Raw genomic sequence first — 57,671 nt, 5'->3', positions numbered from 1 at the left:
AGGTTTTATTGATATGGAGTATATTTTACAAAATGTAAATAGCTATAATGAATCTAACTCTTTGCTGGAAGAAAAAGCTGAAAAGTGGAAACAGGAAATCGAAGCTAAAAAATTAGAAATTAATAAAGTAAAAGAAGCTCTTACAGCCGAAAAACCTTTATTAACCAAATCATTAATTGAAGAACGAGAAACCGAAATCACTTTTCTTGAAAATGAATTATTAGATTTGCAACAAAAACGTTTTGGTCCAAATGGTTTATTAATGAGTCAAAAGGCATTATTGGCAAAACCAATTCAGGACCAGGTTTTCACCGCCGTTCAGGATATTGCCGAAGCAAAAAAATATGATTTTATTTTTGACAAATCATCCGATTTAACTATGCTTTTTGCTGATAAACGTTTTGACATTAGTGATCAGGTTTTAAGAATTATTAATCGAACAGAAAAAAGAGAACAGCTAAGCAAAAAAGAATTAGCCGCTGAACTGGAAAAAGAAAATAAAGAGGACGCTATAGATGATAATCCAAATCTTGCAGCAAGACAAAAAGTATTAGACGAAAGAAAAGCAGCCAGAGATAAAATACTAGCCGATAGAAAAACTGCTCAGGAACAAAAGAAAAAAGAATACGAAGAACGCAGACAAAAAATCTTAGACGACCGAGCTGCTAAAAAAAATGGCACGGTTTCTGAAACAGCTAAAACAGAGGCACAAAAAGTTGCAACAGATAATGCCCCAACTGAAGCTGAATTAGCCAAACAAAAAGCTAATGATGCCAAAGCAAAAGCTCTTGAGGACAGAAATAAAATTATTGAGGATCGTAAAAAAGCATTAGAAGAAAGAAGGCAACAAATTCTTGATGAAAGAGCTGCTGCTAAAAAACCGGCTCCTGTTACCGAAACAGCTAAGAAAACAGAAAGTGCCAGCACTGCTAAAACTGAAGTTCAAAAAACTGTTACGCCAGAAACAAAACCTGATGCAGAATTAGCGAAACAAAAAGCTGCCGATGCGAAAGCAAAAGCGCTTGAAGACAGAAACAAAATTATTGAAGACCGTAAAAAAGCACTAGAAGAAAGAAGATTAAAAACAATTCAGCAGCGAGATTCTATCAAAGCTGCCAGAGAACAAAAACTTAAACAATAAATAAAAATTAATTACTTAAATATTTTAAAACCAATGAAACAAATTAAAACTTTATTAATTGCTGCTCTATTCGTTCTTGGAGCAAATCAAACCATCAATGCACAAGCGAAGGTTGCCCATGTGGATGTTAGTGAACTTATGTCGAAAATGCCAGCTATGCTAGATGCTCAAAAGCAATTAGAAAAATTAAGCACTACATACGATGCAGATTATAAAAAAATGATCGAAGAATATCAGACAAAATTAAAAAAGTATGAAGCTGAAACTACAACAGTAACTGATGCTGTAAACACAGAGCGTGCTAAAGAAGTTCAGGACATGCAAAAAAGAATTACTGATTTTAGAGACAACGCTCAAAAAGAATTGCAACAAAAAGAATCTGATCTTGTAAAACCATTAATGGAAAAAGTAAGAGCTTCTATCCAAAAAGTAGGTAAAGCAAAAGGTTACCAATACGTTTTAGATGGTTCTACTCTTTTATTAGCTGATGGTCCAAACATTACTGCAGACGTTAAAAAAGATTTAGGATTCTAATATTCTAAAAAATTAAATTCAAAACCGCTCTTTTTTCTACACAGAATTGAGCGGTTTTTTTATGCTTAATTTTTAGGAAAATTAATTGCTAGCACTTAAATTTGTTTTAATGGACAACAACAAACCAATAGGTATTTTTGACTCTGGAATAGGAGGAACTTCAATTTGGAGAGAGATTCACCATCTCTTGCCTAACGAAAAAACTATCTATTTGGCAGATAGTAAAAATGCACCTTACGGCGAAAAATCCAAACAGGAAATCATTCGGTTAAGTATGAAAAACACTGATTTTCTGCTTAATCAGGATTGTAAACTTATTGTTGTAGCCTGCAACACCGCAACTACTAACGCAATAAGAGAATTAAGAGCTAAATATGATGTTCCGTTCATTGGTATTGAACCAGCAATAAAACCTGCTGCAATCAATTCCAGAACGCAAATTATTGGTATTTTGGCAACAAAAGGAACACTTAATAGTGAACTATTCCATAAAACCACCGAAATGTTTCATGATACTAAAATTATTGAACAAATAGGTTACGGATTAGTCGAATTAATCGAAAATGGGCAAATAGAATCGCCAGAAATGACACAGCTGCTGCACTCCTATTTAGACCCAATGATTGAAGCTAATATTGATTTTCTTGTACTGGGCTGCAGTCATTATCCTTATCTCATCCCTCAAATAAGAAAAATTATCCCCAATCATATTCATATCATCGATTCTGGTTTGGCTGTGGCGAGACAAACGCAAAACCTATTAAATGAAATCGGTTTTAATTCAGATAACAACAACAAGCCCGTTTTTTACACAAATACTAACCCTGAAGTTTTACAGACCATTGTGGGCAGCAATTATGCTGTACAAGAAAAAGATTTTTAATCTATTCGTATTTTCGCTTGACGAACCAAATTCCGTCTAAAGACAAATTCAGCGATAATTTATGGTAATTTTCTTTTATCAATCCGTTACTTATTCGGCCTCTTTGTCCATACGAATACGAAATATTAAGCACTGAAAAAGTATTTTCGATAGGTAAAGAAACACCAAACGAAATAGCCTTATTCGTAATTCTTTTGTTATCTATTTCTAAAAAACCTGTATCATAATTCAATCCTGTTGAAAACTGAATCCGATCAAAATAGCTTCTTATTTTATCGTTTTTTCGATACGAAAAACCTAGTTTAAACTTATCTTGATTTACAAAATCACCATAAATACTGGATTGCTTCGAATTCTCCCAAAAAGCTTTCTCATAATCCATAGTCAAACTCAAATTATTCCTGAAAACTTTATTTAATCCTACCGAAAATTCAGTGGGTAAATAATAATCATCAGTATCCGATTGTGCATCAGATTCTATTGTATTCGAAGCTTCCAGATTAGCATTATAAGTGATCACCGATTGTACTTTTGTCGCATTAATTCTCGTTGGTGATTTTAAATTGGCACCAATAGTAAAAGTCGAATCAATTTTAAATTGCCCACCTAAATTAAACCGAACACCATTATAAGACGACTCTTTGTCAATACTTGTAACCGAATTAGAAATAACATATTCTCTTTCATCTTTGGTATTACCAAAAAGTACAGAAGTTGCTAACCCTAAAGCTAATTTCTTTCCAAAACGATGCCCGTAAGAAATATCAAAATTATTCAAACCTCCGGTTCCTGTTGCACTCAAAGTATATTCTTCATTACTGTCCTGAATGGGCAATTTATAATCTGATATTTTAAAACCTGCACTTGAATAAGGTTTTAAAGCCAAACTTACTGCCGATTTTCCAGTAACCGGAAAAGCAAAAGCAATGTGCGAGAATTGTACATTATTACGATTTTCTTTTCGGGAAACATCCTGATAAGAAGTTTGTATCATGTTTCCGCCTACGTCAAACAAAAAGTGGTTTTTATACGCAAAACCTAATGACGCTGGATTCAAATTATTAATAAACCGATTGGAAGGCAAAGCAACTCCCGAAGTACCAATTCCAGGAATCGAACCAAAATCAGAGTCATACAAACTGCCTAATCCATAAATTGAATACGGCGAACTGGACAAACTTTGAGAATAAGAGTTGAAACAACTAAGCATCAAAAAACTTAGTATTGCGATTGTATTTTTCATCTAATAAGAGATATAATATATTTTCAATTGTACTTTATTCCCAATGTTTTTTTGATTCCCTAACACTAATCGGTTTACTCCTTTTGAAATATTAGGTATAGTAAGTATTAAAGCCGATCTGGAATCGGAAACTTTAACCATTTCATTTTGCATAAAAGTTCCCAGCGGAATAGTATATCCTATATTTTCATCAAACTCATCCTGCGCTTTATTAAGCACGGCATAAATCGAAGCTCCTGATGCCGAAGTCAGCGTACCTCCTATTCTATTTAATTGGTCCGCAACATATACACTTAGAGAATCTGCAAGCGGATAACTTTTAGAATAGGTATTATTCACCGGCCGAATCATTAACTGTGCATCAACAATAGCTCCTTTTTGAGTAATATATTTTAGTTGTTTTATATTAGGAAAATCAATTCGGCAGGCTAATCCGGTTCCTGATTGAATAAAGGATTTATTCTCGGTCAGATTACTTGATAATCGTCCTGTAGTTCCAGGTAAATCTTTTAAAAGTGTTCCTGTTCTATCCAAAGAAATCCGGTTAAATTGTTTCGAAATATCACTTATCGTAAATTCTTTTAAAATCGATGTTTTGTCATCACTTACTTTTTTCGAATAATACAATTGTAACAAACTCGAAACCTGATATCCCATTACACAGGAAGTAGTAGCAGAAGTTGACCGAATAACTATACCTTTAAAATATTCTACAAATTCATCTTCAGTAGTAATTTCACGTTTTTTTAGTTTTTGAAAAAGCGCATCACCAAAAATAGCATCCATTTTTATAAAAATGGAATCCTGCCTAACCGGATGCGGCATAAAAGATGCCAGCCCAATACTTGCTGCATCATAACTTAAACTGGAATTATTATAAAAACTATCGTCTTCTGAATTGGGTTTTACCTTTTGCAACAATCGATGAATACTTAATGATTGTACTTTAGTTGTATCGCCATAATAATACTTATCAGGAATCAAAACCATTCTGATAGAATCAAAAACATAATTCGCGCCTTCAAGATCTGAACTGGTTGTTTGTAAATTATAACCCGAAGAAGTCAATTGAAAATAACTATCAGAACTTACTTTCCCAAAAATAGGATCATCATAATTTCCTAAAAGAATCCGGCTTTGACTCGAAGTTACTAATGAATCAAAATTTATAGTCGAAACTTCTACGGTTGCAGTATCAATCAATATGACCTTATTATTCACAGATAAATTATCTGAACCTACTACAAATTCTCCCGCATCTACATCAGAATCACACGAGGTCAGAATAATTCCGAAAAACAACACTATAAATAATCTATACATAAAACATTTTTGGACAAATATAGCAGAGCACTATTTACAAAGCCTAACAACATATACAACTGAGGTTTTTACATCTATAAAAAGGCATTTTTAATCTATATAATCAATAGCTAACTCAATAATTCATTCGACCAGATAAAAAGCCTATTTGTCTATAAAAAAGAGGCGTCTATATATCTTCTTTTTTTAAAATAGATAATGCATCTACTTTTGAAGCAATAAAAAATTAAATGAAATTAAAATACTTTATAATCCTGTTTTCTATGATTTCAATTCTTAAAATATCTGCTCAAAGTGGCTATTCGTTAGAATTGAATGTAAAAACAATTCCAACAAAAGAAATCACTAAAAACGAAACAGGAATAGGATTTTCTTTTTACAAAAATTTAGATTCGAAAAATAAAATCACAAATAGTATTAGTTATAAAAACAGTGAACTGAAATTCAATCTGGATAATTATTATTCGGCTAATAATAGAAATAATTATAATCGAATAGAAAACAATCTGGAATTTCAACATCAACTAAATGATAAGCTGAATTTGAATTTCGAATTTAAAACTATTACGGGTTTTGAAAACAGTTTAGGATTATCAGATGTAGGTTTCTTTGGCGGAGCCGGAATTCAATATGCTTATTCTGAAAAAAGCAGTATTGAATTAGGTATAAAAAGAACAATGTTATTTGGAAAAGCACAAATACTTCCTTCGATTGCTTTTAACAGCAAATTAAATTCTAAAACAGATTTAAGCTTAGGATTTCCTTATTCGAATATTCAATATTCAAACAATGAACGTAACATTTTCAGCTTAAAAAACACCTTTGAAGGAGAATATTACCAACTCGATCAGACAAAATCAATCAGCTCTAATTTAAGTGCTTCGAGAATACGTTTTTCTCAAATGACAACTGCGCTGGAATATGAAAGAAATGTAGATGGCAACTGGTACATGAGTTTTCAAGGCGGCTATCAATTCAATAAGAAATACAGATTAACAGATAATAAAGGAACAACAAAATTTAATTTCGATGCTAATGATGGCTACATGTTCAACATTGGCATAAAATACAAACCGTAACAAATACACTACATTATGACTATTTTAAAAGCAAGAACACTAATTTCCATGTTATTATTGGGACTACTATTTGTAAGTTGCAGCAACGACGACGATGAAGAATTGTTAGGTAACTGGATTAGAAAATCATCATTTGACGGACCAGCAAGGTCAAGCGCAACCAGTTTTGTGATTGGTTCTTATGCCTATGTTGCTACCGGATATACTGGAGACGAATATTTAAAAGATCTATGGGCATATAATTCTGATGGTGATTATTGGGAACAAAAAGCTAATTTCAGTGGTGTTGCCAGAAGTGCAGCTTCCGGATTTGAATTAGACGGTAAAGGATATATTGGTCTAGGATATGACGGAACCAATAAATTAAAAGATTTTCATCAATACAATCCAGACACTAATACCTGGACACAAAAAGCTGATTTTGCAGGAACGGCACGTTATTCAGCAGTTGGTTTTCAGGTAGGCGGAAAAGCTTATTTTGGAACAGGTTATGACAACAACTTCTTAAAAGATTTTTATCAATATGATGCTAATTCAGACACCTGGACTCAGGTAAACGGATTTAGTGGAAACAAAAGAAGAAATGCTTCTGTGTTTGTTATTGACGACAAAGCTTATTTAGTAGCAGGTTCAAACAATGGTGCTTATCAGGTTGATTTTTGGATGTTTGATCCAAGTACGGATACCTGGACAAAAAAGCGTGACATTGATCAGGATAAAGACGATGATGAATCATACAATGACGATTATGTAATTGTTCGTTCGAATGCATCTGCATTTTCAATGAACGGATTAGGATATTTAGCTTGTGGCGAAAGTTCGAAAACTATCTGGGAATACAATCCTGCGACTGATATTTGGCAGGAAAAAACAGCCTTAGAAGGTTCAGGTAGAACAGATGCTATAGGATTTTCAATCAATGAAAGAGGTTTTGTATTATTAGGAAGATCAGGATCATCTTATTATGATGATGTATGGGAATTTAAACCACAAGAAGAGCAAAATGATAATGATAACTAAAATAACCACTAAATTCTTCTGGACTACTGTTCAGAAGAATTTTTCATTCAGCACAACAAAGCAACTAATTTCATTAGGCTTTTTATTGCTTATTTTTGCCTGTAACAACAAGCCAGAATTTGTGTTATCCTCTTTTAAAACAAGTACAGGCTGGGGTTATGTGATTAAAAAAAATGATAAAATTATTATCAAACAATCGATAATACCCGTGATTCAAAACATAAAATCATTTGAAAGTGAAACCGAAGCCTTAAAAGTAGGTAATTTGGTTTTAGATAAATTGGAACACAAAACATCGCCTACAATTACAAAAAATAATTTAATTTTATTGTCAATTAAAATCTAGATGAACTTAGAGGAAATCACAAATAACGATTCAAACAAAATACTGATACACAGTCTTATTTGGTGCTTTTTAATCATTGCCTCCTTATTACCGTTTTATCAAAATTTCACAGGCATTGATGCTGAATTTTATGTACAATGGTCAACTGGAATTCTACTATTTTATGTTAACTATTTCTATTTAGTTCCTCATTTGCTTTTACACAAAAAATATGCTGCTTATTTAAGTATTATTTTTATTGCAGTCGTGTTTTTTAGCTGGATCAAGATATATTATTTCAGTCCTGAATTTCACCATTTTCCACATCAGAAATTATTTGATGCTAATGGAAAAGAATTTATTCCGGAGAAAAGATTCCTGAAAAAGCCACCACCTTTTTTCAAATTTTTCCCATCACTTTTTTATCTGTTCGTCATTACCATAAGTACCATAATCAAAACGCTTTCAGAATTTTACAGCAATCAGCAAAACAAATTAATTTCTGAAACACGTAAAACAACAAGCGAATTAAATTATTTAAGAAAACAGACTAATCCGCATTTTTTATTTAATGCCTTAAATAGTATTTATTCTTTGGCCTATAAAAAATCAGATTTGGTTCCTGATGCTATAGTAACTTTGTCTGAAATGATGCGCTACATGCTTTATGAAACCGATAATAAAGCTGTATCTTTAGAAAAAGAAATCAACTATATTAAAAACTATATTGATTTACAAAAATTACGATTAAACAATATTGAAAATATTTTCATCAACATTCACGGCGACACCCGAAACAAATCGATAGAACCGCTGTTATTAATTTCATTTATCGAAAATGCTTTTAAATATGGTACTGATTATAAAGGAAAAACTTTTGTAAAAATAAAAATCAGCATTGAGGATAATATTCTTAATTTTTGGATTGAAAACCGAATTGAAAATCAAATAAAAGATCCTAACAATTCTGGAATTGGTCTAACCAATATCAAAAACAGACTTAATATTTTGTATCCAAATGCGCATCAATTAACGATCACACAAACGGATAATATATACAGTGTTCATTTGAATTTGAAACTAGAACCATTGGAAAATTAAATAAAGATGAAGTGCGTAATTATAGATGACGAACCTTTAGCGGTTGATTTAATCAAAGAATTTGTTAGCAAAGTAGAAAGTCTTGAACTTATCAATACTTTCAATAATGCTATCGATGCCATTGCGATGATTAATACTTCTAATGTCGATTTGATTTTTCTGGATATCGAAATGCCTCATTTTTCTGGGATTGATTTTCTAAATGCCATCGATAAAAAACCACTTATTATTTTCACCACCGCTTATTCTGATTATGCTGTAGAAGGTTTTAATTTGGGTGCGGTAGATTATTTAGTAAAACCTATTCCGTTTCATCGTTTCCTGAAATCGGTATTGAGAGCGCAGCAATTATTTCAATCTCAAAATACTATTCCAGCAGTAACCCCAAAACTTGTCGCTCCTGAAATTGAACCTGATTTTATGTTTGTTCGTTCAGAATATGAAAATGTAAAAATCAATTTTTCGGATATTTTATTTATCGAAGGTTTGAAAGATTATGTGAAAATTTACACTACTGACAATAAATTTACGCTGACTTTAATTAGCCTGATTAAACTTGAAAATATGCTTTCGTCAAAAGGTTTTGCCCGTATTCATCGTTCGTATATTATCAATATCAAATACGTAAAATCAATTCAAAAAAACAAAGTAATAATTGCAGATAAACGTATTCCTATTAGTGAAAGTTATAAGAATGCTTTCTTTGAAAAAATCAATTTATAGTTTTTTCTAAATCCCAAACAGAAAATTCCAAATTCCAATACTATACAAGCTACATTGAAATCTGGAATTTAAAATATTCGTTTTAATATTTGGAAATTATTCCTTGAACCAGCTGGAATACAAAAGGTAATTATTAGCAATACGCTCAATTTCGCCAGCAAAATAAGATTGATTTAAATCCTTTACTTTTTTAGCAGGAACTCCGGCCCAGATCGATCCTGAAGTAACCACTGTATTTTGAGTCACCACAGCTCCGGCCGCTATAATCGAATTACTTTCTACAATACAATTATCCATTACAATAGCGCCCATTCCTACCAAAACATTGTCTTGCACCGTACAACCGTGAACAATAGCATTGTGACCAATAGAAACATTATTACCTATAATGGTTGGGTATTTTTGATAAGTGCAATGAATCACAGCACCATCCTGAATATTGACTTTATTACCAATTTTTATATAATTGACATCGCCTCTAATCACTGCATTAAACCAAACACTGCATGAAGCTCCAAAACTAACATCACCTACAATAGTAGCATTTTCGGCCACATAACAATCTTCCGGGATTGCAGGCGATTTTCCGTTAACTGATTTTATCAACATGATTTTTAAACTAATTAATTGCAGGACAATTACATTCGTATTTCTCGCGTTTGCAGAATAAATTAAGACCTAAAGTAATCTGGTGAAAACCACCTGTACCAAATTTAACATCGCCACCTAAATGAGAATAGGTATAAGCAAACATAAAATTCTTATAATTCACACCCACAATCGGACTTATTGATTGGTATCTTTGTTTTGAAGTTCCATTTCCTGTATTAAACTCGGCACCATCAAAACTAGTTCGATAAGACAAACCTCCCCATAAAGTACCAAAATCCATACTTTTATATGCTTTCATATTCAAATCGACAGCTTTTTCAGTAGTTTGACTTGTGTACTGAAACAACACCGAAGGTTCCCATAAAATTCTGTTTTTGTCTCCAAAAATATAACCTGTGCTTAAGATAAATTTTCTCAAATTATCACTCTCATATCCTGAATATATTTCGCGTCTCGTTTCAATTGCATTTTTAATCGTTCCATGAACATAAAAATCCAAATAGTTATAGGACATTCCAAAATCGACATTAAAATAAGAATCTTTTTGTACAATTGTTCCACTAACTGTTGGATCAAAATCACCCGATTGCAAAAAAGAAGTTTCATCTAAATTACTCTGAATCAAACCTCCGCTAATACCAAAAGAAAGCTGATTCAAATCAATCTCATCTCTGGAAAACATTAAATGATAAGCATAAGTTAACTTGACACCTTTTTGAGAATGATACCCATTTCGATCATTAAAAAGAATAATTCCTCCACCCGCTTTCTCTCCTAATCTACCATTAAAACTTGCTGTTTGAAGCGAAGGTGCATCTTGCTGATCAAACCATTGTTTTCTGGCTGTTAATCTCAACTTAGCACAATTTGAAGCTCCTGCCATTGAAGGATGCAGTAAATAATAATTATCCGAAAGATAGTCTGAATAGACAGGAATTCCTTCCTGAGAATAGGTCCAAAAACTAACAAAAAAACAGATTACAAAGTATCTAATGTTGCTATACATTTAAAAAAATATTAATCAATATGGACTGAAAAAACGAAAGAAACTTTGCTCAAAAACTAAAGTTAAGTTAATTTATTCATTAATAATTCAAATATAGTTATTCATAGAAAATAACTTTACTAAATTTGTAAAAATTTACAAACACCATGACAAAAATAACAGTAAAAGAAACACAAAACCCAACTATATTAAAGTTTGAATTTGAGGATTTTATCACCAAAAATGAAAGTTTTGAGTTTAAAAATATAGACGAAGCAAAGTCTTCGCCGCTTGCACAGCAATTATTTTACTTACCATTTGTAAAAACAGTTTATATCTCAGGTAATTTTATTGCTATCGAAAGATTTAGTATTGTAGAATGGGACGATGTAAAAGATGCAGTTGCTGAACAAATTGGAAAATTTGTAGACAACGGCGGAATCATCATCAATATCGATGAAAACAAACCCAGAAAACAACCTATTACCGTTTACGGAGAAACAACTCCAAATCCTTCAGCATTGAAATTTGTAGTAAGCAGAATGCTAACTAAAAATGCAGTTGAATACAAAAATATCGATCAAACTTCTTCTTCTCCTCTGGCAAAAGAATTGTTTAAATTTCCTTATGTAAAAGAAATTTTTATTGACGAAAACTATATTTCGATAACTAAATACGACTTAAACAGTTGGGACGAAATTACATTAGAGCTACGAACTTTCATTAAACAATATATTGAAAATGGTGGTGTTGTTCTTGACGAAAGTGTAACTATCAATGCCGAAAAACAAGAGCAAATTAAAACCGAGGAATTTGATAAACTGGATGTTACTTCGCAACAAATTATAAATATCTTAGAAGAGTATGTAAAACCAGCCGTAGCTGCCGACGGTGGAAATATTGCTTTTGAATCGTATGATGAAGAAAGCAATATTGTAAAAGTAATTCTGCAAGGAGCTTGCAGCGGTTGCCCATCTTCTACTTTTACATTAAAATCAGGAATCGAAAACATGTTAAAAAGCATGCTAAATGACGAGAAAATTCAGGTAGAAGCGATTAATGCTTAAACTGAATCAGTTATAAAAAGAGAAAGCATTTCGATTGAAACGCTTTCTCTTTTTATTTATAATCTAAAAATTATTATGCTATTTTTTAGACGAAGTAGTAATCATAAAATCTTTTAAATAATACGGCTCAAAATAAGCTACATCAACAAAATCTTCTTTTAGGAATTTTTCATAACTAAAAGCACTCATTTCATTAGCCGAAGGGAATTTTATATCTTCTAAAAAAACAAAATTAGGCTTTGTTAAAACCGCTTGGCATTTCTCAGCACAATCGCCCACAAAATATAATTTCTCTTCAAATTCCTGAAAAGAATCTTCAGTAATCACTTCTGCAAGAATGCTTCTTTTTTGTTCTAAATTGGCAGAAAAAACAGCACTATACACTTCCATTCTTCGGGCGTCAAGCATTGGAATTATTAAACCATCATTAACTTTTGCCTGAGCAGCTAACGCCTGTAAAGTATCTACCGCAATTAACGGAATTCCTAATGCATAACACAATCCTTTTGCCGCCGAAACACCTATTCTTAATCCTGTATAGGAACCTGGCCCCTGACTTACAGCAATAGCAGCTAAATCCTTAAAACTAATTCCCGTTGCAGCAATACTTTCTTCAATAAATACATGCAAACGCTCGGCATGAGAATAACCTTCTTCGGCTATTTCATTACAAATAATAGTTTCTCCGTCTTTAGCAATTGAAACAGAACATCTTTTGGTAGCTGTTTCTATATTAAGTATATAATTCAATGGTATTTTCTTTTTGCAAAGGTCTAAAAATTAAACGAAAATTATAAAGTGTAACACTTATTTCTTAGTATTTTCTGATTTCAGCATTACTTTATCTCCTGAATTCAGTTCCTTACTCACTATGGTGTAAGGACCAGTAATTACGTTATCGCCATTTTTAATTCCACTTAGAATTTCAATATTCGTATCGTCCTGAATTCCTGTTTTTACAATCTTAATTTTAGCTTTATCGCCTACTTTTATAAAAACACATTCAAATTTCTTATCACTTTTCGGAGCTTGCTTTTGTTCGTCTTTGTCTTCTACTTTTTTATCCAAAACAGAAACCGCAGTGGTATCTGATTTTACCACAACAGAACTAATAGGCACCGCCAAAACATTTTTCTTTGTTTTAGTAATAATATCTACTGTAGCTGTCATTCCCGGTCTAAATGGCGAATATGTCTCTGGTTTTCCTTCTAATAAATCCTGATACGATTCTTTTTGAATACGAACTTTTACCTTAAAATTAGTCACCTGATCAGCCGTTAAAGTCGAACTTGCCGAATTAGAAATACTGGTAACAACACCTTTAAATTTCTTTTTTAAATATGCATCTACTTCTACATCTGCTAAATCACCAACTTTTATTTTCACAATATCATTTTCATTTACATCTACTTCCACTTCCATATTGTTAAGATTGGCCACTCTTAAAAGTTCCGTTCCTGCCATTTGTTGCGTTCCTAAAACACGCTCACCCAATTCTACATTCAACACCGAAATAGTTCCATCAGCCGGAGCATAAATTGTAGTTCGTCCCAAATTATCTTTGGCTTCATTTACTGATGCCGAAGCACTCTGAACATTATAATAAGACGATTGTCTTGTAGCTTTTGCGACTTCAAACGAAGCAATCGATTTATCCCAGTCTGATCTTGAAATTACTCCTTTATCGTACAAAGTTTTGTTTCTTTCGTAATTGGCTTTGGCTTCTTTAAAACTAGCTTCAGATTGAGTCAAACCTGCTTTTGTTCCTGATAAATTAGAAACCGAACGATTGTAACTTGAAGTATATAAATCAGGATTTATTTTAACTAATAAATCGCCTTTTTTAACCACCTGACCTTCTTTTACATTCAATAAAATAATTTCTCCTGAAACTTCTGGTGCTATTTTGACTTCAATTTCCGGCTGAATTTTTCCTGTTGCCGAAACAGTTTCAACAATAGTCATAGGAATCACTTTTGCAATTTCGATTTCTTTAGCCTTGTCTTTGTTGCCAAAAACACCTTTTTTTCCTAAAACCAATAACAAACCGATTATAACTACAAAAACTGCGACAAGGATATAAATATTCTTTTTTGACATAACTTATTTAATTTTTTATAATTGGAATTCCAAAGTAGAATTCTAGAATTTTAGTTTTAAAAATATAATCGTATTTGGTTCTAATGACTTCCGATTGGGCATTTGCCAATAATGTCTGTGATTGACTCAATTCGAATGCATTCATTAAACCAACTTCAAATTTATCTTTCGAATAATTGTAAGATTGCGTTCTCGCATCCAGCGCCTCAACAGCCGATTCATACGATTTTAAAGCGCCTTTAGCATCAGTAAACGCAGTATAAACATTACGCTCTAAATCTAATTCCTGTTGTTCTAAAGCAATTTTAGATTTTTCTAAACTTACCTTATTTCTTTCTACATTATTACGAACCGAAAATCCATTAAAAATAGGAATGTTTAACTGTGCACCAAAAGATTGTCCTTTATTATCATTAAACTGATCCATGAATTTTGGCGGTGATTGTGTTCCAATAATTGCACCCGTAACATTATCTCTTAAAGCAATATCAGCATAGGAAACACGGCTGTTAAAATTATAAAAACCCTGCAATGTAGGCTGATAAGCTCCCCGGGCAATACTTACATTTTTTTCAGCAATTTCAAGATTCGTTTGAGCAATTTTCAATTCCATTCGCTCTTGCTTTGCTTTCTCGTAGATAGTTGTTGGGTTTTCAGATAAGATACTTTGATCCATTTGAAATTCATTAGCATCAGCAACATCAAACTTGTCAAAACTATCCAATTGTAATAATTGCGCTAAACTTAACTTAGAAATTAACAAAGCATTCTCGGCAGTAATTACTTTTTGGTTATCCGAAGCAATAGTTGCTTTTACATCAAGCAAATCTCCTTTAGGCAAATTCCCTGCATTGACTAATTCCTGTGTGCGGCTTAATTGTTTATTATCAATAGCCAATTGCTCATTTTGAACTTTTAAATTTTCTTTGTTAAAAAGCACCTGTAAATAAGCGTCTGCTACATTCAGTGAAATATCGTCTTTCATTTTTTGCAACTGGTATTTTGCCGCAACAATCGAAAGATTAGCTTTTCTTAAGGTATTCAAATTTTGCAAACCTTTGTAAATATCAATACCAACACTGGCTCCTGCCGAAGTAAACTGAATGGTTTGATTTTGTAAAAGTCCGGTAGTTATATCCTGATTCAAACCAATGTTCCAGGAATGTGAAGCACTGGCAGAAGCTGATGGTAAAAAATTTCCAAAAGCATCTTTTTTATCAATCCTGGCTGTTTGAGCATCTAAGTCTGATTGTCGAATGGAAATATTATTTTCTAGAGCATATCTTACACACTCTTCTAAGGTCCATTGTTTGGTTTGTCCACTAGAATAAAAACCGACCGTTAAGAGTAGTAAACTAAAATATTTTTTTGGGTTCATACCACTTCAATAAAATGAAATAAAGTTACTACACAAAAATAAGTTTTTCTAGCTAAGAATAATCACACAGACAAAAAACATTTCAAAATCTTGACATAAAATGGCTAATAATAAAGGTTTTTCTTTTTTTAACAATAAATCAAAGCTTTTTCTAATTTTACAGCATCAAATAAATCCAATGAAAAAAATCATATCATTCCTTGTTATTAGCAGTTTAGGTTTTGTTTTAGGTTGTTCTTCTTCGCAAAAAATCAGCACTTTAAAACCTGAACCGGATGATGCGACACCTATAGTTTATAACAATGTTCCATCATTTATTAATTTGCCTGTAAATATTAAATTAAAAGATATTGAAAATCAAACTAACAGCGTGCTAAACGGCTTAATTTATGAAGACAATGACATTGAAGATGATGATATCGAAATGAAAATTTGGAAACTGGCTCCTATTTCTATTAAAAATGCTAATAGTTCTAATTCGGACAAAATCACCACTGTACTTCCTCTAAAAGCCAATATCAAATACAGAATTGGAACCAAAACCATGGGAGTTGAAATATACAATATAAAAGAGTTCAATCTTAACGGCATTGTAACTTTAAACAGTAACATCAATCTAAACAACTGGAAACTTAAAACGCAAACTGAATTAGCGTCTTTAGACTGGAACGAAAGTCCAACAATGACTGTTTTTGGCAAAAACATGCCCGTAACCTATTTGATTAATCCTTCAATACAATTATTCAAATCTAAAATTGAAAAAAAGATTGATGCCGCTATAGAAAAATCCTTAGATTTTAAACCGAATGTACTTGCTGCTCTGGAAAAAATATGTACTCCTTTTCAAATGAATGAAGCTTACGAAAGCTGGCTACGAATTATTCCTGTCGAAATTTACTCAACAGCCGCTCATTTAAAAAACGATTCGTTTACATTACAAATGGGAATGAAATGCAATATGGAAAGCATTATAGGACAAGTACCCGAATCTAAATTTGATGCGAATAAAATCACATTAAAACCAGTAACGAAAATTCCAAATCAAATTACTGCAAATATTGTTGCCGTTTCCAGCTATGCAGATGCATCAAGAATAATTAAGAAAAATTTCGCTGGTCAGGAATTTAGTTCAGGCTCCAGAAAAGTAAAAGTGCAAGATGTAAACATTTGGCACAAAAGCGGAAAAATGGTTATTGCTTTAGATTTGATTGGATCCTTAAACGGAACCATTTATCTGGCCGGATTACCAAAATACAATGCGGAGAAAAAGGAAATTTATTTTGACGAACTGGATTATGTTTTAGACACGAAAAACAAATTAATGCGCACAGCTAACTGGCTGGCTCAAGGATTGATTTTAAGAAAAATTCAGGCAAACTGTCGTTATTCAATTCAACCTAATTTAGACGAAGGCAAGAAAACCATGCTTAATTACCTGAATAATTATTCGCCAATGCCAGGTGTTTTTGTCAATGGAAAAATGGGAGATATTCAATTTCAAAAAATTGAACTAAGTCAAAACGCTATTATTGCCTTTGTAAAAGTAAATGGACAAATCAACATTAACGTTGACGGATTTAAATAACTAATTTTTCTGTTTGTTTTTTCGCATTCGATAAATCAAAAACCCAATTACAGCTACAAGTAAATAAGGAATAATCATCAAATACAAAATTCCGTCATTAACAGCCTGCGCTTTCTCCATGTTAGCATCGCCGCCTAAAGCAGCTCTACACATGGCACACTGTGCATTTGTACTAATAGAGAATAGAAAATAGAAAATAGAAAATAGAATTTTCACGTTACTATTTTTACTTCCCACTTCTAACTTCTGACTTCTAATTTTAGTGAGCATAATACGGAGCAATCATTAAATACACAATAACACCAGTAACCGCTACGTACAACCAAATAGGAAAAGTAATTCGGGCAATTTTTTTATGTTTATCAAATACCTGTGCTAAGGCTCTAACATAAGTAATTAAAACCAATGGAATAATAATTACCGAAAGTACAATATGAGTAATTAAAATAAAATAATACACATATTTTATAATTCCTTCGCCACCAAATTTAGTAGAATCGGAAGTCATGTGATAGGCTACATACATCGCTAAAAAAGCAACAGAACAAGCTATAGCCGTCTTCATCAAATACTCATGTACTTTTATATTTCCGTTTTTTATTGCTCTTACAGCCAAAATTAGCAATATTGCTGTAATCCCGTTTATGGTAGCATAAATAGGTGGTAAAAAAGAAAGCGGCTCTACATCATAACCTAATTTTCTTAAATTAACTCCAAATAAAAGTGCAACAACTAGCGGAATTGTTACTGATAAAACTACAATCCACTTATTATATTTCGTTTCTAAATTCTGATTTTCCATAATTAATTTATTCAGCTAATAAAATACTGATATCTTGTTGAATGTCTCTAACTCCTGCTTTTTCTAATCCGTCATAATACAAGATAGGATTCCCAAAATTATCCTTTCTGCAACGAATATTTCCGTTTTTATCAATTAAAGCAAACATTCCTGAATGTTCAAATCCGCCATTTACTTTACTGTTTTCTCCAGCATAAAGATTAAATCCTTTGTTAGCCAAATCAAATATAACCTGTCTGTCACCGGTTAAAAAATTCCAGTTAGAAGATTTTACACCTAATAATTTAGCATGTTCTTTTAAAACTTCCGGCGTATCATGATTGGGATCAATTGTAATAGTAGCAATTCCAAAATTAGGATTACCAAAGAATTTCTTTTCAAGAACTAACATACTTTGATTCATCTTTGGACAAATAGAAGGACAAGTCGTGAAGAAAAACTCTAATACATATACTTTCCCTTTATAAGAATCATTATTGATTATCTTATTATCCTGATTGGTTAATTCGAATTTAGGAGCCGGGCCAATTTTCACCAAAGCACCTTCAGCATCTGAAGCCGAAGCAACTTTATCCAAACGATCAGCTTTTACAACATCACTATTTTGAATTCGGGAAATAATTTTTGGAACCGCGTAAATTCCGAAAACTAATATAATAAATGAAATCCCGATGTAGGCTTTATTTTTAAACATAAAAACTGTATTTACAATTGTTTTGAAGCGTTGTGATTTTTTTTAAGAGCTGCACGGTATTCGTAAAGAATAATTTTAAAATCATCCAGCATTTCGTTACTTAACTCCGAAGGATGAAAAGTATTATATCCTTCTTTATATTCTTTTTCTTCTTTGCGGCCTCTTAAATTTCTTGCTTTATCAATAATATAAACATTCGAAGTTCCAAAATTAGCATCTAACTTACCCACTAATTGTAATTGATTATAATAAGCCTGAATTTCTTCTGGAGAAGCAAACACAAAATGCCATCCGGAAACATCTGTAAAATCATCAAAAGCATCCAGAATAGAAGCAACATCTTTCTCGGTACCCAAAGGACAAATCATTACAAATTGTAAATCTTTAAAACCGTGATAGCGTTGATAAATTTTTTCATTGAGATTAAATAAATTCCCTCTGTTATTTAAAATAGCAGTACCTGCAAAACCTAGAATAGTAATTTTATTATCCAAGGTTACTTTCTCACCTCTTAAGGATTTCCAATTACCCAAATCAGCAACTTTAGGAGTAATTACAGGAAGTTTAGCAAAACTATTAACTCCCGAAGCAAAGAAAAGATAAGCTACAACAGGCAAAATAAACAGTACAAAAAGAACTATATTTTTTTTCATTAGAGAGAATTAATTTTAGAATGCAAAAATAAAAAAAGGCACGCAATGCGTGCCCTTTTTTTGAATTAATATAGTGTTAAAAATTCCATTTAATGATAGAATCCTTAAAAACCCCATAAATATAATCCCCTTCAGTCAACAGAATGAAAAGCAAGTATAAGACAAGAAAAATAACTGGTGAAACTATAGACCATCTAAGGCTAGCTGTTTCTCCTTCAAGGTGCATAAAAGACCAAACGATATAGTAAGCCTTGAAAATAGTAAGTGCGTAAAAAATCCAGTTTAATAAACTTAAACCAAGAAAATGTACATGATATAAAGAATCTGGCTTGTAAATACCTAATATAACCTCTATAATTGTAACTACTGATAAAATTCCGAATACTTTCCAGATCTTAGCTGTATTTGAAGTATGTGCGTGTGACATAATAAATAATTTTAAAAAATTAAACTAGATAGAAAACTGTAAATACAAATACCCACACTAAATCGACAAAGTGCCAGTATAATCCAACTTTTTCCACCATTTCATAACTTTTTCTTTTCTCATAAGTACCTAATAATACATTAAAGAAAATGATAATATTAATGATAACTCCAGAGAATACGTGGAAACCGTGGAAACCAGTAATAAAGAAGAAGAAATCAGCAAATAACTTATTACCATATTCGTTTCTAATCAGGTTAGCTCCTTCAACAACTAAAGCTGCCTGAGCTAATTTTTCTTCAGACTCTGCTCTTGATAGAATTGTCTTTGTTTTTTGATCAGTAATAACCTCTGTTCTAATCAATATATCAGGATTAGCTTTAAAACCTGCCTGAACTTCAGCAACACTAAAAGAAGGTCTTGCAGCTTCTTCCATAAACCAAGTTCCTTTTTCTCTAGACAATTGCTCTCTTTCTTCTGGTAAGTGAGTAGCAAAATCAGCAAGTGCTATTTGTTTACCTTCTTTATTAACAAACTGAAGAATACTTCCTCCTTTTGTTTCAATAGCTCCGTACTCACCTTTAATGAAGTTCTTCCACTCCCAAGCCTGAGAACCAACGAAAATTAAACCACCAATAATGGTTAAAAACATATATACTATTACTTTATTTTTTTTCATCTGATGTCCTGCATCAACAGCCAAAACCATTGTTACAGAAGAGAAAATCAAAATAAAAGTCATTAATGCTACATAATACATTGGAGCAGATACTCCATGCATAAATGGAAAGTGAGTAAACACTTCATCAGCCAAAGGCCATGTTTCGATAAATTTAAATCTAGAAAAACCGTAAGCACCTAAAAATCCAGAAAATGTTAAGGCATCTGATACGATAAAAAACCACATCATCATTTTACCATAACTTGATCCTAATGGCTGGATATCATGACCGCCTCCCCAAGTTTTTTCATCATTGTTTGCAGTAGTAACTGTCGCTCCCATAAAAGTTATTCGTTAAAAAGTTTCCAAATTTACGTTTTTTTCTTATTTAAAGAAATATAAAAATACAAATAAATAAACCCATAGTAAATCTAGAAAGTGCCAATACATCGCACCTAGTTCTATTCCAAGAGTTTGACTCGAATTGTACTTTTGTTTAAAATGATTATAAATTATGATTAAAAGTGAAATTAAGCCTCCCGCCAAGTGCAATAAGTGCATCAAAGTAACTATATAAAGAAAAGTAGTAGTAATTGAACTCTCTGCTCCAGTAAAATAATAACCACTTTCAATGATTTGATCAAAACCTACAAATTGCAAAATCACAAACAAAACCCCTAAAACCAAAGTAGCTAAAAGCATTGTTGTTGTTTGCGATTTATTATCTCTCTGGATTGCTTTTTTAGCCAAATGAAAAGTCACACTGCAACCAATAATAACAATTGTACTAATATAAAATGCTAATGGTAATTGAAAATCTTTCAACCAGTCTGTTCTTGACTTACTCACCACAAACGCACTTGTTAATCCTGCAAACATCATAGTCATACTAACCATTGCAAACAACAAAATCAACTTGTAGGATCTTGCCGTTCTTGCTTTATGCTCGTCTGCTGTCATTGTAACTCCCATAACTATCTTAAAAATTTATCAATTATATAAACCAATTGCAATAATGAAATATAAGAAACACTCACCAGCATTAAGGTTCTGGCGGCTTTTGCTGTTTTAATTTTATAAAGCTGAATTGCATAATACAACATCCAAAGCCCTAATAAAAACACAATTCCTGCCGCTACCGGCGAAATAAACAATTTCCCAGTATACCCTATTGCCGGTAAAAGCGAAGCAATTATTAACCAAACGGTATACAAAATAACCTGTAATGCTGTTCCTTTATCTTTTTTACCTGTAGGCAACATGAAAAAACCTGCTTTTTCATAATCTTCATACAAAAACCAGCCAATTGACCAAAAATGAGGAAACTGCCAGAAAAACTGAATTAAAAACAAGGTCCCAGCCTCAATTCCAAAATCTCCTGTTGCCGCAACCCAACCCAACATAAAAGGAATTGCTCCCGGAAAGGCTCCAACGAAAACCGATAATGAAGTAATTGTTTTTAATGGCGTATAAACACTAGTGTATAAAAATATAGAAATTGCCCCAAACATAGCTGTTTTAGGATTAATCATATACAACAATGTAAGTCCGGTTAAAGTAAGTAAACCTGCTACCAGCAAAGCTACACTTGGAGACATTCTTCCTGATGGAACCGGACGGTTTTTTGTTCGATCCATCAAAGCATCAAGATCTTTTTCAATTACCTGATTAAAAGCATTTGAAGCCCCTACCATGCAATAACCTCCAATACAAAGCATCAATAAAACTGACCATTGAAAAGGAAACTGATTATTAAAACCTAATAAATAACCCGCAATAGACGAAAACAAAACACTAATAGCTAGTCCTGCTTTTGTGATTTCTTTAAAATCTAAAAAAATTGATTTCAGGGAAAATGTATTTGTAGTTGTGCCCAATGCAGTTTTTTATTAATTTTTATAAAACTGCTGCAAAAGTAACGCAACAAAAGGGAATTGGCAAAAAACAAATCATAAATTATTGTTGTAGCAATTCGAAACAAAAAAATTTGAATTCCGCTATTCGACTAAATCCAACAATTTAGAATACCAATCTAAAATCACTTTACCTTTCTGGCAGTCGATTTCTTATATTTGTTCCACCAAATTATAAACCCCGTAACTGGTAAAGAAGCACAAACTAAAGAAGCGAAAAAAGCTAAAATCTTAGTATAAATTCCGCCAATTGTACCTGTATGCAAATCATAGTTTAAAGAAGTAAGTTTGCTTCCTAATTGCAAATTATTTGAAGATTTCAACTCATCAAGCTGACCACTTTGCTGATCAAAATAATACCAATAAAAAACACCGGTTCTGTTTTTTTCAATTCGCACCTGAATATCTTGTGGTTCGGTAATATCTTTTTTTATTCGAATAGAAAGCTGATTAGCATTAGAATGTTTTGCCAGCACATAATTCAATCCATTATCTAAAACCGTAGCTGATTTTTGAAGCACAAACGGAAGCAGAACTTCTTTTTTATCTCCATCTAAAGAATTCAACTGATTTGTAATTCCTTTTTTAAAAGCCGGAAAGGCAAACATTAAACCTGTGAAAGCAAACAACAAGGCAAATAACAAACTATAAAACCCTAAAACATTATGCAAATCATAATTGAATCTTTTTTTATTTGCTTTAAAATTGATGGTGAAATTATTTTTTAACGCTTTAGGCTTCCATTTTTTTGGCCACCACAAAACAATTCCAGTCACGCTCAAAATGGCAAAAAAGATAATTGAAAAAGCAACTACAAAATGTCCGTACTTCTTCCCTAAAAGTAAATTCATGTGCAGCTGAAGCACAATCTGGAAAAAATTCATTTTAGTATTCTCAACCACCTGTACTTTTCCCGAATATGGATTTACAAATACCCGTTTGTGATAAGTAAAATAATCCGAGTAGAAAAAAGCATCTTTATTGGTTTTCACCGCTCTAAAAATCCAGGTTCTGTCTCTTTGCGGAAAAACTTCGACACGGCTTATTTTCTCTCCTGAATTTAATTGCTTTTGGGCAATTGCGATCAATTGCGTTAAAGCAATGGGTTTTAAAGAAGATTCATTTGGCTTTTCAATAAAAAATTTTTCAGGATGAGTCAGCAATTGCAACTCATCCTGAAAAACAGTGAGACATCCGGTAAGGCTAACTATAAGAACTACAATTCCTGAAATTAATCCTAACCATTTATGTAACCATAAAATCTTTTTTTTGAACATTATTAAAATTTATAACGCAAATTTAAACTCGTAGTCATACCACTACCCTTAACATAATCTGCGTTTACGGCACGATATTGACTCAAAGTGGTATAATAATCATTGTTTAATAAATTCTCAACACCTAAATTTAATGACCAGTTTTTATTAAACGAATAACTTCCTGCAAAATTAACCAAATTCAAAGTCGAAATAGGCCCTTCACTATTATTATATTTTCCGGTATTATTCAATTCAAAACGATCACGACATCCAGTATGCACCCATGATAATTGTAAATTCCAGTCAGAAGTTGGTTTATAAGTAATAAAACCAGTTGCTTTTGGCGGAGCAATACGTGATCCGTTTAAGTAAACACTACTTCCATCATCAAATTTAGCTTTTCCATCTACATAAGAGTAACTTCCTCCTACATTAAGCTGATTTGAAAATCTATAATCTAATGTTATTTCGTATCCTTTCACATTTTCAGGTTCACGTTGCGCAACTAAATAACCTCCTACATCAACCAGATTCGCTCCTAATTTTGAAGTACTAATATAATAAGCTGATGTCATAGTAAGATCATAAATTTTACTTGAAAAACCAACTTCATAATTATTAGTAATAATTGGATCAGTCTCTAAACTCGCAATAGTATTTGCTGTAGCTCTTCGTAAAATTCGCCCTAATTCATTAATAGCAAATGCCTGAGAAAAACTCACAAACGGATTAAAAAATTCGTATTTATTAAAACGTAAGCCGGCATTAAACATTGTTGCATTGTAAGGAATCTTACCTCCTGTTACAAAAATACTTCCCTGATTTCCTGGTCCAGAAGCGATAGTATTGTAATCTTTCACACGAACTGTTGCATTTTCATAACGAATTCCTCCTTTGAAAATTAAATTTTCTAAAATATCTACTTTCAATTGTGCATAAGGAGCAATATTTAACATATCCATTTTCGGGATATACACACGTCCATCAACTAAATCCTGAAAAGTAACATCATTCAAAACATCGATACCATAAGTAATTTCAGAAGGCAATGAAGCAATGGTAAATGGCGTATTCAAATTGATTCGTGTTCCATTTTTATTCGAATTAATCATTGTTTGCCCAGGACCGTACCAAGCTGTTCCTGCTGTTACATAACGATTCATCGATTGAAACGAATTTAAATATGCTGAAATATCCAGCTGTGTATTTTCGAATAGATTGTTTTTCGAAAAAGTAAACATAAAATTATGGTTAAACGGAGTTCCTGCATTTTTACCCGGCTCTGTTCCTCTAACACCAATAGTTGGAGTTTCTCCGTAAACACCAGCCTGACTAATATATTTGGCTTTTTGAGTACTTCCGTAAAAATTATAAACCACATTGAAATTAGTATTTTCATCCATATTATAACCTAATTTCACAAAAGCATTAGCCTGATGCGAATTAGACAAACCATCTGTTTGTCCTAATGGTCTTCCTTTAGCATCTCTTTGAAGTCCTGTGTAATCATAAGAACCTCCAAGAACATAACTAAATTTATCTTTTCGACCATTAAAAAACTGAGAAATGCGGTAACCAAAAGTTTCTTTACTATCTAGCGGATTAAAAGTTGTTCCTACTGTAGTTACACCTTCAAAACTATTTACCAAAGGTGACTTTTTAGTAATATAATTGATAATTCCTCCACCTGAACCGTTTCCATAAATAGAAGTTGCTCCTTTAATCACCTCAATACGCTCAATAGCATTTGCATCAATCGTCCTTAAATCACGGGCTCCGTTCATTAAAGGTGTTGATTGCGGAATCCCATCTATTAAAACCAGAACCTGTCTTCCACGCAATGTTTGCCCGGAACTTGTTGCCTTATTTGTTGACACTCCTAAGCCGGGAATTACATTTCCTAAAATAGAAGCTAAATTGGTATTAATACTGCTTTGCTGCTGAATTTCCTTCTGACTCATAATGGTAATCGAAGAAGGGATTGTAGCAATATTTTCCTGCTTTCTACCAGCAGTAATCACTACTTCTTGTAGTTGATTTTCATTATTCAAAACAATCTTGATTACATTTTGCTCCTCTAAATTTGAAAAAACATAAGAAAGCGGTTGGTAATTTTGAGCCGAAATCAAAACCGTTTTGTTTTCAAGCTGACTGTTTAAAATTGAAACTTCACCAGAGTTGTTTGTTGTTCCAATAATTTTATTATTTGAAGTAATTGAAGCATTCACAATTGGTCTTTTAGAGTCATTTTCAATTTTTAAGCGAAGCGATTGTGCATTTAAATTAGCGGTAAAAAAAACTAAAACAATGACAACGAGAGGGAATTTAAAATTCATTTTTAAGGGTTTTAAACAAAACAATGTCTACTTATTCTTATTTAGATTTATTCTCGACAAAAGTATCGCTATTCTACTTTATTCACAAGCAATACTTAAAAAAATATCTTTTAAAATTTTACTTTTAACACTAAAATTTACACCAACAAAAACGCCACAATTCCTGATGAACTGTGGCGTTTAATTTATTATTTGATTTGGAATTTAGATTTTCTAATAATCAAAATACCAATTAAAAATATCCGATCGAATTCCTATAGAAAACCAATTGGTACTTTCTTTAAATGCAGTAGCTGTATTCTCCATAGGGTTAAAATCTCTGTAAATATAACTTGCAAAAAGTTTCAAATTAGTAGATGGATTAATTAAATAACCTCCCTGAATATCAGCAATAAAAAGATTTGTTTTATTTCCCTGACCTACTTTCACTCCCGAATTAGCAAAACGTTCCTCATCATAATCACGATAAATATTCCCGCCATAATTAGAATTGGCTCCAGAATCAGCAAAATCAAGTCCGCGAACTCCCAGTGTAAATTTGGCATCTGCAAAAAATCGTCCTTTATGGTAACGTGCAATAGCTAAAAACTCACTAAAATTTCCGCCCCACTGATGACCAATACTTTGATTATTATGTCCGTAATTCGTAATTGGATCTGAATGCGAATACACATAAGGTCGTACTCTATTGTATTCTAACTGTAATAATAAATTAGGCACATTAAAAGCATTATAATATTTAGCTCCTAACTGATATCCGTATTTATTCTTCCAACTCTTATCCCCCTCTTTAATATCTCCCAATGAAAATTCGTCTAATACAAATTGCCCATAAAAATTGATTTGGTTATCCCATTTGTATTTAAAAGTCAGTCCCAAAACCGCATTTCCAGATCTTGAAGAAGAACCAAATTCTACCGAACGATAAAAAATAATTGGGTTTACAAAACTGGCATCAAAACCTCTGTCATTAGTATTCGTCCACACAACAGACTCGAAGAAACCTAAATTTAATCGATTAGAAACATTCCAGCTCAAATAATGATTTGCCATAAACTTTGTAGAATATGTTCTATCAACAGTTGCTTCGGGACGTACATCTTTAAGCCACATATAGGTATTGGTATATTTTAATTTCCAAAATTTGGTATTCAATTTAAAATAAGGATAAGGACTCGCTCCGTCACCTTCTAACAAAGAACGGTATCCATCACCAATAAAATTACGACCATAACCTAATTGTAAATCGATAAATTTATTAGGAGCAAAAGTTAAATTGGCTTCCGCCAAAGGAAAATCATAACTATCGGTTTTAAATCCTTTAGCAATTCCAACTCCGGGAATGATCGCCGGATTTCCTCCCGAAGGTTTTATCGATTCGGCATAACGATTATAATAACCTGCAAAACGTCCCTGACTTTCAAAAATAGTCGTAGTAAAATTTAATTTATCACCCAATCCTCCTCTTAAATTAATAGCTCTTGTATTTACATAAGTATAAGAAGCCTCAGTCTGAGATGCCTTACCTAATTGCAAATCCAATACCGGATTTACAGTAAACCAATAATCCTCACCTTTAATTTCAACGGTGTTTTCATTCCACAATTTCCTGGCCCACCAGCCCGAAGCTTTCTTCTTTAGCTTTTCATTTTCTTGTTTGAAATTGTAATATTTCGACACTTCGGCATACGAATAAGGTTTAGAAGCTGTGTGATTATTACTTCCCACCTGATTGAGAGCAGAATCAAATTGCGCATAATAACTATGCGAAAAAGGAATATATAAATGACTTTCGAATTCCGGATTATTGTATTTTTTATACACAATACTATCTAATTCTGTCAATTGCTTAGTAGTATTTCTAAGAATATCAGCTTTAGCCAAATTCTCGGCTGCTAAAGCTGACGGGCTTTTTAATGGGATTGCAATCGTAATATTGTATTTTGTATATTCTGGTTTTCCATTATAAGTAGCAGGACTAATTTTTGGAAATTTTGCAAAAACCCGCTTGGTTTCTACAATCAGTTTTTCATCGACAGCATTTACATAAATTACTTTAAAAACACCATTGGCATCTACTTCAAAAAGTACTTTTACATTTCCGCTGAAATTATTTCGCATCAAATCTTCTGGCACAACAAAATTTTGGAAAACAAATTCCTGTACTTCATTATAAAAACAATTTTCTAATGCTTTTCCTTCCAGATTTTGACAATTTGGAAAAACAGGAAATCTTTCGGCTGTTAATGCCGTTCGTGAATTTGAAGTATCCTGAGCAAAAGTTACAACTGAACTAAAACACAAAAAAAGGAACAACAGGTTTTTGATTATATTTTTCTTCATCATTCTTTTAATACTCGTTGTGATTGTTTTCTCCATTAACAATTGCTTTTGCTGCCGAAGTTCCTATTCGTTTAACACCTAATTTAATCATTGCAATAGCATCCTGATAATTTCGAACTCCGCCAGCTGCTTTTATTGAAAGTGGTGAGGCATTTTCAATCATCATAATTATCGAAGGAATCGTCGCCCCGTTAGGCTCATTATCTTTTGTTTTATAAAATCCGGTGGATGATTTTACAAAAACATTCGCGTAATCACTTTCTTTAAAATTACTAATCACCACATTTTTTATCAAAGCCGATAATTGAATAATTTGCCTATCATTTAATGCCGCAACTTCAATAATCCATTTTATTATTTTATTGTTTTCCAATGCTAATTGCGTTCCACGAAGAATTTCTGTTTTAACCAAATCTGTTTTTCCACTTTTAAAAGCTTCATAATTACATACAAAATCAAGTTCGTCAGCTCCATCAGCAATCGCCTGATTGGCTTCAAATAACTTTACTTCAATATCCGAATTTCCTTCAGGAAAATCAATAACAGTTCCTATTTGCACATTCGATACTGATTCAGTAATCATGGTTTTTGCTAAGGAAATCATTTCCGGACGAATCATAATTAGCTTAAATTTTTCGTCAATAGCTTCCTGAATAAACGTTTTTACAACCAATATATTTTGGTTTTCATCGAGTCCTGCCTGAGAAACAGTTTTTAAATAAGTTGAATCAATAAATGACCGAATATCCATCGAATTGTTATTTAAACAGTAGTGTTTTGCACAAAAATACACTTAAATTTGAGGATTCCATCTCAATTTATGAATGTTATTGAAATTTAGTTTTAAATAAAAAATCCCGCCGAAGCAGGATTTAATTTATATTGTGATTTTGCTTAAAAAATCTTTCTTGTCTAAGGTTGTAATCATTAAAATCGCTAATAATGATCCGCTTGTATTAGCTAAAACATCCAAAACATCTCCACTTCTGTAAATTGTAAAGTAGTTTTGAAATAATTCTACTGTAATCCCAAAACCAAGAGACAGTAAAAAAACTATCCACAAAATTTTGCTTCTTTTTTTCGTTCTATAACTAAAACGAAGCGCATAAAACCAAAGAATACAAAATACAAAATAGAAAAAAGCATGAACCGCTTTATCTAAATAGGGAATTGTTATTGCGGGAAGCTCACTTATTCGAATCAGACACAAGTATAAAATCACACCTGCCCAAGCTATAGCTGCTCCCAGACAAATTTTCTTAAGCACCTATCAAATCTTTGTAGCCATCAGCAGTTAACAAAGTATCGTATTCAGACAAATTTGAAACTTTAATTTTAATCATCCATCCAGCTCCATAAGGATCTGTATTTACTAATTCCGGATCGTCTTCTAATCCTGTATTGAATTCGATAATTTCTCCGGTTAATGGCAAGAACAAATCAGAAACCGTTTTTACAGCTTCAACAGTCCCAAAAACTTCATCTTTATCCAATGTTTGATCTAAAGTTTCTACTTCAACATAAACGATATCTCCCAACTCTTTTTGTGCAAAATGGGTGATTCCTACTGTTGCAACATCTCCTTCCAGGCTTACCCATTCGTGATCTTTAGTGTACTTTAAATTTGCTGGTATACTCATAGTATTAGTAATTGAAATATGATAATTATTATTTTTTGACAAATGTAACAATCTTCAAATTAAATCTCGTTGCCATTTTCTAAATTAATTCCCAAAATTGTATCGAAGTGTAAATCCTGATCGAATATTAGTAATAGGGAACGAAGTTGATATCACCGCTTTTGAAAACGAATGATCGTAATAGAAAATAGCCGTTAGGTTTTTACTAAACGAATAATCAGCAGTTACTTTTAATGACCATAAATTTTGTCCTCCTGCCAATTGATTGTTATCATAATCTAAATAACGTACAATAGTCTGGTTGTTTCTGTATGACAAATCGGCTTTCATATTAATATCACCTTTAATCACTCCCGTAGGATTATCGGCCAGTCTTGAAGAGAAAATTACATTCTTAAAGCGATATCCTAAACCTACTATGTATTCGATTCCTTTTACTTCGGTCAATAAATTATTATCGAAACTCATTGACAATGCACGATCTTTTTTAATCTCAGTAAGTACTTTTAACGAATTTTTTAATTCGAAATCCATTCGAACCAAAGGACTAAACTGCTCCACTAAATTGACATTTGAAACAAGTGTTTTATTGAAAAAGTTTCCGCTATCATCGGTTCCTGACGGATCATTATCGTAATCGAAATTAGATCTAAACTGATTGATTGTATAAGAAGCTCTGTAACCGTGTTGCAAAGAAAAACGTCTGAAATTCTTTTTAAACATTTCGTAACGCATCAAACCGTTGTACTTAATTGCCCAGTTAGGAATAGGTAAATTTCTAAAAATTCCTTTAGAAACACCCGAAGCATCAGCTCCTGTATAAGCCGCCACAAATGCCGGCAACAATACCGACTGGTTGTTTTTTCCAAAACCTATAGGATAACCTGCATTCGAGGTATAAATTTCTCTTTTCTTTTTATCCGGATCATTAGCCGGATCAACAGGATCTGCCGGGATTGGATTTGCTCCATCTCCGTATCTAGGAATTGGATTTCCCGCTCCGTAATAATCTTCGGCTAAACGATTAGCAATAATTAATCTGTTAGCTCTAAAATCATCAAAAGCAGCTGATTGTGTTTCGTCACTTGTCGAAAATGCTGTTTTAATCAACACAGTTGAAATCGAAAACATTCCGTAATTATAAGGAGAGCGGGAATTGTACATTCCATTGGCAGAAACATCATATTGCTCCGAATAATTTTCAGAAAAAGAGCGATCCATTGTTAAATCGATTTTCAAATCCGGAAATAAATCTACGTTAGCCGTAGCGCGCAATACTTTGTTTGTTACCTGAGTAAAATTTTGATTGAATTCCTGATAATTAGTCAACCAGCCATTTTTAGCGGCTTCGTAACGCACATCATCCTGACTTCCAAAAACAAACCCTAATGAAGGTCTTGAAGAACCTAAAAACCCAACACTTTGAGTATAACCAGGTAATAATGTTCCGCTGTTTTCAGTATAATTAATCTGGATATTTTTCACACTAGTTAAAACTCCCATTAAACCATCAACAAAAACATTAGATTCTGTTTGTGGTTTCACCGATGTATTCGTGATTTTTTGTCCAGGTTTTGGAGCAGCAACAGGAGTTCTTGTGGCAACTTTTGGCTTTTTGGTTAAACCTAAATACTTGTACAATAAATCCATATTGAAACTTGCATTCAAAGCATTCGTTCTGGCATTTTGAACCGTATTACCTAAATTATATCCTGTCCCATCGACTACAATTTCAGATAAAGCATTCGCTGATTTTTGCCAGCTATAATCTCCTGTATAGGAATAATTCGCCTTTACAAAACTAAACAACGGGATTTTATTGATAGGAATATCGTAGTTTACAACAAGTTGTTGTGTATGCCTGTTAGGATCACCAATATCCCAATAACTATCCCAAATGGTAAAATGCTCCATTGGCATATCGTCTTGATCTAAATAATTTTTCACCAAATTATTAGCCGAAGCTGTATAATTTAACTTCAACGATTTTGTCAAATTATAATTGAAACCATAATTGTAATTGAAACCAAAATTTCTTCGGTACAATGGATCCAGTTCGAGACCAGGAACATTATCAACCTGTCTAAATTGCTGACGATTATATTGTCTGTTAATATTAGTATTGAACGTAATATTAGAAGGCAAATAATTAAAATTAAAATCACTCAACATCTTCCAGTAACTACTTTTCTTCATGAATTTCGTTTTCTTGAAAGGCTCTACTGGTTTATTATCAAAACTGTACGCGTAATCAACCGATGTATTTGCCTGCTGGTCTAAATAATCTTCGATTTCATAATCATGACGTTCTACCTTATTGAATGATTGCGAAAAAGTAAAATTCTCAGGATCATAAACATGTGGTTTTTGCTCAGCTCCTCTTTGTTTTCTTACACCAATAAAGTTAATACTTGTTCGCTTAGTGTAATCTATAGCGCGGTTTCTTAAATTAGCTCTTTCATCGGCATCGGCAGTTTCACTTAAAAGTTGTTTTAATTTAATATCCTGATTAAAAGGATCGTATTCCGGCTTAATTGTTTCTTCTCCTACACTATAATTGAATGGTAAATTAATTCCCCATTTATTAGGCAATAACTTTCCTAAATTCAAATTAGTAACAATATTATATTGCTGAATATCCTCTCTGCTTCTTTCATTTGGTCCTTGTTCAATAGTACCAAATCCTACTGTACTCATTTTTCCGGTGGCAGAAATAGTAGCAAAATCGGCAAAATTTGTATCTACATTTAACACCGCTGCCATTCCTCCTTTGTTGTCCATTTCAGACAAACGAAGTTCGTTAAACCATACTTCTCCTTTAATATCCTTATGCGTTACTTTACTCTTGATTCCGACCATTAGAGTACGAACCATTCCAAAGTTTGGATTTCCTTTAATCCCTAATCTTAGTTTATTTATTTTACTTGCTAAACCTCCGTCGAGTTCATCCTCGTCTTTATAATAAATTCCGTCTAATGGTAATGTTGTTGGATCAATTCCTTTAGCCTGAATTTTTAAACTCGTCAGTAAAGACAAAGCCAAATCAATTTCATTGGCTTGAGGCCAAACCTGATCTGCTGTATAAGAACAATTTCCTGCTGTAGTTTTTGTTACTTTTAAAGGGATTTCTACCTGATAGAAATTCTCTGTAAAGTCGTTACCAAAACGGATGAAACCTACCATTTCATCATCCTCAATACCTATTTCACCTGGTAAAGATTCAGCATGTAAAAACATTTTCAGTTTTTTAAACTGACGCATATCTACGCTTACATTTTTAAATACAGCTCTGGCATCAAGTGGCTCTAAACCATCTCCGGCAACTCTTAACGATAAAGATTGTTCGTTTTGATTAATCAATGTATTGTTGTTATACAATTGTTCTCTTTGCACTCCTGGAGGCGTAATATAATTCACAGGACATTTTTCGTTATTCTCCTGAATATTTACCGCCGTAACATCTAATTCGGTATTGTCATCATCAACGTTAGTATCTGTTGGATCTAAGGTGTTTGTATATCTTCTCCATTCGCCACGTACTAAATCTAATGCTCCAAAACGCACCGTTACCTGATCTTCAAATCCTGTCATAAACATTCTCATGAAACGAATTGATCTAAAATCAGAAATATTACCAATGGTATTTTGAGGCGAAGAAACCGGAATTTTAAACTGAATCCATCTCGCCGTTGTCACATCGCCATTTGGCAAAGTCACTTGTCTTTCTCTGGTATCCGTTACAAAGTTTTCACCTTCTTTCATGTTAGGTCTCATATCAATGCTGTACTCGTAATAAGCATTGATCGTATTCATGGTGTTATCCCTATTAATATCCTCAACATCCGGAAGCGTAGTTGCACCACGATTAGGATCATTAATATCAACAGCTGAGTTTCCTTCTACTCCATTATAATTTTTATAACGCTCCTTAATTCCTCCCGAAGTATTCAAATAATAAGTATAATCATCGGCAGCTGGATCGGGCTCACTTGCAAAATTAGTATAAACAGCACCTTCAGCGCTACTAGGCAAACCATCTAAACCTACATCCTGATTTCTTCTATTATTAGGATCAGTATCGAAAGCGTATATCAACGATTGCGAAGCCGGAACATCTCCCCATATTGGCTGCGGATTCACTTTTACCTGATCCGGACCTAAACCATTTTCATATTGTTTTCGGCCATCTTTCAAAATATCTTCGGAGATTTCTCCTAAGTTGAAATAAATTTTACCTGTATTAGTTTGTGCGGCACTTCCATTTCCAACATAAGGATCCAAAACCCAAAACTGAATATATTCCACATTTCCTTGTTCGAAATTAGTAGAACTTAACGAACGCATAATCCCTCCAAAATTCTCTTTTGGAGTTAAATTAAAATTAGGGTTGTTATTATAAGGACCTCTTTCGGATGGAAAATAAGTTAAATCCAAGGTACTAATTACCTGTGTTTGCCCTTGTGCAATATCAGTTAAAGGATATAATTCTTCGCTGAAAATTCTTCTGGTTGAGTTTAACGAAATATCATCATTAGAAACTCCAGATGGTTTTTGAACATAAAAAATAGGATCAATAGTATACCATGCTAATTTTCCTCTTTTATAACCATACGTCAAATCATCAGCATTTGCATTGAACTCATAAGTTGTTGGTTTTTCAGCATCTTTGTTTGTTGGAGTCGAAGCCAGACTCCATGCATAAGCCGAACGCATATCAATTGTAGATTGCGAACCTTCAAAATCATCTACATAAAGAGTAGACTCCCCTTGAAATTGATCAAATTTTGGTGTATCAGGTTTTAAAAATGCTATTTCTCCTCTTACGGATAAATTTGAAGGAACATCAGTATCAATATTAGGAAGCATATTGACTAACCTTGTAAAAAACGGAACCTCAGTAGAGAAATTAGTATTAAATCCAAAAATAGTATTGTTTACTGATTCCTGCCCATAACTTGATTTTTGAGTAAATGGTCTTTCGGTCATCTTTAAGAAAGTTCCACCTAAAGTAAAGTTCTCCGAAAATTTATGCTCTACATTCACTCCCATAAATCTTCGGGTTTGTTGTCCAAAAATGGAATTGTTTTCAAGAGAAACATTAATTGGTGTATTTGATGCCTGCAATGAAGGATCTAAAATTTGAACTCTTCCTAATTGATAATTTACACTGTAATCTACTCCTTCAACCAATACTCTTCCCCCGGCAGTAACCACTACTGAACCTTGGGGTACATTGAATGCACCAATTGGAATTCCGTCACCTGCTGATGATTTGTATTTCCCTCTTAATAAGAATTTATTTTTATCACTATCTTCTAATGCTTTTGCCTGAGTTAAACGATACATACTTGCAAAAACATATTTTCTTTGATTGGCATTATATGTTGCAGGATTATCATAATCTTCAGTTGTGTTAGGATTAGATAATTTAGTAAACAACAATTCTCCAAAAGGTTCTTTAGTCGTAAAAATAATTCGTCCGTTTTGAGAATCGACGGTTAAATTAGGAACAAAGTCAAAGAAGCCATCTCCACCCAATTGACGATCGTTATTGTAATTTAATTTATCCAAATTAAAAACATTTAACAATGGCGTTTCGGCAACTCTATTATCTGCCGATGGACCCGATGGAAAATCATTTCCAGGTACTGGCGTAATATAATTTAACGGCGAAGGATCAGTATAAAGAATATTGAATCTAAAATCTTCCTGTTTGATTTGGTAAGCACCCGGAATTTGATAAATATTTTTCATCATCAGGTTCCATACAGGATTAGTTACATTCGTCAAATTACTTTTCAGCATTTTCAAAATCAAACTTTGTGTTACCACCGCCTGAGTTGATTGTTGGGTTCCGGTAACCAATGTTGCATCGACACCATCATTACCAAATTCCCCAACCTGATACACCTGATCACCTATTGTGTATTCGTAAGAAACAGCTAAAATTTCATCATTCGACAATCTTTGCTGTAACGAAATATAACCTAATTGCGGATGATAAGTATATTCATTTGAAGTTAGCTTTCTGGCATTTTCCAATTTCGAATAATCCTGTCCTTCTCTCACTGTACTATTAAATCCTGAAGCAGCAGTTGCCATTTCACGAACATTCGAATTCAACAATCCACCACCCGATTGAATTTGTGCCGGATCGAATTTATTGTTAGAGTTATCCGAAGGAGAATCAGCAGCTTTATTAAACATTCCTGTTGAAGGATTCAAAACCACCACTTCATTATCGGCTAAACCAGTTAATTGAGATTCCCCCAAATCCTGAAGCGCAATAACATTTCTAAGATTATTTGAAGTTGTATTAAGACGCGTTTGCTTATTAGTTACCCAAACTTCGATTCGGGTTATTTGTACACGGCTATCAATAAATGGATAATTTCTTAATGCAATATCGTATCTGTTTCTAAAATATTGAGATAAAAAGAAGTGCCTGTCAGTATCATAATCTAATGCAAAAATGTCATAATCCTGTAGCGTTCCTCCGCCCTGAGAAACTACAGTTTTTGTCTGTGATTTTTGCTCCGAATAAACTCCGGTAACCGTTGTTTTACCAAACTGTAATTGTGCTTTAACACCAAACAAACTCTGTGCTCCTCTTATTAGCGAACTATTTAAAGGCATGCTCACATTTCCTACTTCAATCTTCTGGATAATATCATCCTCAGTGGGAGCATATTCTAATTTTAGTAAATTTTGAAAAGCAAAAGTAGACTGTGTATCGTAATTAGCATTAACATTTAATCTTGTCCCCACTTTCCCCATCAGACTCATGCTGATTCTTTGGTCAAAATCAAAAGCTAAATTAGATCGGTTTCGCGGTGAAAACGCAGGATTATCTTGTCTTGTAAAACGAACTCCCATATCCATTTCTACCGAACCGGTTGGTCTTACATCGATGGTATTACTTCCAAAAATAGATTCAAACAAACCTGAATTTACATAATAACGAGGCAATAAATCTTTTTTAGCTTCTTCACTTCCTTGTTTTTTTCCGTCAATTGCATCTGATTTCTTTTTGAAATAATCTTTCATTGATTCTTTCAAAACAAGGTTTTCATATTCTTTTGGAGTTAGAATAACAGGATATTTAATCGAAAATCCGTCAACAGAATTCGTATAAATATAGCGATCCGTTTTAGGATCATAAGTATAAGCAGATGAAATACTCTTAGGATTTTTTATTTCAACTTTTCCTAAAGAATATCCTTTTTTAGTTGTATCCTGAACCGCTTCATTTACTTGTGCCAATGATACAAAACCACAAAATAAAAATGCCAAAACAATACAAATTTTATGCATACAATTGGTTTTTCTGTGCTTTTATAAGCTTTTTAAAGCTTGCTTAATAATGGATTCTACAGAAGCATCTGGATCCTGTTTTACAATTCTATCAATCACTTTTTCAGAAGCTTTTTTAACAAATCCTAAAACTTCTAATGCAGATAACGCCTCATCTCTATTTGTATTGCTTTGCGAAATAGAAACTTCGTCTAAATCGTACAATTTTAACATTTTATCTTTAAGATCCAGAATTACTCTTTGTGCCGTTTTGCTTCCAATGCCTTTAATAGACTGAATTGTACCCACATCTCCCGAAGCAATAGCATTAGTAATTTGCTTTGGTTCTAACGATGATAACATAGTACGTGCAATTCCAGCCCCTATTCCTGAAACCGAAATCAATAATTTAAAAATTTCTCTTTCTGATTTTTCGAAAAAACCAAATATAGTATGCGCATCTTCCTTTATTTGAAGATGAGTAAAGACTTTTATAAAATCAGTATTAGGAAGCATCGAATAAGTATGCAATGAAATATGAACATCATAGCCTACGCCACCACAATCTATAACAAGCTGTGTTGGTGACTTTTCAACCAGCTTCCCCTGTAAATGTGCAATCATCTAGTGTTTTTGTATAAATTTTTCTTTATCTAAAATGCTTTTACTAATCTTTCTTTCTCAAACACCTACAATGGTAATAGCAGTTTTATCTTATATACAAAGATAGAAGACTTAACTTAAAAAGTTAACATTTTCATAAAACTTTTATACTAACTGACAATTAATTGCATAAAAAAAGCCGCAAAGAATTTGCAGCCTGAGTATATCGTTTATAAATAAAATTTAAGATTGTGTTCCGTTGATGTAAGAATCCAAAAGTTGAATCGTTTCTTTTTGTTTTTCGATAATCGATTTAACAACATCGCCAATAGAAATAATTCCAATTACTTTATCATTTTCAACCACAGGCAGGTGTCGGATTCTTCTTGAAATCATCAATTCCATACAATAATCTAAATCGTCCGAAGGCAAAACTGTAATTACTTTGCTTACCATAATTTCGTTAACCAAAGTATTTTTAGACGATTTACCCTTAAGGATAATTTTGCGGGCATAATCCCTCTCAGACAAAATACCTTTTAACTGATTTTCTTCAATAACTAAAATGGCTCCAACATTTTTCTCACCCATTTCTTTAATAGCGTCATATACACTAATTGTAGAAACAATGGAATACACCGTATTCCCTTTCGTACTTAATATTTGATTTACAGTCATAATTGAGAATTTTTAAGAACTATAAATATAAAAAAAAATCACCAAAAAGCACTGAAAACCAATTTATTATTATTTCAAAAAATCAACATTTCTAGTCAAACCCTGAAATTTAGTCCGTTTTACCGGCGAATCTTTAAAAACGATTTTAAATGTTTCTTGAGTCATTTCTTCCCAATCCTTTTTTGTCATCGAAAGTAAAGCTGGATTAGGATTAAACAAAGGTTCGTTATGACTTTTCGAAAATCGGTTCCACGGACAAACATCCTGACAAGTATCACACCCAAAAACCCAGTCATCAAAATGACCTTTCATTTCGTTAGGAATATTTTCTTTGAGTTCAATTGTAAAGTATGAAATACATTTACTTCCATCTACAATGTAAGGAGCAATAATTGCTTGTGTAGGACAGGCGTCGATACAGGCAGTACAACTTCCGCAATGATCTGAAACAGCATGATCGTATTCTAAATCCAGATCAATAATCAATTCGGCAATAAAGTAAAAAGAACCAACTTTTTGGGTCAACAGATTACTATTTTTTCCTATCCAGCCCAAACCACTTTTAGCAGCCCAGGCTTTATCTAAAACCGGCGCAGAATCCACAAAAACCCTACCTGAAACTTCACCTATATTTTCCTGAATAGAATAAAGTAATTCCTTTAATTTTTCTTTTATTACAAAATGATAATCCTGACCATAAGCATATTTCGAAATTTTATAGGAATCCTGAATTTGTTCTTTTTCCGGATAATAATTCAATAATAACGACACTACACTTTTAGCATCATCAACCAACAAAGTAGGATTTAGTCGTTTGTCAAAATGATTCTCCATATAACTCATTTTGCCATTGAGATTTTTGTTCAACCAATTCTCTAATCTAGGTGCTTCTTCTTCTAAAAAACCTGCTTTAGATATACCACAAGACAAAAATCCGAGGCGTTTGGCTTCAGATTTTATGAACTGCGTGTATTTTGATTTATTGTCGATGAATTATCTGTTATGTGTTATCTGTTATGTGTTATGGGCTGTTGTAAGTTTTAAACTCACAACGCATAACCCACAACTCATAACTTTAAAATAGTCCGCCTTGAATATTATTTCTAACTTTCCCCAAGTGTTTATACGCTTTATCAGTGACTTCACGACCTCGCGGAGTACGCATAATAAATCCTTCCTGAATTAAAAATGGCTCATACACCTCTTCGATAGTTTCGCTACTTTCTGAAACGGCTGTTGCCAAAGTACTCAAACCTACAGGACCACCTTTAAATTTATCAATAATAGTATTGAGGATTTTATTATCCATTTCATCTAATCCATGCGCATCAACATTCAGCGCTTGCAAAGCATATTTCGAAATTTCGATATCTATAGTTCCGTTTCCTTTTATTTGGGCAAAATCACGAACTCTTCGCAACAATGCATTAGCAATTCTAGGTGTACCACGGCTTCTCCCTGCAATTTCGATAGCAGCTTCCATAGAAATTGGCATTTTTAAAATAGAAGCACTTCGCTGTACAATAGTCGTCAATAATTCAACAGTGTAATATTGTAATCTTGATGAAATACCAAAACGAGCACGCATAGGCGCCGTTAAAAGTCCCGAACGGGTGGTTGCACCAATTAATGTAAACGGATTCAAATTAATCTGAACCGTTCTTGCGTTGGGTCCCGATTCAATCATAATATCTATCTTAAAATCCTCCATTGCCGAATATAAATATTCTTCGACAACAGGACTTAAACGATGAATTTCATCAATAAACAAAACGTCTCTTTCTTCAAGATTTGTCAACAAACCAGCTAGATCACCTGGTTTATCTAATACAGGTCCCGAAGTAATTCTAATACCAACCTGAAGTTCATTTGCCAAAATATTAGCCAAAGTAGTTTTACCAAGTCCCGGAGGTCCATGAAACAAAGCATGATCTAGAGCTTCATTACGCTGATTAGCTGCAGCAACAAAAACCTTTAGATTTTCTAATACCTGATCCTGACCTGCAAAATCATCAAAACTAAGTGGTCTTAACCTCTTTTCGAGATCTAGTTCTTCAGGATTATATCCTTTGTTTGTTGGGTCTAAATTTTCATTCATTGAACAAAGATAAACAGTTAAATTCCAAATAAAAAATCTCAAATTCCAAATTCTAAAAGAGCCACTGTCTTTTTAGAATTTAGAATTTGAGATTTGGAACTTTTATTTTATAAAACAATAAAGACTGCCTTTTCAGACAGTCTTTATATTATTTTTAGTGATGTAAAACTGATTCACCTGGTTTCATTGGAACCGTTTGAGGTACAAAATCAACATCGTGCTCTGGGTTACTGTAATCGTAAGCCCAACGGTGTACTTCAGGAATTTCACCTGGCCAGTTTCCGTGGATGTGTTCTACTGGAGTTGTCCACTCTAATGTTGTAGATTTCCAAGGATTTTGCTCAGCTTTCTTACCGTAGAAAATACTACTAAAGAAGTTGTATAAGAATACTAATTGGAAAACTCCACCTACTAATGCAAAAACAGTAATCAATACGTTTACGTTTTGTAAATCATCAAATAATGGGAAGTTAGTATTTGTATAATAACGTCTTGGCAAACCTGCTAATCCGATAAAGTGCATTGGAAAGAAAACTCCATAAGCACAAACTGCAGTAATCCAGAAGTGGATATAACCTAAGTTTTTATTCAACATTCTACCGAACATTTTAGGGAACCAGTGGTAGATACCAGCAAACATCCCGTAAAGCGCAGAGATACCCATTACTAAGTGAAAGTGAGCAATTACAAAATAAGTATCGTGAACGTTAATATCTAATGTACTATCTCCTAAAATGATTCCTGTTAAACCTCCAGTAATGAAAGTTGAAACCATCCCGATAGAGAATAACATTGCAGGATTTAATTGTAAGTTACCTTTCCATAAAGTTGTAATCCAGTTGAATGCTTTTACAGCAGATGGAATTGCAATCAATAAAGTAGTAAATGTAAATACAGAACCTAAGAATGGATTCATACCTGAAATAAACATGTGGTGACCCCAAACAATTGTAGATAAAAATGCAATTGCAAGAACTGACATAATCATCGCTCTGTAACCAAAGATAGGTTTACGAGAGTTTGTTGCCATAATCTCAGAAACAAGTCCCATTGCAGGTAAGATTACGATGTAAACTTCAGGGTGTCCTAAGAACCAGAATAAGTGCTCAAACAATACTGGAGAACCACCTTGGTAATGTAAAACTTCTCCAGCGATATAAATATCAGACAAGAAGAATGATGTTCCAAAACTTCTATCGAAAATCAATAATAAAGCTGCTGATAATAAAACCGGGAACGAAATAACTCCAATAATAGCAGTTACAAAAAATGTCCATATTGTAAGAGGAAGTCTTGTCATAGACATTCCTTTAGTTCTTAAATTGATAACAGTAACAATATAATTTAAAGATCCCATTAATGAAGATGCGATAAATATAGCCATTGATACTAACCAAAGTGTCATACCTGTTCCAGATCCTGGAATCGCTTGTGGCAAGGCACTTAATGGAGGATAAATTGTCCAACCTGCAGAAGCTGGTCCTGATTCTACAAATAATGAAGCTAACATAATTACAGCAGACAGGAAGAATAACCAATATGATATCATATTCATAAATCCTGAAGCCATATCTCGTGCACCAATTTGAAGCGGAATAAGTAAGTTACTAAAAGTACCACTCAATCCAGCCGTAAGTACAAAGAATACCATGATAGTACCATGGATTGTCACTAATGCAAGATAAACATCATTAGCCATTACACCTTCCGGAGCAAATTTATCACCTAATAAAACATTGAAGATTTTAAAAGACTCTTCTGGCCATGCTAATTGCATTCTAAAAAGCAAAGACATACTGATACCAATAACTCCCATAATAATACCTGTAATAAGGTATTGTTTAGCAATCATTTTATGATCAAGACTAAAAATATATTTAGTAATGAATGTCTCTTTATGGTGGTGTTCGTGTTCGTGATCGTGAGCGTGATCGTGACCTTCTGCTGACATATATTATACTTTAAATTTTCTTAATAAATTAAATTATTTCACAGCTACAGCAACTGTATCAGCTGCTGCTACTGTATCTTTTTTAACTTCACCTTCAGTTGCTGCTGCACCTTCTGCCGGTTGTTCTAAAGATGCTTTTACCTGCTTAACAAGTGATTCCTGATTAGCTAACCATTTTTTATAATCTTCTGGAGAATCTACAATAACTTTCATTTGCATGTTATAGTGAGAAGCTCCACAAATTTTATTACAAAGTAACAAATAGTCAAAAGCATAAGGATCTAAACCTGGTTGCCCTTTAGCGATTAATTCAGCGCTTTTCTTAGCTCTTAAATCATTGATATGAGAAACTTTCTCAATCATATAAGGCAAGTCTCTGTACTCAGCCGTTGTATAAGTTGGAGTAAAAGCAAACTCAGTAACCATACCAGGAACACAGTTCATCTGAGCTCTAAAGTGTGGAAAATAAGCCGAGTGTAAAACGTCCTGAGAACGGAATTTAAAATGAACTTTCTTTCCTTTAGGGATATGTAATTCACTAACAACAATATCATCCTGAGCATTTGGATCAGATAAATCTACTCCTAATGTATTTACACCTTCAATATAACGAACATTAGCTTTCCCTAATACGTTATCTGCTCCGGCGTATCTTGCAGTCCATTTAAATTGTTGAGCGTAAACTTCTACTACAATAGTATCTTCGTCTTCATCAACAAACATAATATTAGTCCAAGCGTACAATCCGTAAAGAATTAAACCAGCTAAAACTACTGCAGGAATAATACTCCATAAAGCCTCTAATTTATTATTATCAGCAAAATATAATGCTTTTTGACCTTCTTTACCTTTATATTTAAAAGCAAAATAATACAATAAAACCTGAGTAATTGCCTGAACAATAAAAATTAAAACCCAAGTAATATTCATCAAGTGATCTACTTGACCTCCGTGCTCAGAAGCAGGAGTATGAAGAGGCAAATTACCCCAGGCAATCAAACCATATATTGTAAATATATATAAGAAAGCTAAAAAACCAAACATCAAATACCCTTGTAAGTGGTTGTCTTTATCATTAGCCACTTGAGAGCTATCAGATGTAGAACCTACTTGAGTAAGGTCAAATATTTTAGTCAATTGCCATAAAGCAACAGCTAATAAAACTAAAACTATAATTACCAACAAACTTGTCATCTGTTTATCTCTTTAAAAATTAATAATGAAAATGTTTACTTTCTTCGATATAAGGATTTCTTTTTGCTAATAAAGGAACTTTAGTCAAAGCTGTAAATACAGTGAAAACAAATAATCCAAGGAAGAAAAGAACTGATGAGATTTCAGGAATACCGATAAACCATTGATCACCAACAGTAGCAGGCATAATCATGTTAAAGAAATCAACATAGTGACCTAATAAAATAACTGTTCCAGCCATTACAATTACCCATGAAAGTCTTTTGAAATCTGTATTTAAAAGAATCAACAATGGGAAAACAAAATTCATAACTACTGCTCCAAAGAATGGTAAGTTATAAACTTCAATTCTTGTAATGAAGTATGTAATTTCTTCAGGAATATTAGCATACCAAATTAACATAAATTGAGAGAACCATAAGTAAGTCCAAAAGATACTGATACCAAACATGAATTTAGCTAAGTCATGGATATGACTGTTATTAACATATTCTAAATACCCTTTAGATTTTAAATAAACAGTTACCATAGCAATCAATGTGATACCACTTACAAAGAAACTTGCAAATACATACCACCCGAATAATGTAGAGAACCAGTGAGGATCAAATGACATAATCCAATCCCAAGACATGATAGACTCAGAAACGATAAAGAATACCAAGAAACCTGCTGAAATATTGAAATTCTTTTTATAAAAACTATTATCATTAGACTCATCCTGAGCTAAACAGTTTTTTCTAGAAAAGTGACGGTATAAGTTCCACCCAATTAAGAAAATAGCTGCTCTTACAATCCAAAATCCAAAATTTAAATAACCAGCTTTACCAGCAACTAATTTATCATAGTTCTCGCTTGCCGGGTCTGTAATTCCTTCAGCCATCCATGCGAAAAGGTGATTAAAGTGAAGACCAGATAATACTAAAATTATAAAAAAGATAACAGAACCTATAGGAAGGTAAGCTGTAATACCTTGCATAACTCTGAATAAAACCGGAGACCAACCTGCAACTGCAACTTGTTGAATAGCATAGAAAACCAAAGTTCCCATTGTTATTAACAAAAAGAAGATACCAGCAACATATAATGCTGCCCAAGGTTTGTTTTGCAATTGGTGTAAAACGTGAGTTAAATGCTCTTCATGCTCAGCATGAGCATCAGCTTCATCAGCATGTTTTGCTGTTGGATGTTCTGCATGTGCATTAGCTTCTTCTGCATGAGCATCAGCAACGGCCTCAGTTGATATTGTATCTCCTGAGTGAGTATCAGCTACAGCTTCACCAGCAGGAGTTACTGCTGTATGTTCAGCATGTGCTTCTGCATTAGCTTCAACAGCATGTTCAGCAGTTGTTGCGTGCTCTGATTCATGAGCAGGCGCAGCTTCTTCATGATGCGTTGCCTCTCCGTGACCACCATGAGATGATGCAGAAAGAATACTCTCAACTTCATGAATATCTTTAGGTGCGTTTAAAAAACCATAACCTATTCCTAATATACCAACGGCCATTAAGATAAAAGAAAAAGTTTTTAATTTACTTGAAAATGTATACATATCTATTACGATCAGTTTGTTCAACAATTATAATTGGCTTCTAAGTTTTAGAACGTAGTCAGCAACTAACCAACGCTCATGAACACTTAATTGATTTGCATGAGAACCCATCGCATTTAAACCATACGTCTCAACGTGAAAAATACTTCCTTCAGTGATTTCTCTATCTTTATAACTAGGAACTCCAAGAAACTTTTCTCTTTCAACTAATTTTCCTTTACCATTACCAGATGCACCGTGACAGCTAATGCAATAGATTTCGTAAAGTTCTTTTCCTTTTCCAGAATTTCTGTCTAATGAATCAAGTGGTGACTTTAAATTAGCTTTTGCTAACTCATATCCTGCTGTAGAATTTTCATATTCATAAGGTTCAAAACCTCTATTAATACTACCTTTTGCAGGAAGCTGACCTTCTTGACCATTTGCAAAAGCTTTAGATTCTGAATAAGTTTCATAGCCTACTGACTCATACATATTTGGAAAATACTGATAATTCGGCGCTTTATCATTATGACATGAAGCTACTAACATAGTTATGCCTAACAATAGTGTTATTTTATATACCCTTTTCATATCTAAATTAATTCTTTTCTATTACTTTAACTTCTACAGCGCCTGTATTTTTGAAAAAAGAAACTAATTCTTCTTCGTTATCCTTAACAGCTACTTCCATTAAGAAATGATCATCTGTAGTTCTAACATCCGGATTTTCAGCTTCTTTAAAAGGCCATAATTTACTTCTCATATAAAAAGTAATAACCATTAAGTGGGCAGCAAAAAATACTGTCATCTCAAACATAATAGGCACAAAAGAAGGCATATTTTGAATAAAACTAAAACTTGGTTTACCTCCAATGTCCTGAGGCCAATCATGAATCATGATATAACTCATCATGAAAGTTGCAAAAGAAATACCAACACAACCATACAAAAAGGCACAAATTGCTAATCTTGATGGAGCTATTCCCATTGCTTTATCCAAACCGTGTACAGGGAATGGAGTAAAAACTTCTTCAATATGATGATGTGCAGCTCTTGTTGTTTTTACAGCATGCATCAATACATCATCGTCATTATAAATGGCGTATATTACTTTATTACTACTCATGGTGTGAATCTTTATGTGCTTCTCTTTCTCTTATGTAATTGTCTCCTGTTGCTTTTAATATTGTTTTAACCTCTGCCTGTGCAATTACAGGGAAAGTTCTAGAGTACAATAAAAATAATACAAAGAAGAAACCTATTGTTCCAATGAAAATTCCAATATCAACAAATGTTGGAGAGAACATTGTCCAAGAAGATGGTAAGTAATCTCTGTGAAGAGAAGTTACAATAATTACAAATCTCTCAAACCACATTCCAATATTTACAACAATAGAAATAATGAAAGAAAACATGATACTAGTTCTTAATTTCTTGAACCACATGAACTGTGGAGAAAATACGTTACAAGTCATCATCGACCAGTAAGCCCACCAGTAAGGTCCAGTAGCTCTGTTCAAGAATGCATATTGCTCATACTCTACTCCAGAATACCAAGCGATGAACAACTCAGTAATATAAGCCACACCTACGATAGAACCTGTAATCATAATGATAAGATTCATTAATTCGATGTGTTGTAAAGTAATATAAGCTTCTAAGTTAGATACTTTTCTCATGATGATAAGCAAAGTATTTACCATCGCAAATCCTGAGAATACCGCTCCAGCAACGAAGTAAGGAGGGAAAATTGTAGTATGCCATCCAGGAATTACCGAAGTAGCAAAGTCCATAGATACAATAGTGTGTACAGAAAGTACAAGAGGAGTTGCTAAACCAGCAAGTACCAAAGATACTTCTTCAAAACGCTGCCAGTCTTTTACTCTACCACTCCATCCAAAGCTTAAGATAGAGTAAACTCTTTTATTAAATGGTGTAATTGCTCTATCTCTAAGCATTGCAAAGTCAGGTAATAAACCAGTCCACCAGAAAACTAACGATACTGATAAATAAGTTGAGATTGCAAATACGTCCCAAAGTAATGGTGAGTTAAAGTTAACCCATAATGAACCAAATTGATTCGGAATTGGTAATACCCAGTAAGCTAACCAAGGACGTCCCATGTGAATAATCGGAAACAAACCAGCTTGTACTACCGAGAAAATTGTCATTGCTTCTGCCGAACGGTTAATTGCCATTCTCCATCTTTGGCGGAATAACAATAATACTGCAGAAATTAAGGTTCCAGCGTGACCGATACCAACCCACCAAACGAAGTTTGTGATATCCCAAGCCCAACCAACGGTTTTATTTAATCCCCATGTACCAATACCTGTAGATACTGTGTAAACTATACATCCTATTCCCCAAAGGAAAGCGGCTAAAGCGATTGTAAAAACAATCCACCAGTGTTTATTAGCCTCACCCTCAACAGGTGCTGCTACATCTATTGTTACATCGTGATATGTTTTATCACCTATAACTAAAGGCTTTCTAATACTAGAGTCGTATATATGAGACATATTCCTTTATATTGATTTTAAAATTATTTCTTAAGTGTTTCTAACTTTTACGTGATAGAAAACGTTTGGTTTTGTACCTACGTGCTCTAATAAGTGATACATTCTTTCACTTTCAGCAAGTTTAGCAACCTCACTTTCTTTATCATTAACATCTCCAAATACCATAGCTCCAGAAGAACAAGCAGCTGAACATGCACAAGCATTGTTAAACTCATCTTTTGCCACTTCTCTACCTTGACGTTTTGCTTCAAGGATAACAGCTTGAGTACTTTGGATACAGAAAGAACATTTTTCCATAACTCCACGAGAACGAACGTTTACGTCTGGGTTTAACACCATACGTCCTAAATCATCATTCATGTGGTAATCGAATTCACTGTTTTTGTTATACAAGAACCAGTTAAAACGACGTACTTTATAAGGACAGTTGTTAGCACAGTAACGAGTACCAACACATCTGTTGTATGCCATATGGTTTTGACCTTGACGACCGTGAGAAGTTGCAGCAACCGGACAAACAGTTTCACAAGGTGCATGATTACAATGCTGACACATTACTGGTTGGAAAGAAACCTGTGGATTATCAGAAGCTATTTCCATTTCATTAAATGTAGAAAGCGAACTAGATAAACCTGCAATTCCTTCTTTTCTTTCATTATCACCTACAAAAGTTTCTTCAGAAGAATAATATCTGTCAATACGCAACCAGTGCATATCACGACTTCTTCTAACTTCAGCTTTACCTACAACCGGTACATTGTTTTCTGCGTGACAAGCAATAACACAAGCTCCACAACCAGTACAAGCGTTTAAGTCAATAGAAAGATTAAAGTGGTGTCCTACTGAACGATCAAAAGATTCCCATAAATCTACAGAAGTAGCTTCAACCTCTTTGTGATCTAAAGATACTTTTGGAGTTTCGTTCCAAATTTTAGCATCTTTGGTATTGAAGATTTCTAAAGAAGTTTCTTTAATAATATCTCCTCTACCCATTAAAGTTTTTTGACCTTGAACACAAGCAAACTCATGTTCTCCTCCAGCCTCAACTAATGTTACTGACTGAACATCTTTGAAACCTTTATATAAAGCGTAAGCATTAACACCTACCTGCATTTCTTCTTTTAAGGCAGCTTTACGTCCGTAACCTACAGCTAAACCTACAGTTCCTACTGCCTGACCTGGCTGAACAATAACTGGTACATTCTCTAATTTAGTTCCATCAGCAGTTGTGATTGTAGCATAACTACCATTCAAACCTCCATTAGCAACAATTTCATTAGATAAACCTAATGTTTTAGCATCAGCATTAGAAACAGTTACGTAGTTATCCCAAGAAACTCTTGTAATTGGATCCGGGAATTCTTGTAACCAAGGGTTATTTGCCTGTTGACCATCACCTAAACCAGTTTTAGTGTATAACACTAACTCTAATCCTTCAGCAGCTTTAGATTTTGACAATGCATTAGCTGCACTAGCATAATCAGCAGTACCTCCAGATAAAGCCTGAGGCGCTCCAACAAATACACCGTCATGCAATACTTTGTTCCAAGTTGAACCAGCAATAAATGATGATGAATAAGCTTTCAAATAATCGTAATAAGTTCCTGTAAGACCATTAACTGACATTAAAACATCTTGAAATTGTTTTGTATCGAATAATGGACGAATCGTTGGTTGTGTTAAACTATAAGTTCCTTTAGTTAAAACTAAATCTCCCCAAGACTCTAAGTAGTGTGCTACCGGAGCAGCAATTGTAGAAGCAAGTGCAGTTTCATCTTCTTTCAAAGATAAAGCAACAGATGTTTTTACTTTTTTAAGACCTTCAACAAAAGATGCTGAATCAGCCAAAGTATATACTGGATTAACACCACTCATAATTAAAGTGTGAACGCTACCTGCTTTCATATCATTAACTAACTGAGCAACTTTTTCGTCAGATCCTTTTCTTATTTCTCTAACACCAACAGTTGTAAAAGCTTCACTAGCTAAAACCTGGTTGATTGCTAAAACTAATAATTGTGCATTTTTATCCTGAATACCAGAAACTAAAAGTCCTTTTGAACCAGCCGCTTTTAATTGTTGAGCCGCTTTAGTAACTTCTGCTTTTAATTCAGGAGCTAAGTTTACAGCAACAGCAGAACCTGTTACTACATTATATATATGAACTAATGCTTGTTTTTGATTTGCAACCGTCATTGGCAAACGCTTATCAGCAGCAGCACCAGACAATGTCATATTAGCTTCTAACTGGAAATGACGAGACATCTTTCCATTTCTTGGAATTCTACCTTGTACATATCCTGTATCATATCCTCCACCTTGCCAGTCTCCTAAGAAATCAGCTCCAACAGAAACGATAAGAGATGCTTTTGAAAAATCATAATCAACTAAAGCTCTTTCTCCATAAACTGATTCAAATGCATCTAAAGCTGCTGATGAAGAAACCGCATCATAAACTACATGTTTTGCATTTGGGTTTGCTGCAATAAAATCAGCAATTAATTTCTCAGTAGATGGACTCGCTAAAGTATTTGTTAATAAAACTACTTGTCCGCCTTTTGCTTTCGCATCTGCAATACTTGATTTAATTTTAGAATCAACTACTGACCAAGAAGAATCTTTCGATTCAATTTTTGGAGATTTCAAACGCATACTATCATACAATGACAATATTGAGGCATGAATTCTAGCATTTGCAGCAAATTTAGCTCCTACAATAGTATTGTTTTCTATTTTAATAGGACGCCCTTCACGTGTTTTAACAAGTAGATTTGCAAAATCAAATCCGTCAAATACAGAAGTCGCATAATAATCAGCTACTCCCGGAATGATTTGTTCTGGCTGTAATACATAAGGAATTGACTTATGAACAGGTCCCTCACATGCTGCAAGTGTAGCAGCCGCAGTACTAAACCCAACGTACTTTAGAAAATCACGTCTTGAAGTCGAAGAAGATGACATTGAATCAGCATTTGCTAAAAATTCATCTGTAGGAATCTCTTCAACAAATTCGTTATTTCTAAGCGCCTCAACAATAGAACCATTTTCTAGTTCCTCAACACTTTTCCAGTATTTTTTGTTTGATGACATTGTATATATATATTAAAATCTTAATAATTTAATTAATAGTGGCATTTTCCACACTCTAAACCTCCCATTTGTGCCTCGGTCAATTTCTCTACACCGTATTTCTTAGAAAGTTCTTCATGTATTTTTTTGTAATACCCATTTCCTTCCATTTTAACATCAGTTTTTCTATGGCAATCAACACACCATCCCATTGTTAAAGGAGCAAATTGTTTTTGAATTTCATAAGTCTCAACAGGACCGTGACAAGTTTGACACTCAATTCCCCCAACAGTTACGTGTTGTGAGTGGTTGAAGTAAACAAAATCAGGTAAGTTATGAATACGAACCCATTTTACAGGTTGTGTTTTTCCAGTATAAGACTGAGTTGTTTTATCCCAACCCACTGCATCATATAATTTTTGGATTTGTGCATCATAGAATGCTTTGCTGTACTCAGGAGTAGCTGTAGTTTCAGCAACTTCAGAAATGTTTTTATGACAGTTCATACAAACATTTAAAGAAGGAATACCTGCAGTTTTACTAACTCTGGCTGCAGAGTGACAATATTTACAGTTAATCTCATTATCACCAGCGTGAATTTTATGAGAATAATGAATTGGCTGAATAGGCTGGTAATCCTGATCAACACCTACCTGCATTAAGTAGCCATACACAAAGTAACCACTAGCTAACAACAAGAAGACACAAGAAACCAATACTAAAAATTGATTTTTAACAAAAGCTTTCCAAATAGGAGTACGTTGTGCTTTTGGAGCAACCTCGATACCATTTGCTTTTGCTACTTTTCTTAGTACATTATTAACCATGAACAACATCACAACTAATACAACTAATACTAAAGCAAGAACACCTAATATCACATTATTATTAGAACCACTACCTTGTGCAGCATCAGCACCAGCCTGAGCTCCTGGTAAAGCAGCAGCAGGTTCCGCTTTTGGTTCTGAAGTATAGGCAATAATATTATCAATATCCTCGTTAGATAACTGAGGGAAAGATGTCATTACAGATTTATTATTTTCATTAAATAATTTAACTGCAGCAGGATCTCCTGACTTAATCATGTCAGAACTATTATGAATCCACTTGTAAAGCCATTCTTTTTCATGCTTATCAGCAACTCCTCTAAGCGCAGGACCTGTTGATTTTGCATCTAGCTTATGACAAGCAGCACAATTAGAATTAAAAAGCGCCTTACCTTTTACTGGATCACCTCCAGTTGTAGCAGCTGCAGGAGCAGCCTCGGTTGGAGCTGCAGGAGCAGCATCTTGCGCAAATGAAGAGAAGGAAAAAGCCAGCATCATTGCTAAACTTAAAAACATTTTCCTTGAGTTCGAATTATGGTTACCCACCTTTTTCATAAAGTATAATGATTATCTACTAAAAATTGGCACAATTTTTTATACTATAAATACATATAAAAATGCCCCTTTATTTTAAACTCCGACAAAAATACGACTTAAGAACTATTCTCAAAACCCTAAAACAGCCCAAACAACAATTTATATCAATTCTAAATAAATTTTTTATTTCACTTTCAATGAATAAATATTAATTTTACTCAAAAATCTTCACATTATGAGAATTTTAAAGATTCGAAATCATTTTTTTCACATTAGCCTACTAATTATTTGCAGTCATAAGCTGAGTGCTCAGGAGGCAAAAATTAACATTCAGCAAAATCCAAAATTCGAACAATTATTGAGTGAAAAAAGAAAAATTAACACCTCAATTACTGTAAATGAGCGATATAAAATTCAGGTTTTTAGTGGCAATAGCGAAAAAGCAAAAAGCACATTAAACGATTGCAAACAAAATTTTTCAGACCTAGATGCAACAATCGTTTTCAACACCCCTAATTATAAAGTATGGCTAGGCAATTTCAGAACCCGAATAGAAGCCGAGCGAAATTTAGTAGAAATCAAAAAAGTATATCAAAACGCATTTTTGATAAAGCCGAAAAAATAAAAATTTAACACTTTTTGTTATAAAAAAAGAGCCTAAAAAAGCAGCAAAATTGCTTTTTTAGGCTCTTTTTCATTTAGCCAAATCACAAAACTAGTTCAGCAAAAAACATCTTCTAAAACTTTATCATTCTTACTGATTCGTCATCTTTATCTTTGCGATTGTATCCTTGCTTCTATTATCAATTAGATTAATCAAAGAAGATTTTCTTTTAAAAAAACTAATACTAAACAACTCATTAATTTCTTCCAAATACAACGTATCTAGTTTACCATAAAGCAATAATTCTTTTTCATTTTGATACGATGCTTTATAGTAATAATAACCACAAAAAATAGAATCCTCTTTTTTATTCCATTGTGGAGGATTATAAAAGTCTTCCAATAAAGCATACCTCACCTGACTACCCTCTAATTCGTATTCAAAAAAATATGCATCTCCATTTTTTTTAAACACACAACTGCGACCATAATATTGCTTACCCTTACTTTTCCACTTAATATCGAAACATAAATTCTCGTTATTATTTTTGAATAACAGTTGCTCTTTTTCATTCTTACAACCAACTAAGACAGTTAGAGTAAACAGGATCTTGAAAATTTTACTATTCATTTGACTTCATATTTTGAATTTCTTTACAAATCTCTTCTGAATTCTTCAAAATGATGTATTGTTTATTACATCAATAACTATAAAACATGAAAAATTTTATCCATTAAAGCTATAATCAATTGAACAATCACCTTTAAAAAACCACTAATTTCTCACATAATAATCATATGAATTCAACTGTACACAACAATAACTTTTGTCCTAAAATTATTTACCCTTGTATTTATGCCTACACATATTATAAAAATAAACAAAAAAATCCCGACGAATCGGGATTTTCTTATAAAATATAATTAAACTATTATTTCAATTTTTTCTTGATTGCTACTTCATGGTAAGCCTCAATAACATCATATTCTTCAATATCATTAAATCCTTTAACCTGGATACCACAATCGTATCCTTTAGTAACTTCTTTCACATCGTCTTTAAAACGCTTCAAGGCTACTAATTCTCCTTCGTGAACTACCACTCCGGCTCTAATAACTCTAATTTTTGCCTGACGTGTAATCTTACCATCAGTAACCATACATCCGGCAATAGTTCCCACTTTAGAAATTTTGAACAACTCTCTAATTTCAGCAGTACCTAATACTTCTTCTTTCATTTCCGGAGCAAGCATTCCTTCCATCGCATCTTTCAAGTCATCAATTGCCGCATAGATAATTGAGTAGTAACGGATATCGATTTCTTCTTTATCAGCCAATTGTCTAGCATTTCCAGCAGGACGAACGTTAAATCCGATAATGATTGCATCTGAAGCAGAAGCCAACATAACGTCAGTTTCAGTAATTGCTCCAACTCCTTTATGGATAATATTAATTTGAATCTCTTCAGTAGATAATTTAGAGAACGAATCAGACAATGCTTCAACAGAACCATCCACGTCACCTTTAAGGATTACGTTCAATTCTTTAAATTGACCTAATGCGATACGACGTCCAATTTCATCAAGCGTAATATGACGTTGTGTACGTACTGATTGCTCACGCATTAATTGAGAACGTTTAGCAGCAATTTGTTTTGCTTCTTTTTCGTCTTCAAAAACGTTAAATTTATCTCCAGCTGTAGGAGCTCCATCTAAACCTAAAATAGATACCGGCGTTGATGGACCTGCAATAGTAACAACATTACCACGCTCATCATGCATTGCTTTAACTTTTCCGTGGTGTTTACCTGCTAACAAGTAATCTCCAATTCTTAAAGTTCCATGTTGCACCATAATAGTAGAAACATATCCTTTTCCTTTATCTAAGTAAGCTTCAACTACAGCACCTTGAGACGCTTTGTTTGGATTAGATTTTAAATCTAAAATCTCAGCTTCTAACAATACTTTCTCTAAAAGATCTTTTACTCCAAGACCGGTTTTAGCAGAAATATCATGAGATTGGATTTTACCTCCCCATTCTTCGATAAGCAAATTCATACCAGCCAATCTTTCTTTAATCTTATCCGGATTCGCGTTTGGTTTATCTATTTTATTGATTGCAAAGATAATTGGCACACCAGCTGCCTGAGCATGAGAGATAGCCTCTTTAGTTTGCGGCATGATATCATCATCGGCAGCAATTACGATAATAACAATATCGGTAAGTTGCGCTCCACGTGCACGCATTGCAGTAAACGCCTCGTGACCCGGAGTATCTAAGAATGCAATTTTTTGACCATTCTCTAATTTCACCCCGTAAGCTCCAATGTGCTGAGTAATTCCTCCTGACTCACCAGCGATAACATTTTCTTTACGGATGTAATCCAATAAAGATGTTTTACCGTGGTCAACGTGTCCCATTACAGTAACAATCGGTGCTCTGGCTACTAAATCTTCTTCTTTATCTTCAACTACTTCGATAGCTTCTTCGATATCTACAGTAATAAACTCAACGTCATAACCAAATTCATCTGCAACAATGGTTAATGTTTCAGCATCCAAACGTTGATTTTGAGTAACCATGATACCAAGTGACATACACGTTCCAATCACTTTAGTAATTGGCACATCCATCATGATTGCAATTTCACCTACAGTAACAAATTCAGTAACTTTAATAGTTTTACTTTCTTCATCTAAAGCTCTTTGCTCATCATCAGATTTCTGACGGTGCGTATCTCTTTTATCTCTTCTATATTTAGCCGCTTTAGATTTTCCTCCTTTTTTACCTTGAAGTTTTTCTAAAGTTTCTCTAATTTGATTTTTAACTTCTTCCTCTGTTGGCTCAACTTTAGCAACAATAGCAGGACGGTTTCCTTTTACAAATCCAGGTCTGGCTCCTCTATTAGCATTAAATCCTCCACCACCAGTATTAGGTGTTATTTTATTAGGATTTGGAGTTCCCGGAGGTCTTGGTGTAGCCGGCGTATTAGGTGTACCTGGTTTAGGTGCAATTCTTTTACGCTTATTTTTATTTGCATTTGCTCCAGCAGCTCCAGGTGCACCTGGTTTATTAGCTGCAATTTTTGGATCCTCTTTCTTTTTCTTTGGCTTATTGAATTGTGACAAATCAATAACCTGACCTGTTAAAGTAGCCCCAGAAAGTTTTTGATATTGTGTTGCGATAGCTTCTTCAACAGGAGCTTCGTCAGATTTAGCTGCTTCTTCAGTCTTTTTAACTTCTTTAGCTGCAGGAACAACAGGATTCTGTTTTTCCTCTTTCACAACTTCTTCTTTAGATGTATTTTCAACTACAGCTTTGCTAGCTTCTGCCGCAACAGGTTTTTCTTCTTTTTTGTCTGATTCGATTTTCTCTGGAGAAACAGTTTTAGCAGCCGGTTTTTCTTCGACAACTTCAGGCTTAGGAGCAGCTGCTGCTTTTTCCTCAACTGCTGGAGAAGAAGGAGTAGCTTTTGAAGGATTCAAATCAATTTTCCCAACTTGAACAGGACCTGAAATCGTAGCTCTCGCCTTAATTACCTCTTGTTGTTGTTTTTGTAATTCTTCTTCCTGCTTACGTTTGTCTTCCGCTTCTCTATCACGCTCAATACGTAAAGCTTCTTTTTCTTTTCTCTTCTCTTCGCCTACTTCTTTCGAAGCCTCTTTTTTCCCTCTGTCACCCGCAAACTGACCGCACAAGACATCGTATACATCATTAGAAATTTTTGTGTTTGGATTAGACTCAATCGCAATCCCTTTATCTTTAAGATAATCCACAGCTCTTTCCAAAGAAATATTCAATTCCCTTAAAACTTTGTTTATTCTTATTACTCTCTCTTCAGACATATAACCTTTTTATTATTACCTATTTCGTTGTGTTGCTTAGAAGTATAGAACTAACTATCGAACTCTTCTTTCAATATTTTCATTACATCAAGAATTGTTTCCTCTTCAAGATCTGTTCTTCTTACTAAGTCTTCTACATCATGCTTTAAAATACTTTTTGCAGTATCTAAACCAATTTTTGCAAATTCTTCTATAATCCATTCTTCAATTTCATCTGAAAACTCTGTTAATTCAACATCGTCTTCATCAGCTGTAGTACCTTCAACATCTCCTTCTCTAATAACATCTAATTCATAACCAGTTAACAAACCAGCTAATTTAATGTTATGTCCTCCTCTACCAATCGCTTTAGAAACTTCTTCTAATTTCAAATATACATCTGCTCTTTTAGCCTCTTCATTAATTTTAATCGAAGACACCTTAGCAGGACTCAATGCTCTTGTTATAAACAACTGAATGTTGTTTGTATAGTTGATTACATCAATATTCTCATTTCCTAATTCACGAACGATACCATGAATACGAGATCCTTTCATTCCCACACAAGCCCCAACTGGGTCAATTCTGTCATCATAAGAATCTACAGCTACTTTTGCTTTTTCACCTGGAATTCTCACTACTTTTTTGATGTTAATTAAACCATCAAAAACCTCTGGAATTTCTTGTTCAAATAATTTTTCTAAAAACTTCTCAGAAGTTCTAGACATAATAATTTGAGGCTTATTTCCTTTTAATTCTACGCTTTCGATAATTCCACGTACGTTATCTCCTTTACGGAAAAAGTCAGACGGAATTTGTTTTTCTTTTGGTAAAACAATCTCATTTCCTTCATCGTCCACAAGAATAACTACTCTTGGACGAACATGGTGTACTTCGGCGGTGTAAATATCGCCTATTAAATCTTTAAATTGCTTATAAAGATTAGTATTATCGTGTTCATGGATTTTAGAAATCAAATTTTGACGTAAAGCCAAAATCGCTCTTCTTCCTAAATCAATCAATTTAACTTCTTCAGAAACCTCTTCTCCAATTTCAAAATCCGCTTCAATTTTTCTGGCCTCTGTCAAAGTAATCTCTTCATTTTCGAAAT

Annotated in this window: 48 protein-coding genes (2 of these 48 only partly in view); 11 read left to right on the top strand and 37 right to left on the bottom strand. The window is 33.4% G+C overall.

Annotation, left to right across the window (positions count from 1 at the left end; all coding sequences use genetic code 11):
* The 3 genes from FEM21_RS01805 to murI form a co-directional block, all read left to right on the top strand.
* On the top strand, nucleotides 1–1,141 hold the 3' portion of the coding sequence (locus FEM21_RS01805; RefSeq protein WP_081824622.1) for an OmpH family outer membrane protein. The gene continues 80 nt to the left of window position 1, outside the view; only the last 1,141 of its 1,221 coding nucleotides appear in the window; the start codon falls outside the window, past its left edge; its stop codon occupies nucleotides 1,139–1,141.
* Nucleotides 1,142–1,174: 33 nt separating this feature from the next.
* A complete protein-coding gene (locus tag FEM21_RS01800) occupies nucleotides 1,175–1,675 on the top strand; it encodes an OmpH family outer membrane protein (protein WP_035657015.1) in 501 nt (166 codons plus the stop codon).
* Between the two features lie 109 nt (nucleotides 1,676–1,784).
* The gene (gene murI / locus FEM21_RS01795; protein ID WP_035657013.1) at nucleotides 1,785–2,558 is read left to right on the top strand and encodes a glutamate racemase; all 774 of its coding nucleotides are present in this window, start codon (nucleotides 1,785–1,787) and stop codon (nucleotides 2,556–2,558) included.
* A gap of 1 nt (nucleotide 2,559) precedes the next feature.
* Here murI and FEM21_RS01790 read toward each other — a convergent pair whose 3' ends face one another.
* Complete coding sequence (locus tag FEM21_RS01790) at nucleotides 2,560–3,801, bottom strand: aromatic hydrocarbon degradation protein (RefSeq protein ID WP_035657011.1); 1,242 nt, start codon at nucleotides 3,799–3,801, stop codon at nucleotides 2,560–2,562.
* Nucleotides 3,802–5,124: a DUF4270 family protein gene (locus FEM21_RS01785; protein ID WP_035657009.1), complete on the bottom strand. Its 1,323-nt coding sequence runs from the start codon at nucleotides 5,122–5,124 to the stop codon at nucleotides 3,802–3,804. It abuts the gene before it with no gap.
* A gap of 263 nt (nucleotides 5,125–5,387) precedes the next feature.
* Here FEM21_RS01785 and FEM21_RS01780 point away from each other — a divergent pair, with 263 nt between their 5' ends.
* From FEM21_RS01780 to FEM21_RS01760, 5 genes are read left to right on the top strand one after another with little or no spacing between them, the layout of a single operon-like run.
* On the top strand, nucleotides 5,388–6,203 hold the full coding sequence (locus FEM21_RS01780) for a DUF6268 family outer membrane beta-barrel protein (protein ID WP_152547355.1): 816 nt from the start codon (nucleotides 5,388–5,390) through the stop codon (nucleotides 6,201–6,203).
* Nucleotides 6,204–6,218: 15 nt separating this feature from the next.
* Nucleotides 6,219–7,223, top strand: a complete 1,005-nt coding sequence (locus FEM21_RS01775) for a Kelch repeat-containing protein (protein ID WP_035657005.1) — start codon at nucleotides 6,219–6,221, stop codon at nucleotides 7,221–7,223.
* On the top strand, nucleotides 7,213–7,569 hold the full coding sequence (locus tag FEM21_RS01770; RefSeq protein WP_035657004.1) for a DUF4907 domain-containing protein: 357 nt from the start codon (nucleotides 7,213–7,215) through the stop codon (nucleotides 7,567–7,569). The genes FEM21_RS01775 and FEM21_RS01770 overlap by 11 nt, the downstream gene beginning before the upstream one ends.
* A complete protein-coding gene (locus FEM21_RS01765; protein ID WP_035657003.1) occupies nucleotides 7,570–8,649 on the top strand; it encodes a sensor histidine kinase in 1,080 nt (359 codons plus the stop codon). It begins immediately after the preceding gene.
* Nucleotides 8,650–8,655: 6 nt separating this feature from the next.
* A complete protein-coding gene (locus FEM21_RS01760; protein WP_035657002.1) occupies nucleotides 8,656–9,372 on the top strand; it encodes a LytR/AlgR family response regulator transcription factor in 717 nt (238 codons plus the stop codon).
* A 96-nt stretch (nucleotides 9,373–9,468) separates the two neighbouring features.
* Here the strand turns inward: FEM21_RS01760 and FEM21_RS01755 are convergent, their stop codons facing one another.
* Both FEM21_RS01755 and FEM21_RS01750 read right to left on the bottom strand, forming a co-directional pair.
* Nucleotides 9,469–9,981 (bottom strand): gamma carbonic anhydrase family protein, encoded by a 513-nt coding sequence (locus tag FEM21_RS01755; RefSeq protein WP_035657000.1) that lies wholly within the window; start codon nucleotides 9,979–9,981, stop codon nucleotides 9,469–9,471.
* 10 nt (nucleotides 9,982–9,991) lie between these two features.
* On the bottom strand, nucleotides 9,992–10,990 hold the full coding sequence (locus FEM21_RS01750) for a PorP/SprF family type IX secretion system membrane protein (RefSeq protein ID WP_035656998.1): 999 nt from the start codon (nucleotides 10,988–10,990) through the stop codon (nucleotides 9,992–9,994).
* 146 nt (nucleotides 10,991–11,136) lie between these two features.
* Here FEM21_RS01750 and FEM21_RS01745 point away from each other — a divergent pair, with 146 nt between their 5' ends.
* Nucleotides 11,137–12,036 carry a NifU family protein gene (locus FEM21_RS01745; RefSeq protein WP_035656996.1) on the top strand — a complete coding sequence of 300 codons (900 nt, stop codon included), beginning with the start codon at nucleotides 11,137–11,139 and terminating at the stop codon, nucleotides 12,034–12,036.
* A gap of 78 nt (nucleotides 12,037–12,114) precedes the next feature.
* Here FEM21_RS01745 and tsaB read toward each other — a convergent pair whose 3' ends face one another.
* Genes tsaB through FEM21_RS01730 form a run of 3 tightly spaced genes read right to left on the bottom strand, consistent with a single transcriptional unit; the run spans nucleotide 12,115 to nucleotide 15,514 of the window.
* Nucleotides 12,115–12,786, bottom strand: coding sequence for a tRNA (adenosine(37)-N6)-threonylcarbamoyltransferase complex dimerization subunit type 1 TsaB (tsaB, locus tag FEM21_RS01740; RefSeq protein WP_035656994.1), 672 nt, complete (start codon nucleotides 12,784–12,786; stop codon nucleotides 12,115–12,117).
* Between the two features lie 57 nt (nucleotides 12,787–12,843).
* Nucleotides 12,844–14,136, bottom strand: coding sequence for an efflux RND transporter periplasmic adaptor subunit (locus FEM21_RS01735; protein WP_035656993.1), 1,293 nt, complete (start codon nucleotides 14,134–14,136; stop codon nucleotides 12,844–12,846).
* A gap of 7 nt (nucleotides 14,137–14,143) precedes the next feature.
* Nucleotides 14,144–15,514, bottom strand: coding sequence for a TolC family protein (locus FEM21_RS01730; protein WP_035656992.1), 1,371 nt, complete (start codon nucleotides 15,512–15,514; stop codon nucleotides 14,144–14,146).
* A gap of 178 nt (nucleotides 15,515–15,692) precedes the next feature.
* Between FEM21_RS01730 and FEM21_RS01725 the strand changes: the two genes are divergently transcribed.
* On the top strand, nucleotides 15,693–17,099 hold the full coding sequence (locus FEM21_RS01725) for a DUF4403 family protein (protein WP_051627452.1): 1,407 nt from the start codon (nucleotides 15,693–15,695) through the stop codon (nucleotides 17,097–17,099).
* Here the strand turns inward: FEM21_RS01725 and FEM21_RS01720 are convergent, their stop codons facing one another.
* The 27 genes from FEM21_RS01720 to FEM21_RS01590 form a co-directional block, all read right to left on the bottom strand.
* On the bottom strand, nucleotides 17,100–17,369 hold the full coding sequence (locus tag FEM21_RS01720) for a hypothetical protein (protein ID WP_035656991.1): 270 nt from the start codon (nucleotides 17,367–17,369) through the stop codon (nucleotides 17,100–17,102). It lies immediately after the preceding gene.
* Nucleotides 17,359–17,901 carry a DUF420 domain-containing protein gene (locus FEM21_RS01715; RefSeq protein ID WP_035656989.1) on the bottom strand — a complete coding sequence of 181 codons (543 nt, stop codon included), beginning with the start codon at nucleotides 17,899–17,901 and terminating at the stop codon, nucleotides 17,359–17,361. The genes FEM21_RS01720 and FEM21_RS01715 overlap by 11 nt, the downstream gene beginning before the upstream one ends.
* A 7-nt stretch (nucleotides 17,902–17,908) precedes the next feature.
* Nucleotides 17,909–18,595, bottom strand: a complete 687-nt coding sequence (locus FEM21_RS01710; protein WP_035656988.1) for an SCO family protein — start codon at nucleotides 18,593–18,595, stop codon at nucleotides 17,909–17,911.
* Between the two features lie 11 nt (nucleotides 18,596–18,606).
* On the bottom strand, nucleotides 18,607–19,248 hold the full coding sequence (locus FEM21_RS01705) for a hypothetical protein (RefSeq protein ID WP_035656987.1): 642 nt from the start codon (nucleotides 19,246–19,248) through the stop codon (nucleotides 18,607–18,609).
* Between the two features lie 76 nt (nucleotides 19,249–19,324).
* Nucleotides 19,325–19,675: a cytochrome C oxidase subunit IV family protein gene (locus FEM21_RS01700; protein WP_035656985.1), complete on the bottom strand. Its 351-nt coding sequence runs from the start codon at nucleotides 19,673–19,675 to the stop codon at nucleotides 19,325–19,327.
* A gap of 19 nt (nucleotides 19,676–19,694) precedes the next feature.
* Nucleotides 19,695–20,678: a cytochrome c oxidase subunit 3 gene (locus FEM21_RS01695; RefSeq protein WP_035656984.1), complete on the bottom strand. Its 984-nt coding sequence runs from the start codon at nucleotides 20,676–20,678 to the stop codon at nucleotides 19,695–19,697.
* Nucleotides 20,679–20,720: 42 nt separating this feature from the next.
* On the bottom strand, nucleotides 20,721–21,308 hold the full coding sequence (locus FEM21_RS01690) for a cytochrome c oxidase subunit 3 (RefSeq protein ID WP_035656983.1): 588 nt from the start codon (nucleotides 21,306–21,308) through the stop codon (nucleotides 20,721–20,723).
* A 2-nt stretch (nucleotides 21,309–21,310) separates the two neighbouring features.
* Entirely contained in the window at nucleotides 21,311–22,213 is a 903-nt protein-coding gene (cyoE, locus tag FEM21_RS01685) for a heme o synthase (protein ID WP_035656981.1), read from the bottom strand.
* A 161-nt stretch (nucleotides 22,214–22,374) separates the two neighbouring features.
* Entirely contained in the window at nucleotides 22,375–23,526 is a 1,152-nt protein-coding gene (locus FEM21_RS01680) for a PepSY-associated TM helix domain-containing protein (RefSeq protein ID WP_035656980.1), read from the bottom strand.
* Nucleotides 23,527–23,528: 2 nt separating this feature from the next.
* Nucleotides 23,529–25,844, bottom strand: a complete 2,316-nt coding sequence (locus tag FEM21_RS01675) for a TonB-dependent receptor (RefSeq protein WP_035656979.1) — start codon at nucleotides 25,842–25,844, stop codon at nucleotides 23,529–23,531.
* Between the two features lie 213 nt (nucleotides 25,845–26,057).
* Nucleotides 26,058–28,223: a gliding motility protein RemB gene (locus FEM21_RS01670; RefSeq protein ID WP_236353488.1), complete on the bottom strand. Its 2,166-nt coding sequence runs from the start codon at nucleotides 28,221–28,223 to the stop codon at nucleotides 26,058–26,060.
* Nucleotides 28,195–28,938 (bottom strand): deoxyribose-phosphate aldolase, encoded by a 744-nt coding sequence (deoC, locus tag FEM21_RS01665; protein ID WP_035656977.1) that lies wholly within the window; start codon nucleotides 28,936–28,938, stop codon nucleotides 28,195–28,197. Before deoC ends, FEM21_RS01670 begins: the two co-directional genes overlap by 29 nt.
* 126 nt (nucleotides 28,939–29,064) lie before the next feature.
* A complete protein-coding gene (locus FEM21_RS01660) occupies nucleotides 29,065–29,454 on the bottom strand; it encodes a VanZ family protein (protein WP_051627439.1) in 390 nt (129 codons plus the stop codon).
* The gene (gene gcvH / locus FEM21_RS01655) at nucleotides 29,447–29,827 is read right to left on the bottom strand and encodes a glycine cleavage system protein GcvH (protein WP_035657137.1); all 381 of its coding nucleotides are present in this window, start codon (nucleotides 29,825–29,827) and stop codon (nucleotides 29,447–29,449) included. The genes FEM21_RS01660 and gcvH overlap by 8 nt, the downstream gene beginning before the upstream one ends.
* An 84-nt stretch (nucleotides 29,828–29,911) precedes the next feature.
* Nucleotides 29,912–37,141, bottom strand: coding sequence for a T9SS outer membrane translocon Sov/SprA (gene sov / locus FEM21_RS01650; RefSeq protein ID WP_035656975.1), 7,230 nt, complete (start codon nucleotides 37,139–37,141; stop codon nucleotides 29,912–29,914).
* A 21-nt stretch (nucleotides 37,142–37,162) separates the two neighbouring features.
* Nucleotides 37,163–37,744 (bottom strand): Holliday junction branch migration protein RuvA, encoded by a 582-nt coding sequence (gene ruvA, locus FEM21_RS01645; RefSeq protein WP_035656973.1) that lies wholly within the window; start codon nucleotides 37,742–37,744, stop codon nucleotides 37,163–37,165.
* A 222-nt stretch (nucleotides 37,745–37,966) separates the two neighbouring features.
* A complete protein-coding gene (locus tag FEM21_RS01640) occupies nucleotides 37,967–38,401 on the bottom strand; it encodes a CBS domain-containing protein (RefSeq protein WP_035656972.1) in 435 nt (144 codons plus the stop codon).
* A gap of 69 nt (nucleotides 38,402–38,470) precedes the next feature.
* Nucleotides 38,471–39,391 (bottom strand): tRNA epoxyqueuosine(34) reductase QueG, encoded by a 921-nt coding sequence (gene queG / locus FEM21_RS01635; RefSeq protein WP_035656971.1) that lies wholly within the window; start codon nucleotides 39,389–39,391, stop codon nucleotides 38,471–38,473.
* Nucleotides 39,392–39,476: 85 nt separating this feature from the next.
* On the bottom strand, nucleotides 39,477–40,499 hold the full coding sequence (gene ruvB / locus FEM21_RS01630) for a Holliday junction branch migration DNA helicase RuvB (RefSeq protein WP_035656969.1): 1,023 nt from the start codon (nucleotides 40,497–40,499) through the stop codon (nucleotides 39,477–39,479).
* Between the two features lie 154 nt (nucleotides 40,500–40,653).
* Entirely contained in the window at nucleotides 40,654–42,450 is a 1,797-nt protein-coding gene (locus FEM21_RS01625; RefSeq protein ID WP_035656967.1) for a cytochrome c oxidase subunit I, read from the bottom strand.
* A gap of 33 nt (nucleotides 42,451–42,483) precedes the next feature.
* The gene (locus tag FEM21_RS01620; RefSeq protein ID WP_035656966.1) at nucleotides 42,484–43,644 is read right to left on the bottom strand and encodes a cytochrome c oxidase subunit II; all 1,161 of its coding nucleotides are present in this window, start codon (nucleotides 43,642–43,644) and stop codon (nucleotides 42,484–42,486) included.
* Nucleotides 43,645–43,663: 19 nt separating this feature from the next.
* On the bottom strand, nucleotides 43,664–45,196 hold the full coding sequence (locus tag FEM21_RS01615; RefSeq protein ID WP_035656965.1) for a hypothetical protein: 1,533 nt from the start codon (nucleotides 45,194–45,196) through the stop codon (nucleotides 43,664–43,666).
* A 27-nt stretch (nucleotides 45,197–45,223) separates the two neighbouring features.
* Nucleotides 45,224–45,769 carry a c-type cytochrome gene (locus FEM21_RS01610; RefSeq protein WP_035656963.1) on the bottom strand — a complete coding sequence of 182 codons (546 nt, stop codon included), beginning with the start codon at nucleotides 45,767–45,769 and terminating at the stop codon, nucleotides 45,224–45,226.
* A 7-nt stretch (nucleotides 45,770–45,776) separates the two neighbouring features.
* Entirely contained in the window at nucleotides 45,777–46,304 is a 528-nt protein-coding gene (locus FEM21_RS01605) for a DUF3341 domain-containing protein (protein WP_035656962.1), read from the bottom strand.
* The gene (gene nrfD, locus FEM21_RS01600; RefSeq protein ID WP_035656960.1) at nucleotides 46,297–47,700 is read right to left on the bottom strand and encodes an NrfD/PsrC family molybdoenzyme membrane anchor subunit; all 1,404 of its coding nucleotides are present in this window, start codon (nucleotides 47,698–47,700) and stop codon (nucleotides 46,297–46,299) included. The genes FEM21_RS01605 and nrfD overlap by 8 nt, the downstream gene beginning before the upstream one ends.
* A gap of 30 nt (nucleotides 47,701–47,730) precedes the next feature.
* Nucleotides 47,731–50,790: a TAT-variant-translocated molybdopterin oxidoreductase gene (locus tag FEM21_RS01595; RefSeq protein ID WP_035656958.1), complete on the bottom strand. Its 3,060-nt coding sequence runs from the start codon at nucleotides 50,788–50,790 to the stop codon at nucleotides 47,731–47,733.
* Nucleotides 50,791–50,822: 32 nt separating this feature from the next.
* Nucleotides 50,823–52,151, bottom strand: coding sequence for a c-type cytochrome (locus FEM21_RS01590; protein ID WP_035656956.1), 1,329 nt, complete (start codon nucleotides 52,149–52,151; stop codon nucleotides 50,823–50,825).
* Nucleotides 52,152–52,368: 217 nt separating this feature from the next.
* Here FEM21_RS01590 and FEM21_RS01585 point away from each other — a divergent pair, with 217 nt between their 5' ends.
* Nucleotides 52,369–52,758, top strand: coding sequence for an SPOR domain-containing protein (locus FEM21_RS01585; protein WP_035656954.1), 390 nt, complete (start codon nucleotides 52,369–52,371; stop codon nucleotides 52,756–52,758).
* Nucleotides 52,759–52,887: 129 nt separating this feature from the next.
* On the opposite strand, the gene FEM21_RS01580 is transcribed toward FEM21_RS01585, so the two are convergent.
* The 3 genes from FEM21_RS01580 to nusA form a co-directional block, all read right to left on the bottom strand.
* Nucleotides 52,888–53,367: a hypothetical protein gene (locus tag FEM21_RS01580; protein WP_035656953.1), complete on the bottom strand. Its 480-nt coding sequence runs from the start codon at nucleotides 53,365–53,367 to the stop codon at nucleotides 52,888–52,890.
* Between the two features lie 301 nt (nucleotides 53,368–53,668).
* Complete coding sequence (gene infB, locus FEM21_RS01575) at nucleotides 53,669–56,581, bottom strand: translation initiation factor IF-2 (RefSeq protein WP_035656951.1); 2,913 nt, start codon at nucleotides 56,579–56,581, stop codon at nucleotides 53,669–53,671.
* A gap of 50 nt (nucleotides 56,582–56,631) precedes the next feature.
* Nucleotides 56,632–57,671, bottom strand: partial view of a transcription termination factor NusA gene (nusA, locus tag FEM21_RS01570; protein WP_035656949.1) — the 3' portion only. 214 nt of this gene lie beyond the right edge of the window; the window shows 1,040 of its 1,254 coding nt (coding positions 215–1,254); its start codon lies off the right edge, out of view; it ends in the stop codon at nucleotides 56,632–56,634.

The sequence above is a fragment of the Flavobacterium seoulense genome (assembly GCF_000695795.1).
Classification (GTDB): domain Bacteria; phylum Bacteroidota; class Bacteroidia; order Flavobacteriales; family Flavobacteriaceae; genus Flavobacterium; species Flavobacterium seoulense.
Note: the sequence above shows the minus strand (reverse complement) of the source record. Positions and strands in the feature narration are given on the sequence as shown.

Coding starts and splice junctions, on each gene's coding strand:
- FEM21_RS01585 (WP_035656954.1), top strand. CDS start 52,369: ATGAGAATTTTAAAGATTCGAAATCATTTTTTTCACATTAGCCTACTA.
- FEM21_RS01755 (WP_035657000.1), bottom strand. CDS start 9,981: ATGTTGATAAAATCAGTTAACGGAAAATCGCCTGCAATCCCGGAAGAT.
- FEM21_RS01790 (WP_035657011.1), bottom strand. CDS start 3,801: ATGAAAAATACAATCGCAATACTAAGTTTTTTGATGCTTAGTTGTTTC.
- FEM21_RS01715 (WP_035656989.1), bottom strand. CDS start 17,901: ATGGAAAATCAGAATTTAGAAACGAAATATAATAAGTGGATTGTAGTT.
- FEM21_RS01710 (WP_035656988.1), bottom strand. CDS start 18,595: ATGTTTAAAAATAAAGCCTACATCGGGATTTCATTTATTATATTAGTT.
- FEM21_RS01590 (WP_035656956.1), bottom strand. CDS start 52,151: ATGAAAAAGGTGGGTAACCATAATTCGAACTCAAGGAAAATGTTTTTA.
- FEM21_RS01680 (WP_035656980.1), bottom strand. CDS start 23,526: ATGTTCAAAAAAAAGATTTTATGGTTACATAAATGGTTAGGATTAATT.
- FEM21_RS01765 (WP_035657003.1), top strand. CDS start 7,570: ATGAACTTAGAGGAAATCACAAATAACGATTCAAACAAAATACTGATA.
- FEM21_RS01745 (WP_035656996.1), top strand. CDS start 11,137: ATGACAAAAATAACAGTAAAAGAAACACAAAACCCAACTATATTAAAG.
- FEM21_RS01670 (WP_236353488.1), bottom strand. CDS start 28,223: ATGGAGAAAACAATCACAACGAGTATTAAAAGAATGATGAAGAAAAAT.
- FEM21_RS01595 (WP_035656958.1), bottom strand. CDS start 50,790: ATGTCATCAAACAAAAAATACTGGAAAAGTGTTGAGGAACTAGAAAAT.
- FEM21_RS01750 (WP_035656998.1), bottom strand. CDS start 10,990: ATGTATAGCAACATTAGATACTTTGTAATCTGTTTTTTTGTTAGTTTT.
- gcvH (WP_035657137.1), bottom strand. CDS start 29,827: ATGAGTATACCAGCAAATTTAAAGTACACTAAAGATCACGAATGGGTA.
- ruvA (WP_035656973.1), bottom strand. CDS start 37,744: ATGATTGCACATTTACAGGGGAAGCTGGTTGAAAAGTCACCAACACAG.
- deoC (WP_035656977.1), bottom strand. CDS start 28,938: ATGGATATTCGGTCATTTATTGATTCAACTTATTTAAAAACTGTTTCT.
- murI (WP_035657013.1), top strand. CDS start 1,785: ATGGACAACAACAAACCAATAGGTATTTTTGACTCTGGAATAGGAGGA.
- FEM21_RS01720 (WP_035656991.1), bottom strand. CDS start 17,369: ATGCTCACTAAAATTAGAAGTCAGAAGTTAGAAGTGGGAAGTAAAAAT.
- FEM21_RS01775 (WP_035657005.1), top strand. CDS start 6,219: ATGACTATTTTAAAAGCAAGAACACTAATTTCCATGTTATTATTGGGA.
- FEM21_RS01760 (WP_035657002.1), top strand. CDS start 8,656: ATGAAGTGCGTAATTATAGATGACGAACCTTTAGCGGTTGATTTAATC.
- FEM21_RS01770 (WP_035657004.1), top strand. CDS start 7,213: ATGATAACTAAAATAACCACTAAATTCTTCTGGACTACTGTTCAGAAG.
- FEM21_RS01620 (WP_035656966.1), bottom strand. CDS start 43,644: ATGACAAGTTTGTTGGTAATTATAGTTTTAGTTTTATTAGCTGTTGCT.
- FEM21_RS01800 (WP_035657015.1), top strand. CDS start 1,175: ATGAAACAAATTAAAACTTTATTAATTGCTGCTCTATTCGTTCTTGGA.
- FEM21_RS01640 (WP_035656972.1), bottom strand. CDS start 38,401: ATGACTGTAAATCAAATATTAAGTACGAAAGGGAATACGGTGTATTCC.
- FEM21_RS01725 (WP_051627452.1), top strand. CDS start 15,693: ATGAAAAAAATCATATCATTCCTTGTTATTAGCAGTTTAGGTTTTGTT.
- FEM21_RS01735 (WP_035656993.1), bottom strand. CDS start 14,136: ATGTCAAAAAAGAATATTTATATCCTTGTCGCAGTTTTTGTAGTTATA.
- FEM21_RS01605 (WP_035656962.1), bottom strand. CDS start 46,304: ATGAGTAGTAATAAAGTAATATACGCCATTTATAATGACGATGATGTA.
- FEM21_RS01675 (WP_035656979.1), bottom strand. CDS start 25,844: ATGAATTTTAAATTCCCTCTCGTTGTCATTGTTTTAGTTTTTTTTACC.
- FEM21_RS01785 (WP_035657009.1), bottom strand. CDS start 5,124: ATGTATAGATTATTTATAGTGTTGTTTTTCGGAATTATTCTGACCTCG.
- FEM21_RS01610 (WP_035656963.1), bottom strand. CDS start 45,769: ATGAAAAGGGTATATAAAATAACACTATTGTTAGGCATAACTATGTTA.
- infB (WP_035656951.1), bottom strand. CDS start 56,581: ATGTCTGAAGAGAGAGTAATAAGAATAAACAAAGTTTTAAGGGAATTG.
- FEM21_RS01615 (WP_035656965.1), bottom strand. CDS start 45,196: ATGTATACATTTTCAAGTAAATTAAAAACTTTTTCTTTTATCTTAATG.
- FEM21_RS01625 (WP_035656967.1), bottom strand. CDS start 42,450: ATGTCAGCAGAAGGTCACGATCACGCTCACGATCACGAACACGAACAC.
- FEM21_RS01730 (WP_035656992.1), bottom strand. CDS start 15,514: ATGAACCCAAAAAAATATTTTAGTTTACTACTCTTAACGGTCGGTTTT.
- FEM21_RS01705 (WP_035656987.1), bottom strand. CDS start 19,248: ATGAAAAAAAATATAGTTCTTTTTGTACTGTTTATTTTGCCTGTTGTA.
- FEM21_RS01580 (WP_035656953.1), bottom strand. CDS start 53,367: ATGAATAGTAAAATTTTCAAGATCCTGTTTACTCTAACTGTCTTAGTT.
- FEM21_RS01700 (WP_035656985.1), bottom strand. CDS start 19,675: ATGTCACACGCACATACTTCAAATACAGCTAAGATCTGGAAAGTATTC.
- sov (WP_035656975.1), bottom strand. CDS start 37,141: ATGCATAAAATTTGTATTGTTTTGGCATTTTTATTTTGTGGTTTTGTA.
- FEM21_RS01690 (WP_035656983.1), bottom strand. CDS start 21,308: ATGGGAGTTACAATGACAGCAGACGAGCATAAAGCAAGAACGGCAAGA.
- FEM21_RS01780 (WP_152547355.1), top strand. CDS start 5,388: ATGATTTCAATTCTTAAAATATCTGCTCAAAGTGGCTATTCGTTAGAA.
- ruvB (WP_035656969.1), bottom strand. CDS start 40,499: ATGAATGAAAATTTAGACCCAACAAACAAAGGATATAATCCTGAAGAA.
- FEM21_RS01695 (WP_035656984.1), bottom strand. CDS start 20,678: ATGGGAGCGACAGTTACTACTGCAAACAATGATGAAAAAACTTGGGGA.
- nrfD (WP_035656960.1), bottom strand. CDS start 47,700: ATGTCTCATATATACGACTCTAGTATTAGAAAGCCTTTAGTTATAGGT.